We start from the raw sequence: 57059 nt of genomic DNA on the forward strand, positions 1-57059 counted from the left end.
CACTCAAAAGGCCCTCGCGAGACAGGGTTGTGTTGCTTGCGATGATTGCGTCCAAGCCGCTTTCGGCGGCCACTTCGGCAATCTCCGCAAGCTCAGTTTCGGTCAAATCGGGGGCGATCTTTAGGAACACCGGAATCTTGCGGTCAAGATCTTCACGGGCTTCCATTACGCCGGCCAAAAGTGCAGAAAGCGCTGCTTTACCCTGCAGGTCACGCAATTTCTCGGTGTTCGGGGAGCTTACGTTCACTGTGGCAAAATCCAGATGTTCGCCGCAGTGTGCCAGAACACGCGCAAAATCTTCTGCGCGGTTCTCGCTGTCTTTGTTGGCCCCGAGATTGAGGCCGATCACGGCATCTTTGGGCCGTTGGGCTAGTCGGGTGTTGATAGTGGCCATGCCGTCGTTGTTAAACCCAAAGCGATTGATCGCGGCTTTGTCTTCAGTCAGACGGAACAAACGGGGCCTTGGATTGCCAGGTTGCGGACGTGGGGTGGCGGCGCCAACTTCAACAAAACCAAAGCCGGATTTGGACAGCGCGGCCAACGCGGTCGCGTTCTTGTCAAAACCTGCTGCAAGGCCAACTGGATTTGGCAGGTCAAGTCCGGCCAGCGTTGTCTTGAGGCGCGATGAGGTTATCGCACCCGGTGCATTCCCCAGGCCCATTTCCAATGCTTTAAGCGCCAGGCCGTGTGATTTTTCGGGATCCATGTTGCGTAGCACATTCATTCCGACGGTTTCGAGGCCTCGCTTCAGGCTCATGACAATACTCCAGCAGGAAATTCATGTTGTCCGTCAATCAACGGCAAAGGTTGTGCCCACGTCACGTCCAACAGGCGGAACTCGCGGTACAAATGTGGGAACTCTGCGCCACCGCGTGACACTTCCCATTTCAAATCATCCCCCATTGGCTCACTTTCGCAGGCCAAAAGGAATAAGTCCTCTTCGTCCGCGAAATGCTTGGCCGCAGTTTCAGCGGCCTGCTTTGCAGTGGAGAAATGAATGTAGCCATCGGCCACATCAACAGGCGCGCCTGCGGATTGCCCGTTGGCTCGCAGGGCCGCCCATTCATCGGAGCGGAATATCTTGAAGATCAGCATAGCCTGCTCATGCAACGGACAAGGCGTTAGGTCAAGCGCGTCCTTATATGTAATATCTTTGACATTTGAGCCGTTTAAACGGCACGATATTGACTGAATGATAAAAAGAGAGGGGATTCTCCATGATTGCTCGTTTGATGACAGGGGCGGCAGCACTGGCCGTAACAGCCGGAATGGCCGCAGCGGATTACACGCTGACAGTTTTGCACACCAATGATTTTCATGCTCGGTTTGAGCCTATTTCCAAATACGATTCAGGTTGCGGCGAAGAGTCCAACGCTGAAGGTAAATGCTTTGGCGGTTCCGCGCGTTTGGTGACTGCGCTGGCTGACGCCCGTGCACGTTCTAACAACTCGATTCTAGTGGACGGCGGTGACCAATTCCAGGGCACGCTGTTTTATACCTACTACAAAGGTAAACTTGCGGCCGAAATGATGAACAAGCTTGGTTATGACGGCATGACCGTTGGCAACCACGAGTTTGACGATGGCCCAGAAGTTTTGCGTGGCTTCATGGACGCGGTGAATTTCCCAGTTCTGATGTCAAATGCTGACTTTTCCGGTGAAGCGCTTTTGGCGGATAAGCTGCTGAAATCCACGGTGATCGAACGTGGCGGCGAAAAAATTGGCCTCATTGGCCTTACACCTCAGGACACAGATGAGCTTGCAAGCCCAGGTCCAAACATCACGTTCACCGACCCATCAGAAGCTGTTCAAGGTGAAGTTGATAAGCTTACCGAGATGGGGGTGAACAAAATTATTGTGCTGAGCCACTCTGGCTATGGTGTGGATCAGAAGGTTGCGGCCAATACCACTGGCGTTGACGTGATCGTCGGTGGCCATTCCAACACGCTGTTGTCCAACACGTCCGACCGTGCTGAAGGCCCATACCCAACCATGGTTGGCACCACCGCCATTGTGTCTGCATACGCCTACGGCAAATTCCTTGGCGAGTTGAATGTGACCTTCAACGATGCAGGCGAAATTGTGGAAGCCGCCGGTGAGCCGATCATTATGGATGCTGCTGTAGCTGAAGATGAAGCCACCAAAGCGCGTATTGCAGAAGCTGCGGCACCGCTGGAAGAAATCCGCAAACGGGTTGTCGCGGAGACAGCAGAAGCGATTGACGGTGAGCGGGGGTCTTGCCGTGCCGGAGAATGCACCATGGGCAACCTGATTGCCGATGCAATGCTGGATCGTGTGAAAGATCAGGGTGTGCAGATTGCCATCCAAAACGGCGGTGGCATCCGTGCCTCCATTGATGCGGGTGAAGTGACCATGGGTGAAGTTCTGACCGTTCTTCCGTTCCAGAACACGCTGTCCACTTTCCAAGTTACCGGCGAAACCATTGTTGCTGCACTGGAAAATGGCGTGAGCCAGCATGAAGAAGGTGCCGGCCGGTTCCCACAGGTTGCGGGCATGTCTTATGCCTTTGATGCGAGCCAAGAGGCTGGCAGCCGAGTAAGCGACGTGATGGTTGGTGGCGAGCCAATCGACGCCGGTAAGCTCTATAACGTGGTGTCCAACAACTATGTGCGCAATGGCGGCGACGGCTACAAAATGTTCCGCGATGCGCAGAACGCTTATGATTATGGTCCGGACCTGGCGGATGTAACTGCTGAGTATCTGGCGGCCCAAGGGCCGTTCAAACCATTCTTGGATGGCCGTATCACTATGAAGTAAATCGTCTGACTTGACGATCTTTGCCCTCGCTAGGAAACTGGCGGGGGTTTTCTTTTGGGGCAGTCATGGACCATCCGCTTTCTTATCCGATCAATCAGAAAATCTGCTGGGCGGAAGCGGGAGGTGAATTTGATAACCTTGAGGGCGCGGGCAAGCCATTGCGAACAGACGCGGCCCTCGGAAACGTGTTGCTCAATCGGTTGGTCGATGTAGCCGGCGGTGAACCCAAGATTGTTCCGCTGTCGCGGGAGCCCGGCAAGTTGCGGGGAAATCTGCGCGAAGTGGAGGGCCAATGCCAACGTCAGGACATCTTTTGGGATATGCCGATGTCGGAAGCCAAGATTGATCTGGCACGAAAGGTGCATGGCTGATGTGTGGTAGGTTCGCCATAACGCTTCCCACTGATGCTATGGCGCAGCTGTTTTCGGCCACACCCGCCAACAATCTTCCAGATGTTCCAAATTTCAATGTTTGTCCTACCAATCAGGTTCACGTCGTGTTGGGCGAAAAAGATGTGGCAAGGCGATTGGTGTCTATGCGGTGGGGGTTCGTTCCCCATTGGTACAAAACACCATCGGATGGACCGTTGTTGATCAATGCCCGCGCGGAGACATTGGCAGAAAAGCCAGCATTTCGAGTACCTTGTCGAGAGCGGCGGTGCTTGATTCCGGTGACCGGGTTTTATGAATGGACCAAGGACGACGAAGGGGTTCGGTGGCCGTGGTACATTTCAGCAGAAGCGCCTTTGGCTTTGGCCGGGGTTTGGCAGGAGTGGTCGCAGGGAGATGAGGTCAAATCCACTTGCGCGATTGTGACCACCAACGCGAATGAGACAGTTTCCCAGATCCACCATCGCATGCCAGTGGTGATTGACGAAGAAGATTGGGGGTTGTGGCTTGGGGAGCAAGGGCATGGAGCCGCGACATTGATGAAATCTGCGGGCGCGGATCTTCTGTCCTTTCATCAGGTCGACCGTGCAGTGAACTCAAACCGTGCCTCCGGCCGCGAGCTAGTTGATCCACTCTAGTATTCGATTTTGCGCGAAGGTCGCGGGCTGATTTTCAAGAAATCTGCGACAATCCTTCAGCTTCTGAGGGGCGGCAAGTGCCTTGGCGTTAGGCGGCTGGCCTGAGATGATGTGGTGAACTTAATGGAGGGTCCCAATGTCCCGGTCTTCGTATTATGCACCGCAAGGTGGCTTGCCGCCACAAACACAACTTCTGACTGACAGAGCCATGTTTACTGAGAGCTTTGCCGTCATTCCGAAAGGCACGCTTACAGACATTGTGACGTCCAATTTGCCATTTTGGTCCGATACGCGCGTTTGGGTGATAGCGCGGCCTATGAGCGGGTTTTCAGAGACGTTTTCCCACTATATCGCCGAAGTGGCACCCGGAGGTGGGAGTGACACACCAGAATTAAACCCCGAAGCACAGGGTGTGCTGTTTGTTGTTGAGGGCAGTGTTTCCGTCTCTATCGCCGGCAAGAGCCACCAGCTAGGTGACGGTGGATATGCGTACCTGCCAGCCGGTTGTGAATGGACGCTCAAGAATACCAGCGATGCACCAGCGAAGTTTCACTGGATTCGTAAGAAATATGAAGCGGTTGAGGGCATTGACGCGCCAGAAGCCTTTGTCACCTCAGATGCGGAAACACCGCTTAATTACATGCCGGACACCGACGGGAAATGGGGCACCACGCGCTTTGTGGAGCCGGATGATTTGCGCCACGACATGCACGTGAACATCGTCACGTTTGAGCCGGGTGGAGTGATTCCGTTTTTGGAGACACACGTGATGGAGCACGGGCTCTATGTGCTGGAAGGCAAGGCGGTCTATAAACTCAACCAAGATTGGGTTGAGGTTGAAGCCGGTGATTACATGTGGCTGCGCGCCTTCTGCCCACAGGCCTGTTATGCCGGTGGTCCTGCCAAATTTCGCTACCTGCTCTACAAAGATGTGAACCGGCATATGACTCTCTGAGACTGACAATTTGGCTGTTTTGCATACAGCTCATAGGGTTGTGGCAAAATGCCTTGGCTTGATAGCGGTAACAAGCGGTTGGGGGCGGGTTTTCCGCCCCTTTTGGGGTGGCAATTGTAGACCAAACCCTATCAATTGACCTTTCAGAGCAAACTGGGACGCGTGTCATGACTGAACGCAAGATCAAAATATTCATCAATGGGTTTGGTCGAATTGGCCGGACGGTTTTGCGCATCCTTGCCAAAGGCCAGCATTCTGAGTTTGAGATCGTTGGCATCAACGATATCGAGTCGCTGGAAACCTGCGCCTATCTATTTGAGTTTGATAGTGTTTTTGGTGCTTATCCAGGGGTTGTTGTGAACGACAGCCAAACCCTCAGCGTGGACGGATTGACCATTCCGTTTTTTGCTGAACGCGATCTGAGTGCGCTGGATTTGCGCGATGTCGACGTGGTGTTGGAATGTACCGGCATGGCGGGCGCTCGGGCAATTGCGGAACGTGGATTGGCGGCTGGTGCCTCAAAAGTACTGATTTCTGGGCCTTCTGACGAAGCAGATGACACGATTGTGCTGGGCGCCAATCAGGAAATTTTAAAAGATCAGAAGATTCTATCCAATGCCTCGTGCACGACCAATGCGTTGGCACCGTTGATGCGGGTATTGGATGAAGAGTTTGGGCTGATCAGTGGGCATATGACCACCGTACATTGCTACACAGGTAGCCAACCAACGGTGGACAAACCGCGAGCGGACCTAGCGCGCAGCCGAGCGGCGGCGTTGTCGATGGTGCCAACAACCACTTCGGCGCAACGGTTGATAGGGACGGTCTTGCCACACCTCAATGGTCGGGTGGAGGCGCGTGCTATTCGCGTTCCAACGGCGAGTGTGTCAGCGATTGATATGACAATTCAGACCGAAAAAGATGTTACAGTTGAGGCGGTTAACGCGTGCCTGAAAGCAGCAGCGGAAAGAGACGGTATCTTGGGTTGGAGCACCAAGCCGCTTGTCTCAACGGACCTGCGGGCGCGGCCGGAATCGTTGATAGTGAGTGAGCGAGAAACCAGCGTGTCAGTGGGCGGGCTTCTGCGCGTCTTTGGCTGGTATGACAATGAATGGGGCTTTTCCAACCGGATGTTGGATATGGCCAGAGCAATGGGGCGGCGCTGAGCTGCGCGAGGGGATTTGGGAGAATACAAGAGATGACAAACACCAAAGATCAGGACCGCGCGCGTCAGGCCGCACTCAACTACCACGAGTTTCCCAAACCGGGTAAACTGGAAATACGCGCCACCAAGCCAATGGCAACCGGGCGTGATCTCAGTCGTGCCTACAGTCCAGGTGTAGCAGATGCCTGTCTTGAGATTGAGAAAAACCCCGCAGATGCAACGCGCTATACAGCCAAAGGCAACTTGGTTGCGGTGATTTCCAATGGTACGGCCGTACTTGGCCTCGGCAATATTGGAGCGCAAGCATCCAAGCCGGTGATGGAAGGCAAAGCGGTTCTTTTCAAAAAATTTGCCGGGATCGACTGTTTTGACATCGAAGTGAACGAGTCCGACCCGGAAAAGCTCGCAGATTTGGTATGCCGTCTGGAACCCACTTTCGGGGCCATCAATTTAGAAGACATTAAAGCGCCGGACTGCTTCCTTGTGGAGCGGATCTGCAAAGAGCGTATGAACATTCCGGTGTTCCACGACGATCAGCATGGCACCGCGATTGTGGCGGCTGCCGCGGCGTTTAATGCCTTGATTGTGGCGAAGAAAAACGTCGAAGACATCAAGGTTGTGGCGCTGGGCGCGGGGGCGGCGGGGATTGCGTGCCTCAAGATGCTGATGACCATGGGTGTGCAGCACGAAAACATCCTGATGCTGGATTCCAAGGGCGTGGTGCACAAGCAGCGCAATGACCTGACGGCAGAGAAAGCGGAGTTCGCGCAAGACACTGATAAACGGACCACAATGGAGGCCATGGAAGGTGCGGACTTGTTCCTTGGTGTGTCTGGTCCTGGCCTTTTGACCAAGGAGATGGTTGAGCAGATGGCGGATGATCCAATCATCTTTGCGCTGGCCAACCCGACGCCTGAGATCATGCCAGAGCTGGCACGAGAGGCAGCACCTGGCGCGTTGATCGCCACAGGACGCTCTGACTACCCGAACCAGGTCAACAACGTGCTGTGCTTCCCGTTTATCTTCCGTGGAGCGCTGGATGCGGGTGCGACCGAGATTAACGACGCGATGAAATTGGCCTGTGTAGAGGCAATTGCCGGCTTGGCGCGGGAAACCACGTCTGCGGAAGTTGGGGTAGCATACAAAGGTGAGACACTGGCATTTGGGCCTAACTACCTGATCCCAAAGCCGTTTGACCCTCGTCTTCTGCCGACTATTGCGGTTGCTGTGGCCAAGGCTGCAATTGAGTCCGGTGTGGCAACAAAAGATCTCGATCTGCATGCGTATGAGAACAAGCTGCAGGCGCAGGTGTTCCGCTCTTCGATGATCATGCGTCCGGTGTATGAGGCTGCGAGCATGAGCCGCCGTCGGGTTGTGTTTGCCGAGGGTGAAGACGAGCGGGTGCTGCGGACGGCGCAGGCGATGCTGGAGGATACGGTTGACACACCGGTACTGATTGGTCGACCCGAAGTTGTCGCGCATCGCCTTGAAAAGGCAGGACTAAAGATCAAGCCGGGGGTGGATTTTGAGCTGATCAACCCCGAGCAAGATGAGCGGTACCGTGATTACTGGACCCACTATCATGCCAAGCTGCGTCGTCAGGGTGTGAGCCCTGATAGTGCGCGGGCTATCATGCGGACCAATAACACGGCGATTGCGGCGATTGCGGTGGATCGTGGGGACGCGGACAGCATGATTTGCGGCACCTTTGGGGAATACCGCTGGCATCTGCGCTACGTGACAGAGATGTTGAAAAACAAGCACTTGCATCCGGTTGGGTCGCTGTCGCTGATCATTCTTGATAAGGGGCCGCTGTTCCTCGCGGACACGCATATTCACATCGAGCCAACCTCTGAGCAGGTGGCCGAAACGGTGATTGCAGCGGCGCGGCATGTGCGGCGGTTTGGGGTCGACCCAAAGATTGCGCTGTGCTCTGGAAGCCAGTTTGGTAACCTTGACAGTCACTCTGGTCGGGTGATGCGCGGGGCGTTGGATCTGCTGGATCAGAACGAGTATGACTTTGAATATGAAGGGGAAATGCACACTGATGCGGCCCTTGATCCCGAGTTGCGCGAGCGGTTGTTCCCCGGTGGGCGTTTGAGTGGAAAGGCCAATGTGCTGGTCTACTCCAACACGGATGCGGCGGGCGCGACCCGTAACATCTTGAAATCCGTGTCAGATGGTCTGGAAGTGGGGCCGATTTTGATGGGCATGGGCAACCGTGCGCACATCGTGACGCCATCCATCACAGTGCGTGGGTTGCTGAACATTGCTGCCTTGGCGGGCACCGAGGTGTCGACCTACGGTTAAGCCACATTTGTAGAGATGCAACAGGCCCCGTTAACCTTGGTTTTCGGGGTCTGTTTTTTGTCTTTATAACGTTGGTATCGCGTCGGTAGTACGTCGGTGCGACCTTTGTGCCCCCGCAAATGGTAAACACAGCGCGCGGTCAAAGTGGCCAGAACACCAGAATGGCCGGGATCGAGACCACAACCACCAAAATTTCCAGGGGCAGGCCCATGCGCCAGTAATCGCCAAAGCTATAGCCGCCCGGACCAAGGATCAGCGTGTTGTTCTTGTGGCCAATAGGGGTGAGGAAGGCGGAGGAGGCGGCAACAGCGACCGCCATCAGGAAAGGGTCTGCGGACACGCCGAGCGCCTGTGCCATTTGGATGCCCACTGGGGCGGCGACGATGGTGGTGGCGGTGTTGTTGAGAACGTCACTGAGGGTCATGGTGACCAGCATCAACACAGTGAGCACGGCCCAAGCGGGTAAGCCAGCGGTCAGTCCAACAAGCGCGTTGGCAATTAAGGCGGTGCCACCGGAGCTGTCAAGCGCCGCACCAAGTGGGATCACGGATCCGAGAAGCACCACCACCGGCCATTCAACATGATCATAAAGTTCGGAGAGTGGGATGATTTTGGCAAGTACGTAAGCAATCACCACGAGGCCCAAAGCAATGGGCAGGTAGATGAGGCCCAAAGAGGCGGCAGCGACGGCGCCGACAAACAGACCAATGGCGAGCCACATCTTGCTGTTGGCGGTCACAGTCAGGCCGCGATCCGCCAGAGGTAAGCAGCCAAGCCAGTCGGTGACATCGGGGCCGCGGTCTTTGTGCACGAGGATCAGGAGGATGTCGCCGGGTTGCACCACGGTTTTGCGGATCTGGCTGCGGATGCGCCGGCCTTCGCGGGAGATGCCCATAAGCACCGCGCCTTGCCGCCACGCAAGACCAAGGGCAGCGGCGGTTTTTCCGGCGATACGCGCGGTTTCGGGCACCACCACTTCGACAATGTCGAGACCGTCTCCGGCGGCTTTGAGTTGTTCCTCGCGTTTCTCATCAGAGAAATTGAGCGAGAGGGCGGCGCGGAATTCGTCCAGCGCGTCTGGTGTGGCTTCGAGAACCAGCGCATCACCTTCGCGTAGGACGTTGGTGCGGGCGGAACCGTAGAGGCGTTTGCCGCCGCGCATCATGCCGATGATTTGAACATCTGCTTCTTCGGCGTCGGGTTCCACTTCGCCAAGCCGTTTGCCAATCAATTTGCTTTCGGCGGGCACTGTGAGTTCGGCAATATATTGGCCCAGATCAGCAACCTTTTTACCGGCATCTTCGCGGTCCGGGATCAATCGCCAGCCAATCAGAGCGACAAACAGCAGGCCTGCGATGGCGGTGAGGCCTCCGACGGGTGCGAAGTCAAACATTTTGAACGGTTCGCCTAAGCGTTCCTCACGGATGGAGGCGATGATGATGTTGGGTGGGGTGCCGATCAGGGTGGCCATGCCGCCAAGGATGGTGGCAAACGACAGCGGCATGAGGGATTTGGCGGGACTGCGGCCAGCTTTGCGGGCGGTTTGGATGTCCACCGGCATCAGCAGGGCCAGCGCGGCGACGTTGTTCATAAAGGCGGAGAGCACCGCGCCCACCGCGCCGATGATGGCGATGTGGTTGCCAAGGGAGCGGGCGCTGTCGACCAGCGTGCGCGTGATCAAGCCCACAGCACCGGAGCGCACAAGACCGGCGGAGACAATGAGTACCAGCGCGACAATGAGCGTGGCTGGGTGGCCAAAACCTGAAAACGCGTCTTTGGTTGGGACCACTCCTGCGACAACAGCAATCATCAGCGCGGCAAAAGCCACCATGTCATAGCGGAAGCGCCCCCAAAGCAGCATGACAAATACACCACCAAAAAGGCTAAACAAAATGATCTGATCGGGTGTCATAAAAAGGCCTGTGCGCAAATTTTGTTGCAACAGAGTCAATCGCAGAGGCAGGGGAAACGCAAGTCGCTTGCGGCCTTTGGCTGCCTTGACGTATAGAGAGCCCTGAAAAAGCGATACTGCCAATAGATAACCGGAGGCGAACCATGGCCGGCCACAGTAAATGGGCAAACATTCAGCACCGCAAAGGGCGTCAGGACGCCGCGCGCTCCAAGCTGTTTTCCAAACTTTCCAAAGAGATCACCGTCGCAGCCAAGATGGGCGACCCTGATCCAGAGAAAAATCCACGTCTGCGTATGGCGGTGAAAGAAGCCAAGAGCCAGTCCGTTCCGAAAGATGTGATTGATCGCGCAATCAAGAAGTCGGTTGCGGGCGAAGGCGACGAATATGAGGAAATCCGCTATGAGGGCTACGGCCCAAATGGCGTAGCAGTAATTGTCGAAACCATGACCGACAACCGCAACCGAACAGCCTCCACCGTGCGTTCCACCTTCACCAAAAGTGGCGGCAACCTTGGCGAGACCGGATCTGTGGGCTTCATGTTCGACCGTAAAGGCGAAGTGACTTACGGCGCGGATGCCGGAGATGCGGACTCTGTTTTTGAAGCGGCGATTGAAGCCGGTGCCGAGGATGTCGAAAGCTCTGACGAGGGCCACATCATCTGGTGTGAAGACACCGACTTGAACGAGGTATCCAATGCGCTGGAAGCGGCCTTGGGTGAATCGGTCAGCACCAAGCTGGTGTGGAAACCGACCACCACAACTGAGCTGGATCTGGAAGGCATGCAAAAGTTGATGCGCTTGATTGATGCGCTGGAAGATGACGATGACGTGCAGCGCGTGACCGCCAACTTTGAAGCCTCAGACGAGGTGATGGAGCAGCTTTAAGCCGTTTCATCATTGACAAAATATGAGCCCCGTCAGCCCCGCTGGCGGGGCTTTTGTATTGGCGGGTTAACCATCCCACAGTTTCGCCGCATTTTGGTGGTAGTCTGAGCCCGGCACTACAAAGATTTCATTGATTTGAGGACTGAAGGCATGCGGTTTGACCTTCTGGACGGGGTGCGTGGACACCTGCTTTTTATGATGATGCTGGCGCATTTGGGGGCGCAGTCGGGCATGGGTTCTCTCTATGAGGTGCATCATGTGCAGGTCATCCAGCTTTTAAGTGCTGAGTTTCTGGTGGTCTTGTCAGGGCTGTTGGTTGGCATTCTCTATGCCATCAAATTTCAAGCTCCCGGGAAGCTGGCCCGGTTTCTGAAGCAACGTATCCGCAAGATTTACGTCTACTATCTGATTTCAGCGGGGCCATTTTTGATCCTGCTGGTTTTGGAAGGCGCGGGATTGAGACAATTTGCTTTTGGGCTTGGGGAGGTTCTGCTTATCCAGAATGGCGGGGCCTATTCCGATATCTTGCCAATCTATGTGTACTGCTTTGCCTTGCTGTTCCTGTTGAGTTTTGGGCTGGCCTACGTGCCGCAGGTGACGTTGCTGGTCCCGTCTGCGCTTATCTATGCCGTGAGTTTGTTCAACTACGACGGCGGGGTGTTTGGCTGGGGCGGCAAGTTTCTGGTGTTTGACATCGCGGCCTGGCAGTTCCTGTTCTTTCTGTCGTATTTGGCCGGGCTGTATTTTCGCGAAATTGTCGGGTGGCTCAATAGTTTGAGTGATGAGGCGTTTGTACTGCTGTTGGGTGGCTGTGCTGTGATGGCATTGGGGCAGAGGTGGGCCTTCTGGTATCCGACAATTGGCGCTTTGCCGGAGGGTGTACATGGCAACTGGTACCGCATGCATCTGCACCCTGTGCATCTGCTGCGCACCTTTGCCGTGGCGGCGTTTGTGACTGTGGTGTTGACCCGTTCGGTGCCGGTGACAGTTTGGATGACGAAAAGCTTTCGCTGGTACTTTTCGTTGCCGTTGTTGCGCTACTGCGGCGTGTGGGCAATCCAGATGTTTGTGATTCACGTCTATATGGTTGCGTTGTTTGCCTATCTGTTGCCGCATTGGGGTCAGGCTGAGCGCTTAGGCTGGGCTGTTGGGTTTCAACTGGCCTATATGGCCATTCCTTATGGGATTCACCACGCCATGGCACGGCGGAGGCAAGCTCTGGCGGCGCGTGGTGTCAGCTAAGGTGGTCGTGCGCAACTTGACGCACCGCTTTGGTCAGAGGAGTCAGAGCTGGGGCCAGCAGGCGACTGGATTGCCAATAGAGCGGCGTGTCGTAGGTGGTGTCCGGGATCAGCGGGACCAAAGCGCCGGTTGTGAGGTGCGGTCGTACCAGTGGCTCGGGGTTCATGCCCCAACCTAGGCCCAGCAGGCAGGCTTCGACAAATCCGGTGGAAGAGGGGAGGCGGTGGCTGGGCGGTGTTGGCGTGACGCCGAGATTTTGCGCCATCCAGTTTTGCTGCAGGCGGTCTTTTGCATCGAAAATCAACAAAGGTGCATGCGCGATGGCCTCCGCAGTGACGCCATTTGGAAAGTGTTTGGCCATATAAGCCGGGCTGGCGGAGGGCACGTACCGAAGTGGGCCAAGGGCGGTGCTGTCACAGCCTGCAATGGGCGCTTCATGCGCGGTGACTGCGGCGACCACTTCACCACGGCGCAGCCAATCTGCAGAGAAATCCTGATCATCGACCACCAGATCAAACAGCAGGTCAGGCACTTGTGCCGCGGCTTTCAGAAACCACGTGGCAAGACTGTCGGCGGTGACGGCAATACGCAGGCGGGCGGTTCGGGGCGAGAGCTTGGCAAGGTCACGAGATAAGGCGCTTTCCAGCATGCCAACCTGATCAAGGTGCGCGGCGAGGCGACGACCGGTTTCGGTGCCTTGGCATGGTGTGCCGCGCAGCACCAAGGGCATGCCGACGCGCTCTTCCAGAACTTTCAAACGTTGCGATACGGCGGATTGCGTCACGCCCAGTTCCTGTGCAGCGGCCTCAAAGCTGCCCGTGCGCAGGATAGCGGCCAGAGCAGCGAGGTGGGCGTAGTCGAGGGTCATTGCAGCTTGGCGGCGGTGCCGTGGGTTGGCGTGCGATGGAACTGCTGGCTGCCAAAACGACCACCGTCATGGGCCAGCGCCCAGTTTCTTGCTTCGGACACGGACATGTCCAGGTTCCGCGCAAGTTTGTCAGCAAGAGCGCAGGCAGAGCGCGTTGGGTGCAGTTTTGCGAGCCGCGTGATGTGGCGCAAGCGGGCTTCGGGAAATTGGTCCAGACAGCGTTTCAAGGCTGTTTTTGGGAGGTGGAAATGAAAGGCCAATGCGGTGCGGAGGAACAATTCATCATGCCCGGCTGCGTCCAGCCGGCGGCAATAGTCGACATTGCTTTCGCCGTTTACGGGCGGTAGCTTTTTGTAGTTGGGCAAGTCCATAAGTTTTCCTAATGTGACGCCAGTTGTTTTAATTTGAGTAATTCACCTACTGGCCGTAGTCAAACCCCAAGATGACACGACTGACAAAGGCGCGGCGAGCATGGGTGAGACAGGTATTTTTGGACCGGCATTGGCGGGATTTGCGCTTGGGTTCTCGCTGATTATGGCAATTGGCGCGCAGAATGCCTTTGTGTTGCGACAAGGATTGCGCGGCGAATATGTGTTGCCACTGGTGCTGACCTGCGCGGTAAGTGATGCACTGTTGATTACGTTGGGAGTGGCTGGGTTTGGCGCCTTGATCGCTGCCAGTCCGGGTTTGATCGACTGGGTGCGCTACTTTGGGGCGGCCTTTTTGTTTGTCTATGGCGCGATGAATTTTCGGGCAGCGACGCAAGGGGGGGATGCGCTGGCGGACAAAGGACGCACGGCGGGCAGTTTGGGGGCGGCAGTGATGACTTGTGTGCTGCTGACCTGGGCCAATCCTCATGTGTACCTAGATACGGTTGTGTTGCTTGGGGGGATTTCGGCGCAGTACTCTCCGGCCTGGGCCTTTGGTTTGGGTGCGGTGGTGGCGAGTTTTACGTTTTTCTTCACGCTTGGGTTTGGCGCTAAATTGCTGCGCCCGTTTTTCACCAATCCGCGGTCGTGGCAGATTTTGGATGTGCTGGTTGGCGTGACCATGTGGGCGATTGCGGCCAAGCTGATCTGGGGCATGTGAGGGGGCGCTGCTCCCGTCGCAGCAGGCTGCTACTCCCCCGGGATACTGGGGAATAATGAATGACAGGAGCAGAGCGGTTACGATTGGGTGCACATATGCTGTGCGTGGGCGCGGTTTGGCGGGCAAACGGATTGTGCGTATGGTGAGGCGTGACGAGAGGTGTGCCTTTCGGACATAAGCCAGCGACGGAGGACGCCATGAGTTGGAACCCAGCCTTAGAGCCAACACTGCCAGATGCCACAGCTTTGGATGCCATTGAGACGGTGATTGTGCCTCGGTCGCGGGATTTGGGAGGGTTTGAGGTACGCCGTGCCTTGCCGTCACCACAGCGCCAGATGGTGGGGCCGTTTATTTTCTTTGATCAGGCCGGGCCGGCGGAGTTTCTGACCGGGCAGGGCATTGATGTGCGGCCGCATCCGCATATTGGGTTGGGCACTGTGACCTATTTGTATCGCGGTGAGTTTGAGCACCGCGATAGTCTGGGTACACATCAGATGATTTATCCGGGGGAAGTAAACTGGATGGTGGCCGGGAACGGCGTGACTCATTCAGAGCGTACGTCGGAGGCGACCCGTAAATTACCAAGTTCGCTGTTTGGCATTCAAACCTGGATTGCCTTGCCTGAAGCGCACGAAGATGATCCGGCGGGGTTTGAACACCATGGCAAAGAGGCACTGCCGTTTCTTGAGGGCGAGGGCAAAGAGGTGCGGCTGATCCTTGGCGATGCCTGGGGGGAGCGCGCGCCGGTAAGCATGATGTCAGAGACATTTTACGCGGATGTGGTCTTGGAGGCCGGGGCAAAACTGCCGATGCCTGACAATCACGAAGATCGTGGGCTGTATGTGACGCAGGGAGCGGTGGAGATCGCCGGAGACGTGTTTGAAGCTGGGCGGATGATGGTGTTTCGACCCGGTGACGCGATCACAGTTACGGCCGGGCCACAAGGTGCGCGGTTGATGGCATTGGGTGGCGAGACCATGAATGGGCCGCGTTATATTTCGTGGAACTTTGTCAGCTCCAGCAAAGAGAAGATTGAGGCTGCGAAGGCCGATTGGGCGGCGGGAGATTGGGCTGATGGGCGGTTTCAATTGCCGCCGGGGGACGATCGGGAGTTTATTCCTTTGCCTGACAGGATGCTGTGACGCGGCCACAAAATTTTGCTTAACAGGTTTCCTATCTCGACACTGCCCTGGCGTCATGTCTATGTGGCGGCATGACGGATGAAAGTGCCAGTTCCCCTGTGATGGGCGTGTTTTGGATGCTGGTCACGGGGCTTTGCTTTGTGGCGGTGACCGCGCTTGTGAAAATGGTGGGCACGCGGCTTCCGGCGTCGGAGACGGCGTTTTTGCGCTACGCGCTGGGCATTGTGTTTCTGATCCCGATGATCAAACCCATTCTGGAGGCGAAGCTCACCAAGCTGCAGGTTGGCTTGTTCAGCCTGCGCGGTGTTTTGCACACCGGCGCGGTGGTGGCGTGGTTCTTTGCCATGGCGCGCATTCCGATCGCAGAAGTCACGGCGATGAACTACCTGTCGCCGGTCTATGTCACTATTGGTGCGGCGCTGTTCCTTGGCGAAAAACTGGCATTTCGACGGATTGCGGCGGTGATTGTGGCGCTGATCGGGGTGACGATCATTCTGCGCCCCGGGTTTCGTGAGCTGAGCCCAGGGCATTTTGCGATGCTGTTCACGGCGCTGGGCTTTGCCGGGGGCTACTTGATTGCCAAGCGGTTGAGTGAAGAGGTCAGCCCCACAGTGGTGGTCGGCATGTTGTCGGTGACGGTGACCATTGGGCTTGCGCCGCTGGCGCTGTCAGTCTGGGTGACGCCGACGTTGGAAGAACTGGTGATCTTGTTTGGTGTGGCCTGTCTTGCCACGGCGGGGCATTTCACAATGACGCTGGCGTTTAAGGCCGCGCCGGTGACAGTGACGCAGCCGGTGAGTTTTTTGCAGATGGTCTGGGCGGTGCTGTTAGGCTGGATTGGGTTTGGCGAGCAACCGGACGTCTGGGTATTGGTTGGGGCGTTGATCATTATTGGCGCGATCAGCTTTATCACTTGGCGCGAAGCGGTGTTGAAGCGGCGACAGATCACGCCTCTGGTGGGGCAGACCAAGCTCTGAGATTTGCGTGAACGGTAAAACTGCGCCTATCCTGAGGAAAATCGGGAGAGGGGCACTATGAAATCAACTTTCTGGATGATGGGGCTAGTGGCGATAACCCTGCCTTTGGCCGCACAGGCGGGGCTGGAGATTTGTAATGAAGCCGGTTTTCCGCAGAGCGTAGCGGTGGCCTATAAGGACGGCGATGGCTATCGCTCGCGTGGATGGTGGAACCTTGATCCCGGGGAATGTGATACGCCGGTCTCTGGCGATCTGAAACGCCGATATTACTACGTTTTTGCGACGGCAACTGGATACGCGTTTGACCCGGTGGAGAGGTATAGCTTTTGCACAGAGTTGTCCGGGTTCTCGATTGTAGGTGATGAGGACTGCGAGGCGCGAGGCTATGACAAGTCGATGTTTGCCAAGATTGATACGGGTAAGACGGCCAAAGACTATAGGTTGAATATCAAGGCGGGAATTTTCACGGCGTTGGATAGGGGCGCGTCTGGTGGTTCGACCGCAACGCCACCGGCGGAGATTGTTTACTCCACGGACTCTGAAGCGCGGCGGATTTTGCCGCTTCATATGCCGATGGAGAATTCGGGCTTTTTTGGTGAGCCGTTCTCGCAGGTTGGCATATTTCAGGGCTGTTCCTTTGAGTATGAGGATGCGTTTTGCAGCTTTCACGCGGAGGGATGGAAGTATTACGTCAACTACGGCAACGGTACTGAAGATGCGCTGCTGGATGCATTGGAGTTTCTGCCGGTGGGCACACCGGTGTCCTTTGGTGGCGACATGATCAGTTATGGCGACATCACGGCGGACACAGTGATCCGGGAGGTGAGCTATTTTCCTGAGCTGGACCCCTATCAGCACATCCGCGAAGCGATGATGGGGATGTGGCGTGATATGACGGACACAACCGCGCAAGTTTTGATTGAAGGCGCGGAGTGGACGGACATGTACAATGGCGAGCCAGCAGCGACCTACTTTCTGCAAATTGCAGAAAGGTGTGACGCCGGGCCGGGCGGGCCGGTCTTGTTGCAGACCAATCCCGAGGACCGTGAGCCTTATTGTTACATGATCGATAGGGTCACAGACGAGGAGATGGTGCTTTATTATTACGGCAATCCGCAGCCGTTCGTTTATCGGCGTTGAATTGTCGCGAAACGTCTTGAATGCGGGACTTGTGCGTTCATAGGGTGTGGCAACCAACTTAAGGAGTGCCGCCATGTCCCGTCCCAATATTCTGATTTTTATGGTGGATCAGCTCAATGGGACGTTGTTCCCAGACGGGCCGGCGGAGTGGTTGCATGCGCCCAACCTAAAAAAGTTGGCGGCGCGGTCGACACGGTTTCAGAACGCCTACACCGCCAGTCCGCTATGTGCGCCGGGGCGGGCGGCGTTTATGTCTGGGCAGTTGCCAAGCGGCACAGGCGTTTATGACAATGCCGCGGAGTTTGCCTCTTCGATCCCAACCTACGCGCACCATTTGCGGCGGGCGGGCTATCAGACATGCCTGTCCGGCAAGATGCACTTTGTTGGGCCAGATCAGCTGCATGGGTTTGAGGAGCGGTTGACCACCGACATCTATCCGCCGGATTTTGGTTGGACGCCGGATTATCGCAAGCCGGGCGAGCGCATTGAATGGTGGTATCACAACATGGGCAGCGTCACTGGTGCAGGTGTGGCCGAGATTTCCAACCAGATGGAGTATGACGACGAGGTTGCCTACCACGCCACACGCAAGGTTTATGATCTGGCGCGGGGGCAGGACGCGCGGCCGTGGTGTCTGACTGTCAGCTTCACACATCCGCATGATCCGTATGTGGCGCGTAAGAAGTATTGGGACCTTTATGAGGATTGTGACCATCTGCTGCCGGAAGTTGGGTCGATCCCTTATGAAGAACAAGATACGCATTCAAAGCGGATTTTTGACGCCAACGACTGGCGCAGTTTTGATATCACCGAAGAAGACATCCGCCGTAGCCGCCGCGCGTATTTTGCCAATATCAGCTATCTGGATGACAAGATTGGCGAAATCATGGAGGCGTTGGAAGCCACGCGACAGGAGGCCGTCATCCTCTTTGTCAGTGACCATGGCGATATGCTTGGCGAGCGCGGTTTGTGGTTCAAGATGAGCTTTTATGAGGGTTCCAGCCGCGTGCCAATGATGGTTGCTGCGCCGTCCATGGAGCCCGGTTTGGTGACCACACCGGTGAGCAACATCGATGTCTGTCCAACGCTCTGTGATCTGGCCGGCGTGAGTATGGAAGAGGTCATGCCCTGGACCACAGGCGAGAGCCTTGTGCATCTGGGCCAAGGCGGCGAACGCGATACGCCGGTGATGATTGAATATGCCGCAGAGGCCTCATATGCGCCGATGGTGTCGTTGCGCTATGGCAAGTGGAAGTACAACCGCTGTGCGCTGGACCCGGATCAGCTGTTTGATCTGGCTGCTGACCCACATGAACTGACCAATCTGGCTGAGGAACCGGCGCATCAAGGCACGGTGCAAACTTTACGGGCCAAAGCGGAGGCGCGTTGGGATTTGGCGGCATTTGATGCGGCGGTGCGGGAAAGTCAGGCGCGGCGTTGGGTGGTCTATGAGGCGTTGCGGGAGGGCGGTTATTTCCCGTGGGACTACCAACCGCTGCAAAAGGCCTCGGAGCGCTACATGCGCAACCACATGGACCTGAATGAAGTTGAGGAAAATCAGCGGTTTCCGCGTGGGGAGTAGACCACCACACGTGGGAGTAGATTGTTAATGCTTATCCCCCTAGGCTGCGCCAAACGCGAAGGGGAGAGCTTTATGAATTTGAAAACACTGATGTTGGTAGGCGCAGCCATGACGTTGGCAAGCGTCGGACAGGCGCAGATGTTCATTGATAGCGGTGTGGAAAGTGGTACGCGGGGAGAGCCAATTGAAGATGTGGCCATGTTGCACAGCTGTATTTTTGAAACAGAGGTGCCAAGTTGCCAGCTGACCAGCAATGGGTTCACTTATTACGTGAGCTGGAATGAGCCAACGCCAAGCTACATTGTCGAGGCGATGGGCACGTTGCATGTCAACGCGCCCTTGTGGTTGCGGGCGGACATTGTGGAGATGGGCGACATGTCGGCGGAACTGGCGGTGCATGCGTTCCGCCATGATCCTTCTCTGGACCCCTATGCCGAAATCCGCGCGAACCTGCAGGGCCAATGGGTGTTTGCTGCCGATCCGGCCTATACCTCAACAGTATGGGGCGATCAGGTGACCGAGGAGATCAATGGAGACTACTCGTCGGAGTACACGCTGCAACTGGCAGACGCTTGTGAGAAATCAAACGGGCAGGGGCCGGTGATGATTGCGTACATCGATCCCTGGAGTGAGCCGCCTTGCATGATTATTGAAGCGGTTACGGCTGACAAGATGATCATGCAATTGGCCGGGGGGGACGGCACTTTGTATAAATACGTGCGTCCCTAGGCTTTTCTTGCCCCAAATATCCCGGGGGAGTCGCGCATCGCGCGGCGGGGGCTGGCCCCGAACTCTCTCAGCAGGTCAGTCTTGTGACACTAACATGAGGTCCGCCACTTCGCGGGCCTCTTTGCGTGCCTGGGCCGGGTTGAGCGGTGTGTCCGATTGCGCGGCCTCCAGCCAAACGCCATCCATGTAACATTGCAACGCTTCACGTAGGGTTTCGCGCCGGTCCTCTGCCACAAGCGCGCGCAATTCAGCACGGAAGTGCGCCGTGACCCGTGACCGGTTGATGCGATGCAGACGTTGCAGGCTTTCCGCATAAGGCGCGTTGGCCCAGAATTGAATCCAAATCGAGCACTGCTCATTGGTGAACAGCCTGTCCGAAAAATTGGCGTCAATCACCGCCATCAGCCGCTCATGCGGGGATTTGGCGGTGGCGTAGCGCTCCAGCATGGCTTGTTTCAACAGGGTCAGCAGGCGGCGCATGGTGGCCTCCATCAGCTTTTCCTTGGAGCCAAAATAATAGTTGATTGACGCGGCTGACGCCCCTGCCTCTGCGGCAATTTCCGCCATCGTGACAACGGCATAGCCCCGTTTGTGCACAGCCGTGATGGTGGCGCTGATCAACTCTTCATGTCGGATATCGCGGATACGTGTTCGGCCCATGGCGCCACTTTAGCGAGATCACGGGGAGGGGCAATATTGTTGTTTCAATAAAATTTTTAAATGGTCATTTAAAAAAATGACCCGTGATGCTAGTTTGTCTGTCAGATTGAGAATCCGCAGCCTCTTGAAGAAGGGGGCGTAGAAAAGGAACGCGCGATGCAGTTGCAACCGACGGCCAGCCATTTCATCAACGGGGCTTATGTGGAGGACACGGCGGGGGCGCCGATTGAGATCATTTACCCGGCCACCGGCGAGGTGATTGGCACCGTGCACGCGGCGACACCGGCAATTGTTGATCAGGCGCTTGAGAGTGCCAAGGTGGGTCAGAAAGTCTGGGCTGCGATGACCGGCCGGGAGCGTGGGCGCATCATGAGCCGTGCAGCGGCGATGATAATGGAGCGCAACCACGAGCTTTCGGTGCTGGAGACTTATGACACTGGAAAGCCGTATCAAGAGACTATCGCCGTGGACGCGACATCTGGTGCGGACGCGTTGGAGTATTTTGGCGGTTTGGCGGGCAGCTTGACCGGTGAGCACATCCCCTTGGGTGAGGATTGGGTTTATACCGTGCGCGAACCGCTTGGCGTGTGTGTGGGCATCGGCGCGTGGAACTATCCAACGCAGATTGCCTGCTGGAAAGGTGCGCCGGCGTTGGCCTGTGGCAATGCGATGGTGTTTAAGCCGTCGGAAACCACGCCGATGTGTGCGTTGAAGGTGGCGGAAATTCTGCATGAGGCGGGCGTGCCTGCTGGCGTTTATAACGTCATTCAGGGCATGGGCGAGGTTGGCGCTGCACTAGTCAATGATACACGTGTTGACAAGGTGAGCCTGACCGGCTCAGTGTCCACCGGCAAGAAGGTTTATGCGGCGGCGGCCAGCCACATGAAGCATGTGACCATGGAGCTGGGTGGGAAATCTCCGCTGATCATCTTTGATGATGCGGATGTCGAAAACGCCGTGGGCGGCGCCATTTTGGGCAACTTCTATAGCTCCGGGCAGGTCTGCTCCAACGGCACACGGGTGTTTGTGCAGAAGGGCATCAAAGAGAAATTCCTGGCCCGTCTTGCCGAACGTCTGGACACGGCTGTGATTGGTGATCCGCTGGATGAGGCGACAAGCTTTGGTCCAATGGTGTCTAAGCGGCAGATGGATATCGTGCTGGGCTATATGGCCAAAGGCCAAGAGGAAGGTGCGCGGCTGGTTTACGGCGGCAAGCGTCTGGAACGGGACGGGTTTTACCTTGAGCCCACCGTGTTTGCCGATGTGACCGACGACATGACCATTGCCCGCGAAGAGATTTTTGGGCCGGTGATGTCGGTGCTGGATTTTGACACTGAGGAAGAAGTGATTGCGCGCGCCAATGACACCGAATACGGCCTTTCGGCTGGTGTGTTCACCTCCGATTTGTCGCGTGGCCACCGAGTGATTGGGCAGCTTGAAGCGGGCAGCTGCTTTATCAACTCCTACAACGATGCGCCGGTGGAGGCGCCGTTTGGCGGGGTGAAAAACTCCGGTGTGGGGCGTGAAAACTCCAAGGAGGCGATCAACCACTATAGCCAAGTGAAATCGGTTTACGTGCGTATGGGCGACGTGGAAGCGCCTTACTAATCGCCCCAATTGGCGGCTCTGTCAGGAAAGATCAAGATGCAGGCAGATTATGTGATTGTTGGTGCCGGTTCAGCGGGGTGCGCGATGGCGTACCGGCTGAGTGAGGCGGGCAAGTCGGTACTCGTGATCGAACATGGGGGCACCGATGCGGGGCCGTTTATTCAGATGCCAGCGGCGCTTAGCTATCCGATGAACATGAGCCTCTATGACTGGGGCTACAAAACGCAGCCGGAGCCGCACCTGGGTGGTCGGACCTTGGTATGCCCCCGTGGTAAGGTGATTGGTGGGTCGAGCTCGATCAACGGTATGGTCTATGTACGTGGACATGCTGGGGATTATGACCACTGGGCTGAGAGCGGTGCGGATGGTTGGGCCTATGCGGACGTTTTGCCGTATTTCAAACGCATGGAGAACTGGCACGAGAGTGGGCAGGGGGGGGATGCGGATTGGCGTGGCTCTGACGGGCCGTTGCATATCAGCCGAGGGCCACGGAACAACCCGCTCCACAGCGCCTTTGTGGAGGCGGGGCGGCAAGCGGGCTATCCGGTGACAAACGACTACAACGGGCAGCAGCAAGAGGGCTTTGGCCCGATGGATATGACCGTTTACAAAGGGCAGCGTTGGTCGGCGGCCAATGCCTATTTGAAGCCAGCATTGAAACGCGAGAACTGCGAGCTTGTGCGGGGATTGGCGCGCAAAGTTGTGATCGAAAATGGTCGCGCTGTCGGGGTGGAAATTGAGCGTGGTGGTCAGGTTCAAGTGGTCCGTGCCAACACCGAGGTGATCTTGTCGGCGTCTTCGTTGAACTCACCCAAGTTGTTGATGTTGTCTGGCATTGGCCCTGCGTCGCACTTGGCGGAGCATGGTATTGAGGTGATCGCGGATCGCGCCGGCGTGGGGCAGAATTTGCAGGACCACCTTGAGGTCTACATGCAGATGGCCTGTAAGCAGCCGATCACGCTTTACAAATATTGGAACCTGATCAGTAAGGGGCTGATTGGCGCGCAGTGGTTGTTTACCAAAGCGGGTCTGGGTGCGTCTAACCAGTTTGAAACGGCTGGGTTTATTCGGTCGCGCACCGGGATTTCCTATCCAGACATTCAGTATCACTTCCTGCCCATTGCGGTGCGCTATGATGGCCAAGCGGCTGCTGAAGGGCACGGATTTCAAGCACATGTGGGGCCGATGCGCTCACCGTCGCGCGGTGCAGTCACGTTGGCATCCTCTGATCCCAAGGCCGCACCCAATATCTTTTTCAACTACATGTCGTCCGAGCAGGATTGGGAAGACTTTCGCGCTTGTATTCGTCTGACGCGGGAGATTTTTGCGCAGGACGCGATGTTGCCGTTTGTGAAAAGTGAGATCCAGCCGGGAGCAGACCTGCAGACGGATGATGAGATCGACAGCTTCATTCGCGAACACGCGGAGAGTGCGTATCACCCCTGTGGTACCTGCAAGATGGGCAGTGTGGAGGATCCATCGGCCGTGGTGGACAGTGAGTGCCGGGTGATTGGCGTGGAGGGCCTGCGTGTGGCGGACAGCTCGATCTTCCCACGTATCACCAATGGCAATCTGAATGGACCGTCGATCATGACCGGTGAGAAAGCTTCTGATCACATCCTAGGGCGGCGGTTGCCATCATCAAATGCCGAGCCATGGGTGCATCCGGCGTGGGAAAATACGCAGCGCTGAAGCGTGTTTTTGACGGTGACTTGATCCGCGTCAAAGAGACGGTGAATGTGCAGGGCTAAGGTGTGTGCGACTTAGGCAAAAGGAGCGAACACATGTCCAACACCCCACACGAGCTGGCTGCGGAATTCCCTGAATTTGTTGAGAAAATGCATGAGCTGAAAGTCAGCGATAAGCATTTTGCAAAGCTGGCAGAGGACTATCACGAACTGAACCGCAAGGTGCATGCGGCGGAGACCAATGTGGCCCCACGTGAAGAGCTTTCTGAAGTGGATCTGCGCAAGCGTCGCGGTGCGATGAAAGATGAGATCTACGCCTATCTCAAGGCAAACTGATTGATAAACTTGGTCAGTTGCGGCCAAGTGTCGGTGCGCCACAGGCCGGTGTGACCGGCGCCCGGTGCTTCGACAAAAACCTTATCTCTCGAGGGGGCGGCAGCAAAAATCTGTCGCCCCATTTCTATGGGAATGAGGTTGTCTTCGCTGCCGTGCAATATCAGAAAGGGCAAGGTGATACTCTCGGCGCGAGACAGGCTGTCCCATTGATTTGACAGGTGTTTTGTGAAGCCGCCGTTCCCGGGATAGTGGTGGGCGGCCATGGCGGCGATCGAAGTGTAAGGCGCTTCCAGAAGGATGGCATCAGGCTCCATCCCCGCCTCAAGCGCACCTAGGGTGACGGCGGCGCCAATACTCTCTCCATAGACCATAATAGGGGTCTGCATTGGGTGGACCAAGCTGTTGAAGATGGCGACAGTGTCGCTGATGATTGCGGCTTCTTGTGGGGTGCCAGTGCTACCGGAATAGCCGCGGTAAGCGGGCGCGACCAGACCGTAGCCGCGCTGTAACAGCAGGTCAAAGCGGGAGGCTCGGTTAGCGAGATTTCCTGCGTTTCCATGCAGATAGAAGATCACAGGCTTGCCAGAGGCGGGTGGGGCCGCCCAAACAATCAGAGCTTCGCCGTCGTGGTGAAAGACCTCTTCGCTTACGGTAGGAAGGTTTACGTCGCCAGGTGCGACACGGGTGTCGTCCAGCGGGTAGATCATCAAGCGTTCCAGTAAGGGTGCGGCCACCACAAGCATGAAGGCTAGCATCACGCAAAACGCGCCGAGCCGGAACAGGAACTGCGCCAATCTAACCCACATCGTAGGGCAACACGCCGCGGGCGTTTTCGTTGATGGTCAGGCGGCGTTCCAGTGGCGGCACAGAGCGTTGGTGGCAGTGGGTGCGTTCGCAGATGCGGCAAGAAATGCCAATGGGTTCAAAGGCCTGTGGGTTGTCGAGCTCCATATGGTCGGCATAAACCAGCGCGTCAGCATGGCGGATTTCACAGCCCAAAGCGATGGCGTAGCGGCGCACAGGCGCTCCAAAGTGGCCGCCGGATTTGGACACATCCCGCGCCAATGAGATGTAGCGCACACCGTCCGGGGTTTCGGCCAATTGGCGCAAGAAACGCCCCGGCGTTTCAAAGGCGCGGTGTACGTTCCAGAGGGGGCAGGCGCCTCCAAAACGGGCAAATTGCAGCCGTGTTGCAGAGTGGCGTTTGGTGATGGTGCCGGCCTGATCCACGCGCACAAAGAAGAAGGGAATACCTTTGTTTCCGGGGCGTTGCAGGGTGGAAAGCCGGTGTGCGACTTGTTCAATAGAGGCCCCAAATCTGTTGGACAATAATTCCAGATCGTGGCGGGTGTCTCGTGCGGTTTGCAGGAAGGTGCTGTAGGGCATGAGGGCGGCGCCAGCGTAGTAGTTGGCGAGGCCAATTTTGGCGATGGAGCGCGCGGCGTCGGACTGGAAGCGGGCGAAGTCCAATGTGGCTTCGAGGAGTTGACCGTTTTGCAGTAGGGCAACTTGCAGAAGGAGTTGAAATGTTTGGGTTTCTGGCTGGGCGTAGCGGGAGATCTGCAGGCGCTTATGTTCGGCATCGTAGTGGCGCAATTGGTCGATGTCAGTGAAGGCGACGGAGATGCCGGTGTCTTTCAAGGTTGCCAGCGCTGCCGCGCGGATGCCGCCGTGCTCTACCGCGCCTTGGGCGAAGCGTTCTGCGGCGTGGTCAACGGCGTCTATGTAGTTGTCACAATAGTGAAAAAAGTCGCGGACCTCGTCCCAGGGGCTGGCCTGCATTTGTACGTCTTGGCGGCCAAGCGCCTCGTCAAGGGAGGCAAGGCGTTCGTGGGTTTGGCGATAGGCACGGTGCAGTTCGAGAAAAGCGCGGGCCAAGGCCGGCGCGTTGGAGGCGGTAAGGCGCAAATCTGCCAGAGGTGCGGAGGCTTCGGCCAGCACGGGATCGGCCAAGGCTTCGCGCATGTCAGACACCAGGCGCTCGCTGTCACCGGTGCTTAACTCCGTGACATCTAAGCCAAACTCCTGTGCGAGCGCGAGAACAACCGTGGTGGACACCGGGCGGTTGTTGTTCTCCATCTGGTTCAGATAAGGCAGGGAGACCCCTAGTTTTTGCGCAAAATCTTTTTGCGTCAGGGTGAGCCGTGTGCGGATTTCGCGTAGTTTGGCACCTGCGTAGAGCTTCTGCGTGGGCATGCGACTCCTCCCGATTGCATAGCTGCAAAGATAGCTTTGCAAAGTTGCTTGCGCCAGAGGGCAAATGGAGCTGCGGCGTTTGGTCGTTAACCGGCGAGATTTGTGGCGATTTTCGCGTCGGTATGACGTCTGTATCGCGGCTGTTTTGCGAAGGTGGGGATTTGTGTCGCGCAGAGGTTAATCGCGCGACCTAAAATCAGACACCTATGTATTTCTCACGGCGGACCACCGCAAGGATTGAGGTCACGCCCAGTACCGAAGTTGCCAACATCAACCATAAGAGCGGGAAGGCTCCGGTTTCTGGTGTGAGCAACGCGCCAGCGAGGGCGGAGAGCGCTGCGCCGCCGCCTATCATGATGGCGCCTGCGAGACCGGAGGCGGTGCCTGCGAGGTGGGGGCGCACAGACAGGGCGCCGGCAGTGGCGTTGGGGATGGCCAAGCCGTTGCCAATGCCAACAAAGGTCATAAAGCCAAAGAAGATTTCTGCGGAGCCAAAGCCTGCGGCAAAGATCGACAGGGAGGCGGCTACGCCGAGGCCACAGATCATGCAGCCCGTGGTGACCATGCGATTGATGCCAACGCGGGCAGAGTAGCGGCCAGACAGGAAGTTGCCGATGAAGTAGCCAACAGCAGGGGCGCCGAAATAGACACCCATCTGTGCCGCGCTCATGCCAAAGAGTTCGGTGGCCACAAAAGGGGCGCCGCCGAGGTAGGCAAAGAAGGCGCCGGAGGTGAAACAATTGGCCAGGGAGTAGCCCCAGAAGCGCGGGCTGGTCAGAAGCTCGGGATATTCGCGGAATTGTTGGCCAAGGGTGAGGCCGCTGCTGGATTTGGTTTCACCCAGGTCGCGGTATGTCAGCCAGAAGATGGCAATACCGGTGCCAAACAGGAGCCAGAAACTGGCCTGCCAGCCAAAGGCGTTATCAAGTAGACCGCCAAGGGCAGGGCCGAGCATAGGCACCACGGTCATGCCCATGGTGACGTAGCCAATCATCGAGGCGGCTTCATCAGCGGAGACCATGTCGCGTACCACAGCGCGGGACAGCACCATGGCGACAACCACTGCGGCTTGTAACATGCGGAAGGTCAGGAAAATCGCGGCGTTGGGGGCGTAGATGCAGCCGAGAGTGGCCACCAGAAAGATTGCGAGGCCCGCCAGGATCACCGGGCGGCGGCCGAGCTTGTCGCTGATTGGGCCAACCACAATTTGCAACACGGCATTCACACCCAGATAGACCGCGATGGACAACTGCATCACGCCATAGTCGGTGTCGAAATACTCGGTCATCGACGGCAAGCTGGGCAGGAAGATGTTCATGCTCAACGCAGAGACCCCGGCCAGCAGGATCAAAGTGAAGATGTTTGGTGGTGTGGTTCGGTCCAAGAATTGACCGCGGGCTAAGCTGCTCATGTCCTAAGAGGTAGGAGTGCGATCCCGGAATGTCCATGGATTAATTTCAATTGTGAAGTATTTGCAGGTTTGCAATTAGCTTAGCATTGCCTCTCGGAGGTTTGCAAATTTGCGGGAAAGTCCTTTTGCGGTTGCAGCAACGCGGGTATGGTCTGTCGCAAAGCTTTTGGGGGCAGTGTGTTTTGCGCCTGTCCAAATCGACGAATGAGGGCCCAGCCATGAAAGACATTCTGCAACAGTTGGAAGAGCGCCGTGAAGTTGCCCGTTTGGGTGGTGGTCAGCGCCGCATCGACAGTCAGCACAAAAAAGGCAAACTGACGGCGCGTGAGCGGATTGAGTTGCTTTTGGACGAGGGCAGTTTTGAAGAGTTTGACATGTTCAAAACCCATCGTTGCACCGAGTTTGGCATGGAAGAGCAGCGGCCTGCGGGCGACGGTGTGATCACCGGTTGGGGGACGATCAATGGCCGAATGGTCTATGTCTTCTCCCAGGACTTCACTGTGTTTGGTGGCTCCTTGTCGGAAACTCATGCGCAGAAGATTTGCAAAATTCAGGACATGGCGATTCAAAACGGTGCCCCAATTATTGGCCTGAACGATTCTGGTGGGGCGCGTATTCAGGAAGGTGTGGATTCGCTGGCCGGTTATGCTGAAGTGTTTCAGCGCAATATCATGGCGTCGGGCGTGGTGCCGCAGATTTCCGTGATCATGGGCCCCTGTGCCGGCGGCGCGGTGTATTCACCAGCGATGACCGACTTCATCTTTATGGTGAAAGACACATCTTATATGTTTGTGACCGGTCCGGATGTTGTGAAGACCGTGACCAATGAGGTTGTGACCGCAGAAGAACTGGGTGGGGCGAGCACGCACACCAAGAAGTCCTCGGTTGCCGATGGTGCGTTTGAGAACGACGTTGAGGCGCTGACCGAAGTGCGCCGCTTGGTGGACTTCCTGCCACTCAACAACCGCGAGAAGCCGCCGGTGCGTCCGTTCTTTGATGAACCGGGGCGGGTTGAGACGTCTCTGGACACATTGGTGCCGGAAAACGCCAACACGCCATACGATATGAAAGAGCTGATCGCCAAAGTGGCGGACGAAGGTGATTTCTACGAAATTCAGGAAGACTACGCCAAGAACATCCTGACCGGCTTTATCCGTTTGGAAGGTCAGACTGTGGGTGTGGTTGCAAACCAGCCGATGGTGCTGGCGGGCTGTCTGGACATCGACAGCTCCCGCAAGGCGGCGCGGTTTGTGCGCTTCTGTGATTGCTTTGAAATTCCGATCCTGACGCTGGTGGATGTGCCGGGCTTCTTGCCGGGGACCAGCCAGGAATATGGCGGCGTGATCAAACACGGCGCAAAACTGTTGTTTGCCTATGGCGAGGCCACGGTGCCGAAAGTGACCGTGATCACCCGCAAAGCCTATGGTGGCGCTTATGATGTGATGGCGTCCAAGCACCTGCGCGGTGATTTCAACTACGCCTGGCCCACGGCAGAGATTGCGGTGATGGGTGCCAAAGGTGCAACCGAGATTATCCACCGGGCAGACCTCGGTGATGCGGAGAAAATCGCAGCCCATGCGCAGGATTATGAAGAGCGGTTTGCAACACCTTTTGTGGCAGCAGAGCGTGGCTTTATTGATGAGGTGATCCAGCCCAAATCCACCCGTAAACGGGTGAGCCGGGCGTTTGCGAGCCTGCGCAACAAAAAGCTCGAGAACCCATGGAAAAAGCACGACAACATTCCGCTGTAATGACCTATAGGTGGATTCGCTAACAGTTCACCACAAGGATAAATTGAAAATGCGTGTACTTACTATTGCCTCCTGCGTTTTGTTTGCGTTGCCATTGGCAGCGCAGGCGCAGAGCTGTCGCGGCGTCCAGTCACTTGATTTGGGCAACGGGACACAGGCCTGTGTTGTGAAGATTGAAGAAGGCGCAATCACCACAACAAAAACGCGGGACGATCATGCCAGCACCCAAAAGCACAAGAGGGCACAGCCGATGGTTGGGGCGATTATGGCCGGACCAGTGCCTTCCAAGCGGGCCACGGTGAAAAAGCAAATGCTGGCAATGTGCAAAGCCACGCAAGCCAAAGTAAGCGCACAGTTTGCCAACCAAAAATACAACCGCGTCATTCTGATCCAAGATTGGACCAAGGCAGGTGGCGATGTTCAGGCCGGATTTTCGTCCGACACATGCAAAGGGTTTCGGTTCTTTGACAGCTAAAGTGACATATCATGTTGCTCCGGAGCCTGCCGCGATTGCGGCAGGCCCCTTGATGCAAGCAGATGTCAAAGAAGGCATGCCGCAATGAGCCGGAGCCGCTGGCATATCCAACGTGAAGGTGACGCGCTCACCATGAGCCGTCGCTTACCGGTGCGCTGGGACGTGGTGGCGGAGACGTCGCTGCCGGATGCGGGCTTGCTGCGCACGGCACAGCAGGTGCGCCAGGATATGTGGCGGGCGTTGCAGGATTTGCGAGGCTTTGCGCCCACCGTTGAGGTGCGTCGCGAGGCCGGGCGGCTTTATGTGAAAGCGGGCGGTGCGGTGGATGGCGCGGTGGCCAAAGGTCATGCGCAGGCCATCATTGCCGAGATTCTGGACTGTCCTGAGCGGCGGGCCCGCTGGCGGCGGTTTGCGCAACATCGGGGGGCGTCCTCATGAAATTTGTGACGCCACGTAAGGCTTTGGCGCAAAAAACTTTCGCATCTCGCATATTTTTTGCAGCTTTTACAAAAGAACTGTGCAAGCGTGCGACTCAAGTTACGATATCCGCCGCGTTTGGAGGGGCCCTCTTGGGCGCGGCCACGGCCGGGGTTTTGGAGGAGACCCCGGTCGTGCCCTCAGGCAACGATCTCCATCTTCAGGAAATTCTATACGAAACCCGCGTGGACGAGAGCCGCGTGGCGCGGTTTCGCTACATCATGCCGCTGATCCGGCAGGGCGTGGAGTTTTCGGAGATCGAGCAAGACTTCTTTCATCTGTGCATTGGCGTCGCAGTGCCGTATCTCGCCATACAGGATGAAACAGTCGATCAGGTGATCATTTCCATGGCGGACAGAGAGACCACATTTGGCGAGGCCACACAGTTGGCCACGCAATTTTTTGAAGCATTCAGCGTGCAGGACGGCACCTGTATCTGGGAGGGCTTTTGATGACACCACTAGATATTGTTAACGCTAAGGCCAATGAGCAAGACATTGCGACTTTGCGGTCACAGCAGATGAGCTTGGCCTCGTATCTGTATCTTTTTGCAGAGCATTTGCGTAATCTCCGCCCGTGTCCCCAACGTGGGGCACTGAGGCAGGCAGGGCAAATCCGCCCTGTTTGGACACGAAACAATGAGTGGAGAACAAGATGTCCAAGAGCATCAAGACATTCCTCGCGATCGGCCTCGTGGCCATCGTGGCAGCCTGTGGTCAAGACGAGCCGCTGGAAGAATATGTTGTGGTCGACCCAGAGCCGATCTCTTCTGAGCCAACTTACACTGGCAAATACAAGTAAGGCTTCGTGCCTGACTGGCGGGCAGGCCACACGGCCTGTTCGCACTCCCGCGCCCCTCCCTTTGATCCGGGGAGATGTGGCATGATCAAGCATCGCGGGTTCCCCGGACGTCTGCCGGGATCGGATTTTCAATTCACCATTCGTCGCGCCAACCCCAAAGGGGTGACGCCAATCACTGTTCGAGAGCGGTTCAAGGATCGCAGGCCTGCTGACCGGCGCGCCGATGCTGGCTTTATGGCGGCGTTGTGGGAGTGCTTTGGCGATCAGCCGTTTGAGCGTGGCAATCTAGATGCCGGTCGATTGAGCTGGCTGTTTGGGCGAGAAGTGGTCGCGGTTGAAGAGGATTTTGACCCCGAAGACTATGAGGCGTTGCTGGTCATTGATGAGGCTGTGGCGCGGATTTCGTTCCCGGACGCATTTGAGGATGATTGGGCGTAATGTTGCCGATGCCACGACATAATGGGCAAGCGATTGCCCAAAGCGGCACAGAGGCAAAATTGCCTCTGTTTTCCGTGGCTTGTCGTGGCAGTGTCTTTCTCATGGAGCGGCGCCATAATGCGCGTCGGTCCTGTAACAGTGTATTCCGTTACCCTTCCCCTTTCGGGTGGTCCTGTGTTGTCCCTTCAGGATCACCCGTTTTTTCTGCGGTGCTTGCGCGTCGGGTCAAAACGGGTGAGATTGTGGGGATAATAGCAGCGCAGTCGGACAAAAGATCCGCTCGTGATTCCAAAGAGGGAAAAGGTACAGGCATATGCGTATCACAGCAGCAATTTCTATTTTTGCGCTCATCGGACTGTCGGCTTGTGGCCGCACCGTGGGCGAGCAAGCGCTCATTGGCGCCGGGGCGGGCACCGTGGCGGCAGCAGCAGTCGGTGGCAGTCTGGCAGCCGGTGCGGTTGTCGGCGGCGCGGCCAACGCGATCTATTGTCAAGAATTCGCCACCAGTTGTTGAGCGCGCACGCGCGCCGCAAGGTGATTTGAATTGTCCGGCTGAGTTGCAGCCGGTCCCGAACCCAAAGCCATCGACGTGCGTCAGCACGGCGGTGGCTTTTTTGTTGCCTATGCAAGCTGCTGTCGCGGCTCGCGAAGACCAAGAAGGACGATAAGATGTTCGACAAGATCCTGATTGCCAACCGGGGCGAAATTGCCTGCCGTGTGATCAAGTCTGCCCAGAAGATGGGTATCAAGACTGTGGCTATTTACTCTGACGCCGACAAGCAGGCGCTGCATGTGCAGATGGCAGATGAAGCCATTCACATTGGTCCACCACCTGCGAACCAATCTTACATCGTCATCGACAAAGTGATGGACGCGATCAAACAGTCCGGCGCGCAAGCGGTGCATCCGGGCTACGGTTTCCTGTCGGAGAACGCAAAATTTGCTGAGGCGCTGGCTGCCGCAGGCGTGGCGTTTGTGGGCCCGCCTAAAGGTGCCATCGAAAAGATGGGAGACAAGATCACCTCTAAGAAAATCGCGCAGGAGGCTGGTGTCTCTACCGTGCCGGGCTATATGGGCCTGATTGAGGACGCGGATGAGGCGGTCAAGATCTCCAATGAGGTTGGCTATCCGGTGATGCTGAAAGCCTCCGCTGGTGGCGGTGGCAAAGGCATGCGGATTGCGTGGAACGATGAGGAAGCCCGCGAAGGCTTTCAGTCGTCCAAAAACGAGGCGGCCAACAGCTTTGGTGATGACCGGATTTTCATCGAGAAGTTTGTGACCCAGCCACGCCATATTGAGATTCAGGTGCTGTGTGATGCCCATGGCAATGGCGTCTATCTGGGAGAGCGCGAGTGTTCGATCCAGCGTCGCCAGCAGAAAGTTGTGGAAGAAGCTCCAAGCCCGTTTTTGGATGAAGCCACGCGGAAAGCGATGGGCGAGCAGTCTGTCGCGCTGGCCAAAGCGGTGGGCTATGCCTCTGCTGGGACCGTGGAATTCATCGTTGATGGGGAGAAGAATTTCTACTTCCTGGAGATGAACACCCGTTTGCAGGTGGAACACCCCGTGACCGAGCTGATCACCGGTGTCGATCTTGTGGAGCAGATGATCCGTGTGGCCAATGGTGAGCCTCTGAGCATCACGCAGGATGACGTGAAATTGCAGGGTTGGGCGATTGAAAACCGTCTCTATGCGGAGGATCCTTATCGCAACTTCCTGCCGTCGATTGGCCGCCTGACCCGTTATCGTCCGCCAGCCGAGACCAAAGCCTACGCTCCTGGTGTGCAGCCGGGTGATGCGGGCGAGGTGGTCGTGCGCAATGACACCGGCGTCTATGAAGGCGGCGAGATCAGCATGTATTACGATCCGATGATCGCCAAGCTGTGCACCTGGGCGCCCACCCGTGACAAAGCGATTGAAGCGATGCGCGTGGCGCTAGACAGCTTTGAGGTGGAAGGCATTGGTCACAACCTGCCGTTCCTGAGCGCGGTGATGGATCACCCGATTTTCATCAAAGGCGACATGACCACTGCGTTTATCGAAGAGCAGTATCCTGAGGGCTTTGACGGCGTTGCGTTGCCGGAAGATCAGCTGAAGCGCGTGGCGGCAGCCGCGGCGGCGATGTATCGGGTGGCGGAAATCCGGCGTACCCGCGTGTCGGGCCGTATGGACAACCACGAGCGCCGGGTTGGCAAGAAATGGGTTGTGTCTGCACAGGATCAGGATTTTGCCGTGAAGGTGAAGGCTGATAAGAAAGGCTCCACCATCAAGTTTGAGGATGGCAGCAAGCTGCGTGTGTCGTCCAAGTGGACGCCGGGAGATCAGCTGGCAACCCTGAAAGTCGGCGGCGAGACGCTGGTGCTGAAGGTTGGCAAAGTGCCGGGCGGGTTCCGGCTTCGCACCCGTGGCGCCGATATGGTTGTGCATGTGCGCACGCCGCGTCAGGCGGAGTTGGCCAAGCTGATGCCGGAAAAAATTGCGCCGGATACGTCCAAGCTGTTGCTGTGTCCGATGCCAGGTTTGATCGTGAAGGTCGACGTGGCAGTGGGTGACGAGGTGCAGGAAGGCCAGGCGCTGTGCACCGTGGAAGCCATGAAGATGGAAAACATCCTGCGGGCGGAGAAAACCACTGTGGTCACCAAGATCAACGCGGCGGCAGGTGACAGCCTCGCGGTGGACGATGTGATCATGGAGTTTGAATAACGCCTGAAACGTAGTCGCCCGGCTGTTGGCCGGGGAGCCCCCGACCGTCCCCATTGGGCGGGGGCTTTTCCCCCCACCCGCGGTCGGGGACCGCCCTTTGCGGAAATTGCCATGTCAGATGACGCGCTAGTTTTATCCACGACGACACCGATCGGCCCGTTTGAGGTTGGTCGGCTGGCCTACGGTTGCTGGCGGTTTTCCGGCAGCTCGGTGGCGGATGCCACGGCGAAGATTGAGGCGGCCTTGGAGATTGGCGCCAATCTGGTCGACACTGCTGCCATTTACGGTTTTGGCGAAGAAGGGTTTGGCGGGGCTGAGGCTGTTTTGGGCGAAGTGTATGCGGCCAATCCGGGATTGCGGGACAAGACCGTGCTGGTCACCAAAGGCGGTATTCATCCGCCGGTGCCCTATGATAGCCGCGCATCCAACCTCATTGAGAGCTGCGAAGGCTCGCTCGCGCGGCTCAAGAGTGATGTGATTGACGTGTTTTTGGTACATCGACCGGACCTGCTGGCCTCCTACGACGAGGTGGCGGAGGCGCTGACGCAGCTGCGGGCGGCGGGAAAGATTCGAGAGGCAGGTGTGAGCAACTTCACGCACACACAGATCCGGGCGTTGCAGAGCAAGTTGGATTTTGCGCTGGCGGCCAATCAGCCGGAGTTCTCACCGCTGGCCATCGCGCCGTTGGATGACGGTACATTGGACATCGCGCAGGAGTTGAACCTGGCGATTATGGCGTGGTCGCCGCTGGGAGGCGGGCGTTTGACGGCAGTGCATCAGCCAGAGGCGGGTACGCAGGAGGCGCGGGTTTTGGCGGTGCTGGATGGCATTGCCACACGTGACGGTGTGGGCGTGGATCATGTGGCGTTGGCCTGGGTGTTGGCACATCCGGCGGTGAGCATGGCGTTGATTGGCACGCAGAATGTGGACCGGATCAAAGACAGTGCCAAAGCCTATGATGTGACGTTGAGCCGTCAGGATTGGTATGACGTGCTGGTGGCGGCACGTGGGGTGCCGATGCCGTGATTTTGCGCGGGAGACATATCCCGTCGCAGGCTGCTGCTTATGGTTGGCGGCGGTCGCGAATTTCCTGCTGGCGCAGCGGGTTTTTGTCGATGGAGGCCGAGATTTCGCGCACCGTCCAAGGCTCGGGTTTGCGCAGGTATACAATGCCGTCTTTGCCCACCAAGGCCATCATGAAGCCCCGCGGGCGCAGCTTTGTGCGCAGCGCGGATTTGGCGGCGGGATCGGTGTCTGTGAGCACCACCACATCGCGCTCGATCAGTTCTTCGGGGAAAGCTTCGACCAGTTCGATTTGCCGGATGAAACGTGGATCGCGTTCGGTGTCGGCAAAGACCACAAACACGCGGTTTAACCAGAGGTATTCCTCCAATTCGGCATTGAGGCCAGATTGTATTAATTCCGGTGCATTTTCTACCACGGTTTCTGCAGTGGCGGGGGCGTCTTCTGAGGTGGATTCAGTGGCTTGTGCGGCGGCGCCGGAGGCGGCCAGAAAACCTGTCAGAACAAAGGCTAAGCGGTGTGTCATCGTCTCTCCTGTTCCGACCAATATAGGGGGTGTTTGTGGCAATACGAACCCCTTTGATAAAGTCGGTCAAATTTTAACGCCGGTTAACAGCATTTCCATGGGTGATGCGGCATGATGGTGGCCCTTGTATATCCGGCCAGCCCTGAGGGTATGGCCCTCAAAAAGGTGCGCAAAGCCATGGATGTCATCCTACATGTCGGGGCCCATCTGAGTGGGGTTTCCACGCTCGCCAGCTATCTCAACCGCAACCGCCGTCCGCTTGAGGCCCATGGCCTAAAGGTCTGGACACCGGAGGTCACCCGAAAAGGGCTGTTTGACGGGCTGACACTGAAGTCCGGTCTGGACGGGGTGGCGCGACGTCGGGCGCGTGGGGCCGGGCGAGTGCAACTGCGCTGTGCCATGTTGGAGCGTGAACGGGTGCGCGAGCTGTTGGTTTTGGAACCCAATATGCTTGGCGCAATGGAAAGCAACATTGCCAGCGAACGGCTTTATCCTGCTGCGGGCGAGCGCGTGGCCCGTATGGTGCATGCCTTTGGCGGGCGTGTGAAACGGGTTGTTCTGGGCATGCGCGCGCTTGAGGACTACTGGGGTGGGGCAATGGCCCATGCGCTTCAGATGGGTGCGGATGTGCCGAGTGAGGCCACAATGGACCGGTTGGTCACGCAGCCACGCAGTTGGCGCAAGGTGGTGCAGGACGTGGCCTGTGCAGCGCCGAATGCGGAGATTTTGGTGCTGCCCTATGAGCGACTTGGCGAGCAGCCAGCGCGGGTTGTGGAATATGCGGTTAGCGGGCGGTTTGGCGCGCCAACCAATTTCCGTGTCAGTGGCCTGTCACATGTGCCGGAGTTGCCAGAGTTGCGCGAGTTTCTGGCGGATCGAGGGTTGGATGCCGAAAGCCTACCCGATGGCACCGAGCGCTGGCATCCGTTCAGCGCGTTTCAGGTTGATATATTACGCGAGATTTACGTTGAGGATTTGGCTTGGCTGCGTGCCGGGGCGGATGGCTTGGCGTTTCTCTTAGAAGAAAACGGGGGCAGCACGGCGCGACACGCCGGGCGCTTTGGCCCTTAAAGATCACAGACGAGGATGACACCAATGACGGACACCAAGAAATGGGCCGAACTGGCAGAGAAAGAGCTGCGCGGAAAGCCGCTTGAGGACCTGACGTGGAAGACGCTGGAAGGCATCGACGTCAAGCCGCTTTACACGGCGGAGGACACCGAAGGGCTGGACCACATGGGCGGCGTGCCCGGTGTTGGTCCGTTCACCCGTGGCCCCAAGGCCACCATGTATGCGGGCCGTCCGTGGACCATCCGTCAGTATGCGGGGTTCTCCACTGCCGAAGAATCCAACGCGTTTTACCGTCGCAACCTGGCCGCTGGTCAACAAGGGGTTTCTGTGGCCTTCGATCTGGCGACACACCGCGGCTATGACAGTGACCACGACCGTGTTGTGGGTGACGTCGGCAAGGCGGGCGTGGCAATTGACTCCATTGAAGATATGAAAATCCTGTTTGACGGCATTCCGCTCGATAAGGTTTCTGTGTCGATGACCATGAACGGGGCCGTGGTGCCAATTTTGGCCAGCTTCATTGTGGCTGGCGAAGAGCAGGGCCATGACAAGAGCCTGCTGGCGGGCACCATTCAGAACGACATTCTGAAAGAGTTCATGGTGCGCAACACCTATATTTACCCGCCTGAGCCGTCGATGCGGATCATTTCCGACATCATTGAGTACACCTCTAATGAGATGCCGAAGTTCAACAGCATTTCGATTTCCGGCTACCACATGCAGGAAGCGGGCGCGAACCTGGTGCAGGAGCTGGCCTATACGCTGGCGGACGGGCGCGAATATGTGCGGGCTGCGATGAACGCGGGCATGGATGTTGATAAATTTGCCGGGCGTCTGAGCTTCTTCTTTGCGATTGGCATGAACTTTTTCATGGAATCCGCCAAGCTGCGTGCCGCGCGGTTCCTGTGGCACAAGGTCATGACCGAGTTTGGCGCGAAAAATGAGCGCTCCAAGATGCTGCGCACACACTGTCAGACCTCTGGCGTTAGCTTGCAGGAACAGGACCCGTATAACAACGTGATCCGCACCGCTTATGAGGCGATGTCTGCGGTGTTGGGCGGCACACAGTCGCTGCACACCAACGCGCTGGATGAGGCGATTGCGCTGCCGACGGATTTCTCGGCCCGGATTGCGCGCAACACGCAGCTGATCCTGCAGGAAGAGACCGGCGTGACCAATGTGGTCGATCCATTGGCAGGCTCTTATTATGTTGAGGCGCTGACCGATGATCTGATCCAGAAAGCCTGGGCGTTGATGGAAGAGGTTGAGGAGATGGGCGGCATGACCAAGGCGGTTGCGTCCGGTATGCCGAAACTGCGCATTGAAGAGAGTGCGGCGACCCGTCAGGCGATGATCGACAAAGGTGATGAAGTCATTGTGGGTGTGAACAAGTACCGCAAAGACAATGAAGACCCGATCGACATTCTGGACGTGGACAACGTGGCGGTGCGCGAAAGCCAGGTGGCGCGTCTGGCGCAAATCCGGGCAGATCGCGATAGCGCGGCCTGTGATGCGGCTCTGGCAAACCTGACCAAAGTGGCAAGCGAAGGTGGCAACCTGTTGGCGGCAGCTGTGGAAGCGGCGCGGGCACGGGCTACGGTAGGAGAAATCAGCATGGCAATGGAGAAGGAATTTGGTCGTCATCGGGCCGAGGTGAAGACATTGGCAGGTGTTTATGGCGCGGCCTATGAGGGCGATGAAGGTTTTGCGGCTATTCAGAAATCCATCGAGGATTTTGCCGAGGAGGAAGGTCGACGCCCGCGTTTGCTGGTGGTGAAAATGGGCCAAGACGGGCACGACCGTGGGGCGAAAGTGATTGCAACCGCGTTTGCCGACATTGGGTTTGATGTTGATGTCGGCCCGCTGTTCCAAACACCGGAAGAGGCGGCGCAGGATGCGGTGGACAATGATGTGCATGTGGTGGGGATTTCCTCACAGGCCGCTGGTCACAAGACATTGGCGCCGCAGCTGATTGAGGCGTTAAAAGGCAAAGATGCAGAGGACATTCTGGTGATTTGTGGCGGGGTGATCCCGCAACAGGACTATGAATTCTTGCAGAATGCCGGAGTGAAGGCGATCTTTGGTCCGGGCACCAACATTCCGGACGCGGCGCAGAACATTCTGCAGCTGATCCGCGATGCGCGAACGTAAGGCGTTGGGGGCTGTCTGCCCCCAAACCCCCGAGGATATTTTGGGAATGAGAAAACGGGGTGTGCGGGAAGCCGCAGCCCCTTTTTTAATGGACTGTTGGGTCAATGGCGCTGGATCTTGATGCAGGCGCGCATGCCGGCGGTGCCTGCTTCAAAGGAGAGGGCGCCGCCGTGCTGTTCAGCCACGGTGGCGACAATGGTCAGGCCCAAGCCGTAGCCTTCGATCGTTTGGGTGTTGTCGCCGCGCGTGAATGGCGCCACCGCGGCTTCGATTTCGGCGGCGGTCATGCCCGAGCCTTCGTCTTCAACTGTGATTGTCGCGTGGTCGGCACTGGCCACCAGCTCAACCTTGGCTTTGCGCCCATATTTGAGGGCGTTTTCTATCAGGTTCGTGATGGCACGCTTGAGCGAGATCGGGCGGGCAGATACCAGAATGCGTTGCTCAGAGGGCAGTGTGCCACGACCGGCGTTGGACATGAACACCGAGCCGCCACCCTGAAACGACGGGGTTTCCAAGGCGGCCAGGGTGACGGGCTGGCCGGTGTCTTGATAATCGTCCACCAGCGCTTCGACCAAGGAGGTCAGCGACAATTCACGGGGCGCTTCTTCGTTGAGTTCGGCGCGGGTGTAGGTCAGCACGCTTTCGATCATCCCTGTCATGCTGTCGATGTCGGCTTCAAATTTTTCGCGCAGCTCCGCATCCTGAACCAGAGCGGCGCGCAGGCGCAGGCGGGTGGCCGGGGTGCCGAGATCGTGGCTCACGCCAGACAGCACGGTGGCGCGCTTGGCAATTTGGTCGCGTTCGCGCCCGAGGTATTGGTTTACCGCCTGCACAATGTCGCGCAGTTCTTCGGGGCCTTGCACCGGGTAGCGTTGCGGGCCGCCAAGGCGGCGGTGGTTGCGCAGGGTGCGGGCGAAGCGTTCAAAATGGGCAGAGGTGTCACGCACAAGTGTGGTGAAGATGGTCATCGACACGATGGCCAACAGCACGGCCAGCAGTCGGTAGTCGGTGGGCGCGGCATCACAGCCCCAAACAGCGCGCCCGTCCACATGTTTCCAGTCTTGCGCCCCCATACGGGCGTATAAAATGGGCTCGCTGCAATAGGTGGCCAGAAGCTGGGTAACCCGGCCAAGCTTTTGCGCCGCAGACTGGCGCTCATTGGAGACCAGTTCCGAGACGTTGTAGCGCAGGCTGTCTGAGACAATCACCAGGGCGAGGGTTTCGCCTGACACAGGGTCATGGCCTTGGCCTTTGAGGGAGACATGAGTCACAAACGCCGGTTTGGGCACGCCTGGGAGTTGCAAAAATTCCCTCTGGGAGACCAAATCCTGGTTGGTCTGGCTTAAGGTTTGAATGTCGACATTGACCGGTGGATCAGCGCGGGTGCGCAGGCTGTCGTAGAGTGAAACGCCGGTGACGTAGCTGCGGGTCAGGTGGTCGCGCCATCCGTTGCTGGAAGCGGACCAGAGCCATGCGGTGCCGTAAGCTGTGGCAAAGCAGGCAAACACCAGAAATAGACCCAGCGATTGCAGGCGGAAGCCTTGCGACCTTGAGATCATTGATCGTCCTCAACCACAACGTCCACAGCAAAGACATAACCGACGCCGCGCTGTGTGCGCAGCAGTTCCGGGATTTTGGGATCCGCTTCGATTTTGCCACGCAGTCGTCCAACCAAAACGTCGATGGCGCGGCCCGGGTTGCCGGACCCGAGGTCTTGACCATCGCCGGTCACGTCCAGTGCGGTGTTGATCTCTTCGCGGGTCAGTGGGATGTGCGGGTTGCCGAGGAAGACCTTGAGCAGCGCGGTTTCTTTGCGCGACAGGCTGACCTGGTAGCCTTGGGGCGAGGTAACTTCGTCGCGTTTGGCGTCATACCACCAGCCGCCAAAGCGGAAGGTGGAGATGCTGCGGCGGTAGGTCAGCGAGCTGCTGCGTTTGGCGCGGTGCAAGACGGCTTTCACCCGCGCGAGCAACAAGTTGGGATTAAACGGCTTGGCGATGTAGTCATCGGCGCCCACTTCATAGCCGGCCATGCGATGGTGATCTGCTGACAGGGCGGAGACCAGAATGACGGGCACATCCTGCTCGCTGCGCAGGCGCTTGCAAATGTCGACGCCGTATTCGTCACCCAGCATCACGTCGAGCAGGATCAGGTCAACGCGGCCACTGCCCAGTTGGTCGCGAATGGTGCTCTCGCTGTCGCAGGGCAAAGCGATGAAACCGTTTTGACGCAGAAATTGCGTCAGCATGCCGCGCGTTTCCGCATCGTCATCAACCACCAACAAACGTGGAATCGTCATCTCCGCCTCCCCCTGTTCTCCCTGCCACTCCCCACAGCAGGCTGACATGTTGCTTGCTTTGTAACACCGTGCAACAAAATCAAGGCCTAGGTAACAGCGTGTAACAGAACCCCTGATTTTGTGACATGGCAAAGGCCAAACCGGGATTTGGTGGATTGTGACACCCCCATGCGGTTTGGCAGGAATGAGGCAGCGCTGCTCAGTTGGGCAGTGATTTTGGGAGGAAATAATGAAAAAATCCGTATTCGCGGCCGCCGTTGTTGCGTCGCTTGTGGCATCCAACATTGCAAAGGCTGAACCTCAGGCAGAAGTTCTGCACTGGTGGACATCTGGCGGTGAAGCCAAATCTGTGGCTGTGCTACAGAAAGAATTTGCTGACAATGGCGGCACCTGGACCGACATGCCGGTGGCCGGTGGCGGCGGTGACGCGGCGATGACCGCGCTGCGTGCACGCGTGTTGTCGGGCAACGCGCCAACTGCTGTCCAGCTGAAAGGCCCTGCGATTGCCGAGTGGTACGAAGAGGGTGTTCTGGCTGACATTTCCGACGTTGCTGAAGCGCAAGGTTGGGCCGATGTTTTGCCTGCGTCCATCGCGGGTCACATGAAATGTGAAGGCACATGGTGCGCGGCGCCGGTAAACGTACACCGGATTGACTGGATCTGGGCCAATGCCGACATCCTGAAAGCCAACGACATCGCCATGCCCACCACTTGGGCGGAATTCAACACCGCAGCAGACACGCTGATGGCAGCGGGCATCATTCCTCTGGCCCACGGTGGTCAGGCTTGGCAAGACGCCACTGTGTTTGAAGCTGTGGCTCTGGGCCTAGGCGGCGCCGAGTTCTTCCAGAGCGCCTTTGTGGATCTGGACATGGACACGCTGAAGTCTGACAAAATGGTCGAAGTGTTTGATCAGATGCGTAAGCTGCGCGGCTACGTAGATGGCAACTTCTCGGGCCGCGATTGGAACTTGGCAACTGCCATGGTTATGAACGGCGAAGCGGCGTTCCAGATCATGGGCGACTGGGCCAAAGGTGAATTCCTTGCTGCGGGCAAAGTGCCAGGCGAAGATTTCCTCTGTGTGTCGACACCGGGCGATGGGTTCCTTTACAGCGTGGACAGCTTTGCCATGTTCAACGTGGACGGCGACGACAAGCAAAGCGGTCAGAAACTTCTGGCCGAGCTGATTGTTGGCAAGAGCTTCCAGAAAGTGTTCAACCTGAACAAAGGTTCGATCCCTGCACGGACCGATGTTGCTCTGGATGAGTTTGACTCCTGCGCCCATACGTCGGCGGCGGATATGGCCTCCAGCAACAAAGAAGGCTCCCTGTTGCCAAGCTATGCCCACGGCATGGCGCTGCGCGGTGCACAGGCCGGTGCCATCACTGATGTTGTGACAGCCCACTTCAACTCGGACATGTCTTCGGCTGACGCCGTTCAGATGCTGGCCGACGCGATCGCCAACTCGATGTAATCTCCCAGCCCCGTTCCGAAGGTTTCTTTCGGGGCGGGGCACCTAAATAAAGGGTCGTTGTTATGACCGAATGGCTTGAACGCCACGTGCCAAAGATGGTGCTTGCACCTTCTTTTGTGGCCGTCCTCATCTTTGTCTATGGCTTTATCATCTGGACCGGTTGGGTGTCTCTGACCCGCTCCAAACTGATGCCGAAATACGAAATCAAAGGCGTCATTCAGTATGAACGCCTGTTTGCCTCCCCACGCTGGGACACGGCGATGGACAACCTGTTCATCTTTGGGGGGCTGTTTATCGGAATTTCCCTGATCCTCGGCTTGTTTTTGGCCATTCTGCTGGATCAGAAAATCCGTGCGGAGGGTGTGCTGCGCACCATCTACCTCTACCCGATGGCACTTTCGATGATTGTGACCGGTACAGCCTGGAAATGGATCATGAACCCGGGCCTGGGTATTGAGGCCACCGTGCGCAATTGGGGGTTCGAGAGTTTTACCTTCAACTGGATCACCGATCCGAAAATGGCAATTTACGCGGTTGTGATTGCGGCCGTTTGGCAAGCCAGTGGCTTTGTGATGGCGCTGTTTTTGGCTGGGTTGCGCTCTGTTGATGAGGAAATCATCAAAGCCGCGCAGGTTGATGGCATTCCCACTTGGCGGATCTATTCGGCCATTATCATCCCGTCGATGGCACCGATTTTCCTGTCGGCCTTCATCGTGCTGGCGCACCTTGCGATCAAGAGCTTTGACCTTGTGATTGCGCTGACTGGCGGTGGTCCCGGCTACGCCACGGATCTGCCGGCAACCTATATGTATGCCATGGCGTTTTCGCGCGGTGACATTGGGCAAGCGGCCAGCTCTGCCATGGTCATGATGGGTGTCGTGTTCACCATTGTCGTGCCTTACCTGTACTCTGAATTGAGGGCGAAACATGACTGATTTCACCCAGAATTATCACCCGCCACGCCGCAGCTTTGGCCAATTGGCTTTGCGTTGGTTGTTGTTTGCTCTGCTTGGGTTGTTTGCGCTGTTCTATCTGATGCCGCTGTTTGTGATGGTCACTACCTCACTCAAAAGCTTGGAGGAAATTCGTACGGGTTCACTTGTGGCCTTGCCGCGTGATGTGACCTTCGAAGCGTGGAGCACGGCGTGGTCGGGCACTTGTACCGGCGTGAAATGTGAAGGTCTTCGGCCGTATTTCTGGAACTCGGTGCTGATGACCGTTCCGGCGGTGTTCCTTGCCACGTTGCTTGGTGCAGTGAATGGCTATGTGATTGCACAGTGGCGCTTCAAAGGGGCCAACTTGATTTTCGCGATGATGTTGTTTGGCTGCTTCATCCCGTTTCAAGTGGTTCTGCTGCCGATGGCCCGCAGCTTGGGCATTCTGGGATTGGCCGGGTCCATTCCAGGTCTGATCTTTGTGCATGTGATCTACGGGATTGGCTTCACCACGCTGTTTTTCCGCAACTACTATGTCACGATCCCAGCCGAGCTGACCAAAGCTGCTAAAGTCGACGGGGCTGGGTTCTTCCGGATCTTTTGGTCGATCTTCTTGCCGCTGTCGTTGCCCATCGTGGTTGTGACCGTGATCTGGCAGTTCACCAACATCTGGAACGACTTCCTCTTTGGGGTCAGTTTCAGCCAAGCGGGAACACAGCCGGTGACCGTGGCCCTCAACAACATCGTCAACTCCACCACAGGGGTGAAGGAATACAACGTCGATATGGCCGCTGCCATCATCGCCGCGCTTCCCACGCTGCTTGTCTATGTGGTGGCTGGCAAATATTTCATCCGCGGCCTGACCGCAGGCTCCGTGAAAGGTTAACCTCATGGCACCCATTCTGGATATCAATAACCTCTACAAGAACTACGGTTCTGTCGAGATTCTCAAAGACATCAATGTGGCGATTGAGCCTGGTGATTTCCTTGTGTTGGTCGGCCCGTCGGGCTGCGGCAAGTCCACACTCCTGAACTGTATTGCAGGGCTTGAGCCGATCACCGGCGGCACTTTGTCGATTGGGGGCAAAGACATGACCCATGTCAGCCCCAAGGACCGCGACATCGCGATGGTGTTTCAATCTTATGCGCTTTATCCAACCATGTCGGTGGCCAAGAACATCACCTTTGGCATGAAAGTGCGTGGCGTGGATGCGGCGACACAGGAGAGCAAACTCAAAGAAGTGGCGAGCCAGTTGCAGATTGAGCAGCTGCTGCACCGTCGCCCGGGGCAGCTGTCCGGTGGTCAACGGCAACGTGTGGCGATGGGGCGGGCGCTGGTGCGTGATCCCAAGCTGTTCCTGTTTGACGAGCCGCTCTCAAACCTCGATGCGAAGCTGCGTGTTGAAATGCGCTCCGAAATCAAAAAACTGCACCAAAACCTTGGGGCCACTATGGTCTATGTAACCCACGATCAGATCGAAGCCATGACTTTGGCGACCAAGATTGTGGTGCTCAAGGGCGGCGTTGTGCAGCAGATTGGCACGCCGGCGGAGATCTATAATCGTCCGGCCAACCTGTTTGTGGCGGACTTCATGGGCAGCCCGGCGATGAACCTGATCCCGGCGAAGGCCAGCAAGAACGGCAGCGGAACGCAGATTGAGATCGCGCGGGATGGTGCCGCACCCTTGGTGCTGACCGACACTCATGCGGAGAACCTGCCGCAGGATGTGATCTTGGGCCTGCGGCCTGAGGACATCGCCGAAGCGGGGTTCCGCGCTGGTGAAGATGTGCAGGTGGCTGAGTGTCATATCGACATGGTGGAACCGGCAGGCGCGGATACGTTTGTGGTCTCTGAACTTGGTGGCAAACAGGTTACGGCGCGCTTGCACGCGGAAACCGGAGCCGAGTCCGGCAAAGCGCTGTCTTTAGCGTTTGATTTGAGCAAAGTGTCCTACTTTGCCCCGGGCAGTGGTGAGCGGCTGAACTAAGTCGGTATCGATTGAAAACAAAAAGCCCGCTTGGTTTTGCCAAGCGGGCTTTTTGTTTGCGTACCGAGCACTTTACGCACTCAGGCGTTCCTCATCTTCGAACGCGTCCGGCACCTCAGCCTGTTCCGCGCCCTCCATGTCAAAGCGGGCGACAATACCGGAGAGGCTTTGCGCTTCGGCCAGTAGCATTTGACTTGAGGCCGCGGCCTCCTCGGCCATGGCGGTGTTTTGCTGTGTCACCGAGTCCAGTTCGCGCATCGAGGTATTGATGCTTTCCAGACCTGCGGATTGGGTGCGCACACCATCGGATATCTCGGTCACCAGATCGGACACAGAGGTGACCTGGGTGATGATGTTGGACAGGGCTTCACCTGCACGCCCCACCATATCCACCCCGTTGGAGACATGGTCTTCGCTGGCGCTGGTGAGTTTTTGAATTTGCCCTGCGGCGGTGGAGGCACGTTGTGCCAGGGCACGGACCTCGGAGGCCACGACGGCAAACCCGCTGCCAGCGCTGCCCGCGCGGGCGGCTTCGACACCGGCGTTGAGCGCAAGCAGGTTGGTTTGGAAGGCGATGTCATCAATCACGCCGATGATTTGCGTGATTTCGCTCGACGCGGTTTGGATTTGATCCATGGCTTCCACGGCGGAGGACACCACATCACGGCTGTTTTCTGCCTCACCACGGGCGGTTTGCATGACGCCGTCAACCCGTGTGGCGCGGTCCGCAGTGGCTTTCACGCCATCAGACAGCGCGTTTACAGCGTTGGCGGTGTCCTCAAGTGTGGCAGCGGCGCTTTCAGTGCGCTTTTCCATCACTGTTGCTGAGGATTTCTGCTCGTCGGAGTATTGGCCAACGTGCTGGGAGGCTTCGACAATGTCAGACATCAAGTCGCGCAGATTGGCCAGGCTGCGGTTAAAGTTCTCCCGCAGGATTTCGTAGTCGGCCACAAATGGCGTGTCTATGTCACAGGCCAGATTGCCGCGCTCCAGTTCAGACAATGCTTCGCTCATGGTTTCGACAACATCAGCAGTTTTGCGCGCGGATTCAGCTTCGCGCTCGGAGGCTTCATCAGCTCGTTTGAGTTTGTCGCGAAAGTCACCCATGGTGCGGGCCAAATCGCCAAGTTCGTCACCGCGTTCTTCGCCTGAAATGTCGATGTCGTAGTCACCTTCTGCCAAGGCATTTGTCACGCCACGCAGGGCTTGAATGGGTTTGGTGACACGGCTGGCGGCGATCCAAGAGACAATGATGGCGATGACCACAGAGGCCGCGATCATGGCGATGGCAATCATGCGGATTTGATGCACGGCTGCAAAGGCGGTGTCGTGGTCGGTTTCCATCACCAAAGACCAGTTGAAGCCGGGCACCTGCATGGGTTTGACCAAGCCGATCACATCGATGTTGGCAACGGATTCGACCGATTCAAAGAACGTGTCTTCGTGGGCTTGGGCGGCGACGATATGGGGCGCTTGCGGCAGTTGGGTAGAGACTTCAAACTGACCTTCGATCAGCGAGGGGCTGCGTGCGGTTCCGTCTGCGCCAACCAGGAAAAGGTTTTGATGGCCGCTGTCGTCCAGATTGGTGGACAAAGCGCTCGCAATGCGGGCGCTGGAGAGTTGCACCGCCAGAACGCCTGCGATGGTTTTCTTCTTGCTCAGGATTGGGATTGCGAGAAAGGCGCCGGCATCGCCGCCGGTGATCTCATAAGCGGCAAAATCAGAGGTGCTGATCTCGCCTGGCTTCGAATTGATCGCCGCTTTGAAAACTTGCCCCAATCCGGACTCGGCGTAGGCACCCTTGGAAAAGTCTTGAGCAAAGTCATCCTGCTTCATCACCGTGTAGAGCAGACGGCCTTCGGTGTTGAACAGGTAGATGTCTTCATAGCCGTTGAGGTTCAAGGAGCGCAGGAAGGTTGGATGATAACTGTTGTGGGATTGGCTGTAGTATTGCCCATCTCCCGGATCCACCAGCTTGGCGCGCTCGCCCACAGGATTGGGGTTATTGGTGATGTATGTGTCGGTGAGATATTTGAGAGGGTCGTCGGCCTCAATCATGCCAATCACACGGTCAAAATTGCTGATCGCGCGGAAGGTGGTGGGCTGATCGGCATTCATCACCAAATCACGCCGCACCGCATCAATCAAAGCCGCAATGGCCTGTTTGCCGGCGTTGGCGGTGGTTTCGTGGGAGGCATAGACATTCTGGCGAATGTTTTGCTCTGCCATACGATAAACAAGAAAGGACACGGTAACCAGAAACGTGGCTGTCAACGCCACCATCACAAGGGGTAGCTTCAGCGAAAGCGACAGCTTTTTGGCTCTGAACATTTTTTGCTCCTCACAAAATGTCTCATCGCCCGGGTTTCCTCGGGGTCCTCAATCGTTAGCCACATAATCCCTTCGAAGTGCTTAAGGGTAAATTTGAGTTGAAAAATAACGCCTTTCAGCGTGGTTTGGGGCGGGATCGTGGAATGGTTGCTTTGTTAAGTTATTGGGGCGAAAGGAAATTCTGCGGCACAGCGTCAGGGAATACGCACCCGTTCGACAAACTTCTTGAGGGCAAACCGGGAGCGGATGGCGCGAATGCCGGGTACGCGCATCAATTTTGATTGCAGAAAAGTCTCAAATTCTTCAAGGCTTTCCACCCAAATCTCCAGTTGGAAGTCCATCGCGCCGGTCATCAATGTGCCGGTGACAACTTCATCAAAGCGGGCCACTTCTTTCTGAAAATTTGAAATAGCGTCCGCATCTTGACGCTCCAGCTCGACATTCACATAGGCGGTGATGCCAAAGCCGGCGGTCATGCGGTTGATGCGCAGCGTGTAGCCGGCGATCAGCCCGCTGTCTTGCAGCTGTTTCAGGCGGCGCTTGCAGGGCGTGGCAGAGAGCCCCACGCGGTCGGCAATTTGCACCACAGACATGCGGCCATCCTCACAAAGTGCGCGGATGATTTTGCGGTCAATTTCGTCTATAGTGATTTTCGCCACAGTTTCCTCCTAGATGGACTTTTCCGACTAACATTTCGCAAATACGCTAGGAGAACGCCGTTTTTCAACCCGGATTGTTGGCTAAACTAGCAGGGTTGAATAATTCTCGCTGGCAGGCGGGGGTGTCGGTTGTGCTGTCCGTCCCTGAGCCCCTGCGTGGGTCAACGTGACAGATCAATCGTGACTCCCGGTGTCAGCCCCACTTCAGAAAGGTGACGCATGGGCTCTGATACTGCTCCGCTCTCCCTCAATGTCCCGGAACCGGGATGCCGTCCTGGTGACACGCCGGACTTCTCCGATTTTGAAATTCCAAGGGCTGGCGAAGTTGGCCGACCAGATGTGGATGCGGACCCGGATGCCATTCGTGACATGGCGTTTTCGATTGTGCGTGTACTCAACAAAGAAGGCGAGGCCGTTGGTGATTGGGCCGGTGCGCTGAGCGTGGATGAGCTGCGCGAAGGGCTGCGTCATATGATGACCCTGCGGACCTTTGATGCACGCATGCAGATTGCGCAACGCCAGGGCAAAACCAGTTTTTACATGCAGCATTTGGGGGAAGAGGCGGTGTCTTGCGCCTTTGCCCGTGCGTTGCAACCGGGGGATATGAATTTCCCAACTTACCGTCAGGCTGGGCTTCTGATTGCGTCAGAGTATCCGATGCTGACAATGATGAACCAGATATACTCCAATGCCGAAGACCCGTTGGCGGGGCGTCAGCTGCCCATCATGTACTCGTCCAAAGCGCATGGGTTCTTTTCGATTTCCGGAAACCTTGGCACGCAGTTTGTGCAATCGGTGGGCTGGGCGATGGCTTCGGCGATCTCCGGTGACACCAAGATTTCGACCGGCTGGATTGGGGATGGCTCCACAGCGGAGAATGACTTCCATGCCGCGATGGTGTTTGCCTCCACTTACAAGGCGCCTGTTGTGCTGAACATTGTGAACAACCAGTGGGCCATTTCCACGTTCCAAGGCATTGCGCGCGGTGGCGTGGGCACGTTTGCCGCCCGTGGGCACGGGTTTGGCATTGCCTCCCTGCGTGTGGACGGCAACGACTATTTGGCGGTGCATGCGGTGGCAAAATGGGCGGCTGAGCGTGCGCGTTTGGGCCACGGACCCACGTTGATTGAGCATGTGACGTATCGCGCCGGGGGGCATTCGACCTCGGATGATCCGGCTGCGTACCGCTCAAAACAGGAGGCCGCGGCCTGGCCATTGGGCGACCCAATTGAGCGCCTCAAGCAGCATCTGATCAAGATTGGCGAGTGGAGCGAAGATCGCCATGCACAGGCTGAGGCGGAGATTCTCGACACGGTGATATCGGTGCAAAAAGAGGCTGAAGCAGTTGGCACGTTGACCGGTGGCAAAGCGCCAAGCGCACGCGACATGTTTGAAGGGGTCTATGAAACCATGCCAGCGCACCTGATCCGTCAACGTCAAGAAGCGGGGTTCTGATCATGGCGCAGATGACAATGATTGAAGCTATCCGTGAGGCCCACGATGTGGCCATGGCGGCGGATGACAAAGTGGTGGTGTTTGGCGAAGACGTCGGTTTTTTTGGTGGTGTGTTCCGCTGTACTGCCGGGTTGCAGGAGAAATACGGCAAGTCCCGTTGTTTTGACGCGCCGATCAATGAGAGCGGCATTGTCGGCACGGCCATTGGCATGGCGGCTTATGGGCTTAAGCCAGTGATCGAGATTCAGTTCGCGGATTATGTGTATCCGGCCTATGATCAGATTGTGTCGGAGGCGGCACGTTTGCGGCACCGCTCCAATGGTGATTTCACCTGTCCTTTGGTGATCCGCATGCCTACCGGTGGCGGTATTTTTGGTGGGCAGACTCACAGCCAGAGCCCAGAAGCGATTTTCACCCATGTATCGGGTTTGAAAGTAGTGATCCCGTCCAATCCACGCGACGCCAAAGGCCTGTTGCTGGCGGCGATTGCGGACCCGGATCCGGTGATCTTTTTGGAGCCGAAGCGGCTCTATAACGGGCCGTTTGATGGGCATCACGACAAGCCGATTGAAAGCTGGAAGAAGCACCCTCAGGGGAATGTGCCGGATGGGGACGAGATTGTTCCGCTGGGCAAGGCGCATATTCAGCGTGAAGGCGCGGATGTGACGGTTTTGGCCTATGGCACGATGGTTTACGTGGCCGAAGCTGCGGCTAAGGAAACCGGAGTAGACGCGGAGGTGATCGACTTGCGCACGCTGATGCCGCTGGACTTGGACACCATTGTTGAAAGCGTGAAGAAAACCGGACGTTGTGTGGTTGTGCATGAGGCGACACGCACCTCGGGCTTTGGTGGCGAGCTGATGAGCCTCGTACAAGAAGCCTGTTTCTATCATCTTGAAGCGCCAATGATCCGGGTGACCGGATGGGACACGCCGTATCCGCATGCGCAGGAGTGGGAGTATTTCCCGGGACCTGGTCGGGTTGGTGAAGCGCTGCGCAAAGTCATGAAGGACTGAGCCATGGGAGTATTTGCAATCCGTTTGCCCGACGTTGGAGAGGGCATTGCTGAGGCCGAGCTGGTCGAATGGCACGTAAAAGTTGGCGATGTGGTGCGTGAAGATGACGTGCTTGCCGCCGTGATGACCGATAAGGCTGCTGTGGAAGTGCCCTCGTCTGTGGATGGTAAGGTGCTGGCGCTGGGCGGTGAGATTGGCGACATGATCGCCATTGGTGCCGTGTTGATCCGCATCGAAGTGGACGGCGAAGGTAACGAGAGTGGCGTGGCGGAAGACACTGTTGCGGTACCGGTTGAGGACAAGCCTGCGGGTGTTGAGCCTGCGGCCAAGCGTGAACCAAAACCAGCGGCGAAGCCTGCGGCGGCTCCTGTAGCGGCAGTACCGGTGAAGCGTGCGGCGGGCACCAAGCCATTGGCGTCGCCTTCTGTCCGCGCGCGCGCACGGGAAGAAGGGGTTGATTTGCGTCAGGTGACGGGGTCCGGTGCGGCGGGGCGGATCAGCCATGGTGACTTGGACAACTGGATTGCTTCCGGTGGCATTCAGCAGGGCACTGTGGTGCGAGGGCAGAACACCGGCGTGGAAGAGGTGCGCGTGATTGGCATGCGCCGCAAGATCGCCGAGAAGATGGCGATCTCCAAACGGCAAATTCCGCATATCACTATTGTGGAAGAGGTTGAGATGTCGGCGCTGGAAGACCTGCGTGCGGCGCTTAATGCCAAACACAAAGGGGAGCGGGCGAAGCTGACGTTGTTGCCGTTCCTGATGCGGGCGATTGTTGAAGCGGTGCGCGAGCAGCCAGAGCTGAATGCGCGCTATGATGATGAGGCTGGTGTGATCCATCGCCACGGTGGGGTGCATGTGGGCATCGCCACGCAGACCCCAAACGGCTTGAACGTGCCGGTGGTGAAACATGCGGAGGCGGGCAGCCTGTGGGACAATGCAGAAACTGTGTCACGGTTGGCGCAAGAGGCACGGGACGGCACCATCAAACGCGATGAGTTGTCCGGTGGCACGATCACCATCACTTCGTTGGGACCGTTGGGCGCGATCGCCACAACGCCAATCATCAACCATCCTGAGGTGGCCATTGTGGGCGTGAACAAGATGCAGATCCGTCCTGTTTGGGATGGGCAACAATTTCAGCCGCGAAAGATGATGAACATCTCCTGCAGTTTTGATCACCGGGTGATCGACGGCTGGGATGCGGCTGTGTTTGTGCAAAAAATTAAAACCCTGCTGGAAACACCAGCGATGCTGTTTGTTGAGGGCTAAATGACTGATCTATCCTGTAAACTGCTGATTATTGGGGCCGGGCCTGGAGGCTATGTCTGTGCTATCCGTGCAGGCCAGCTGGGCATTGATACCATTGTTGTGGATGCCGGTAAGCCGGGTGGGACGTGCCTGAATGTAGGCTGTATCCCGTCCAAGGCGATGATCCATGCGGCGGATGAATTCCATAAGTTTGCCCACGTGAACGACGGGCCGTTGGGAATTTCCGTGGGGGCGCCAAGCATTGATCTGGCCAAAACCGTCGCGTGGAAAGACGGCATTGTGCAGCGCCTGAATACTGGGGTGTCGGCGCTGATGAAGAAAGCAAAAGCGCGGTTTGTGACCGGGCAGGCGCGGTTCCTGGATGGCAAAACTGTCGAAGTCACCAATGGCGACGAGGTGCAGCAGATAAGGGCGGAATATGTGGTGATTGCCACGGGCTCCGCGCCGGTGGAACTGCCGTTTTTACCGTTTGGCGGGCCGATCTTGTCTTCGACCGAGGCGTTGGACCTGACCGAAGTTCCGGAGACATTGGCGGTTGTTGGTGGTGGCTATATCGGGCTGGAGCTGGGCACGGTGTTTGCCAAGTTGGGCAGCAAGGTCACGGTGGTGGAGGCGGAAGACCGCATTCTGTCGCTGTATGACAAGGCGCTGACCAAGCCGGTGGCGAAGCGGCTGAAAGAACTGGGCGTGACGGTGATGACCGGCACCAAGGCACAGGGCTACGCCGATGGTGCGTTGCAGACTGATCAAGGCGATGTGGTCGCGGAGAAAGTGCTGGTGACCGTGGGCCGGCGTCCGCGCACGGCGGGTATTGGCATTGAAGAGCTTGCGCTGACCCAGGATGGGCCGTTTGTAAAGATCGACAGCTATTGCCAGACCTCAATGCGTGGGATTTACGCGATTGGCGATGTGACCGGCGAGCCGATGTTGGCACATCGGGCCATGGCCCAGGGTGAATTGGTAGCCGAACATATCGCGGGCCATGCCGTGGAGTGGGACAAACGCGCCATTCCGGCGGTGTGTTTCACAGACCCGGAAATTGTCACCTGTGGCGCATTGCCGGGGGAGATCGAGGGCACCAAATCCAGCGAGTTCCCGTTTATGGCCAATGGCCGTGCCATGACCACAGAGCGCGACGACGGCTTTGTGCGGGTTGTGTACCGCGAAGAAGACCACGCGGTTGTGGGCTTGCAGGCGGTTGGGGCAGGGATCTCGGAATTGTCGGCGGCGTTTTCGCTGGCGATTGAGATGGGGGCTTGCCTTGAAGACATTGCAGCTACGATCCATGCCCATCCCACGCAATCTGAAGGATTGCAGGAAGCCTGTCTCAAGGCATTGGGGCACGCGCTGCACATCTGAATTTAAAAAGGCCCGCAGTGATCTGCGGGCCTTTTTGTTTGCAGGGATTGGAGGGACCTGCGTCTTAAAACAATTGCACGTCGCCCAGGTTGTCGTCGACCTTGGGCTTTGGCTTGCGCCGCGGTGCTTCTTCTTCGGTGAGCAGGCGGGTGTCTTTCATAAAGCGGCGCTGAATACGCCCGCCAACAGGCCAAAAACGTATGTTGCGGCCACGCTGTCCACCAAGGCAGCAATCCATCAGCTCAAAGCCTTCGTTGCGGACAAACCACATCGCAAATTCAGCGTTTTTGGAGCCAATGTCGATGCGGCTATTGAACATTTTGCCGCCGCCCAACAGCTTCACCTTGAGATTGTCACGGCGGGCACCGGCCTGGATCAACCCGTTCACCAGCAATTCCATCGCGTGTACACCGTGGCTCATGGAGCCTGCGGAGCCATCTTCGGTGCCGGGCAACAGGAAGTGGTTCATGCCTCCAATCCCCGCGGCCTCGTCCCACATGCAAGCGGCCACACAGGACCCTAAGATCGTGGTCATCACGATATCCTGGTCACTGGAAACCTGGACGTCACCCTGCAACAGGGGCTGGACCTGGTATCCTTTGATGGCTTCTGCTTCACTAAGACTCATTGGCTATTCCATTCACCGAGGGTTACACACCAACCGGGTTCGCGCACCGGCTGACAAGGCGCAGTTTTTGCGCTGTTCTTAAAAGTCTTCCCAGTCTTCGCTGGCGGTGTTTTGTACCGGTGCCGACTGATTTACAGCGGCTTTGGCGCGCTTTGGTTGCGGTTTGGGCTCTTGCACCGGTTTTGCGCGCGCGGCTTTTTTGGCTTTTGTAGCCTTGGCATCTTTGGCGGCGTCGTCGTCCCATTCCTTGGTTTTTGCCGTGTCCGCAACAGGACGGGACGGTGCTGGTTTGGCAGCTGCTTTGGTTGGCTTGGCGCGAGCCGGTGCTTTTCTGGCGGGCGCAGGTGTCTGGGGGGACGCAATGTCCGCCTCGGTCAGCTTGAAGACCTTGAGCGCCTGAGACATGTTGGCGGCCTCGTCAGACAGGCTGCGGCTGGCGGCAGAGGATTCTTCGATCATGGCTGCGTTGCGTTGTGTCACACGATCCAATTCGGTCACGCTTTCTTTGATCTCACGCAGGTTGTCTGCTTGATCGCGCGAGCCGGTTGCGATTTGTGACACCAGATCAGACGCGTGGTTCACACCTGTGATGATTTCCTGAAGGGCATCGCCAGCTTGGTTGACCAGCGCGCTACCCTTGGTGACTTGTTCCCCAGATGTCATGATCAACTCTTTGATCTCATTTGCGGAATCCGAGGCGCGCTGCGCAAGGGCGCGGACCTCAGAGGCCACAACCGCGAACCCGCGTCCAGCTTCGCCTGCACGGGCAGCTTCCACACCGGCGTTTAGCGCCAGGAGGTTGGTCTGGAAAGCGATGTCGTCAATCACGCCGATGATTGCGGTGATTTTGTCGGAGCTTTGCTCGATGTTGCGCATCGCTTCAACGGTGTGCTCAACCACTTCGCCACCGGACTGCGCCTGCTGACGATTCTGGGTGATACGTTTGTTGGCCTCTGCCGCGTGATCAGCGGTTTGCTCTACCGATGTGCTCAGTGTTTCGATCGCCGCCGCGGATTCTTCGAGAGTAACCGCTTGCGCTTCGGAGCGCTTGGATTGGTCTACAACGCTTTCAGAGATTTCATGGGCGCTGCTACGGACGGTCTCAGCAGTGCGCGTCACGGTGGACAAAACAGATTTCAGGTTTGTGAGAACATCGTTGAAATCGTTGCAGATCTGCATTGAGTTTTCACCGAGGTCGGAGAACTCTGCGGTGTCGATCGGGCGATCCACGCGACCATCTGCGATTTCCGACAGGCCTTCAGCCAGGCGAGAAAACAGGCGCTGGCGCTGTTTGTCTTGCTCTGCGCGAACTTCACGGTCGCGTTCTTCCTGGGCCAATTGCGTGCGGAATTTGTCCAGACGGTTGGCCATGGCACCAACTTCATCGTGGCGGTCCAAATGTGGCACTTCAAAATCGTAATCGTGGTCGGCAATGGCGTCCATGGCTTTCCCAAGGCCCAAAACAGGGCGCGTCACGACGCGGCCAACCAGCATCACGATCAGTCCCAGAGCAAAGGCTGCGGCCAGAACCGAGCCAATTGCGCCTTTGATAAACTCCTGAAGAGCTTCTTCGCGGATAGAGGAGACGTCTGCAGCAACCTGAAGGGTGCCAACCGGGGAACGGCCAGCCTGTGCAATTGGCATTTGCGCCGCATAGACGGCCCCTTCGATGGCATGTGCGCTTGGTTTGTCTTCGGTGATTGAGGCTGAAACGGCGTTCAACCCCTGAGTGATGGTTTCGGCGCGGATGTCTGCCGCGTCGTAGCTGTAGATCACGGTGCCGTCCGTAGACAAAACACTCACAGCGGTGATGTGGGGGTCTTGTTCCAGGAAGCGGTCGGTGGTGGCTTTCAGGCGGTCGACGTCCTGAAATTGGGCGGCTGCCACCAGTTGCGTGCTGAACAATTCTGTCAGCAGATCATAGCGCTCCGTTGCTTGGGTTTCCGCTTCGGTGGTGCGGGCGTTGTATTGATTGAACTGTGACAGGCCAACGGCCAGTAGAGCGCAGGCCGCTATGGCCGCTGCCAATTTGGTTTTAATACTCATCCGCGAAATACGGGCATTGATTTTTTGGAAAACCGGCATGGTGAATTCCTGTTGTTTTGAAGCTTATAGGAGCGGCTGAAATGGGGTGGTGCGACCTCGTTAGAGGGCGCTGCCTTTTTGGGTCACTTGGGAGGCTTTGGCGGACAGGTCAGCCAAGTGGCGGTCGGTGTTGTCGTGGAAGTTCTCCAGACGGGCGATGATACCGTCCAAACCGCTATCCACGTCACGCATGCGGCCACTTTCCACTTTGCAAAGCAGTTTCACAACGTCGAGACCGTTGATCCGACGACGCAGGCTGCGGCAGATGTCCGGGATGGACTTGCCGATTGAAGAAATCTCAATCAGGCGCGCACGGCTGCGTTGGTGAAGGCGTTCATGGTGCTCTTTGAGCAGAACCGCACCATCCGTCGCAGTATCATCAGGGGCGATATTGCCATGGGCTTCGTTTAAGAGTTGGGCAATCTGCATTGACCAACGGCCCTGAGA

General features: G+C 57.2%; 53 protein-coding genes (2 of these 53 cut by a window edge). 36 read left to right on the top strand and 17 right to left on the bottom strand.

All coding sequences use genetic code 11. The annotated features are described in order from the left end of the window. Window positions 1-757, bottom strand: partial view of a quinone-dependent dihydroorotate dehydrogenase gene (locus QOL67_RS19260; RefSeq protein ID WP_283427613.1) — the 5' portion only. Its footprint begins 311 nt before the window's first position; only the first 757 of its 1068 coding nucleotides appear in the window; its start codon is at window positions 755-757; the stop codon falls past the left edge of the window. Next, on the bottom strand, window positions 754-1095 hold the full coding sequence (locus tag QOL67_RS19265) for a DUF952 domain-containing protein (protein WP_283427614.1): 342 nt from the start codon (window positions 1093-1095) through the stop codon (window positions 754-756). Before QOL67_RS19265 ends, QOL67_RS19260 begins: the two co-directional genes overlap by 4 nt. Before the next feature lie 122 nt (window positions 1096-1217). Between QOL67_RS19265 and QOL67_RS19270 the strand changes: the two genes are divergently transcribed. The 6 genes from QOL67_RS19270 (at window position 1218) to QOL67_RS19295 (ending at window position 8234) form a co-directional block, all read left to right on the top strand. Next, on the top strand, window positions 1218-2777 hold the full coding sequence (locus QOL67_RS19270) for a bifunctional metallophosphatase/5'-nucleotidase (RefSeq protein ID WP_283427615.1): 1560 nt from the start codon (window positions 1218-1220) through the stop codon (window positions 2775-2777). Between the two features lie 65 nt (window positions 2778-2842). Next, on the top strand, window positions 2843-3148 hold the full coding sequence (locus QOL67_RS19275) for a DnaJ family domain-containing protein (protein WP_283427616.1): 306 nt from the start codon (window positions 2843-2845) through the stop codon (window positions 3146-3148). Continuing rightward, on the top strand, window positions 3148-3804 hold the full coding sequence (locus QOL67_RS19280) for an SOS response-associated peptidase (RefSeq protein ID WP_283427617.1): 657 nt from the start codon (window positions 3148-3150) through the stop codon (window positions 3802-3804). Before QOL67_RS19275 ends, QOL67_RS19280 begins: the two co-directional genes overlap by 1 nt. Before the next feature lie 136 nt (window positions 3805-3940). Next, window positions 3941-4759: a bifunctional allantoicase/(S)-ureidoglycine aminohydrolase gene (locus QOL67_RS19285; protein WP_283427618.1), complete on the top strand. Its 819-nt coding sequence runs from the start codon at window positions 3941-3943 to the stop codon at window positions 4757-4759. Window positions 4760-4926: 167 nt separating this feature from the next. Next, complete coding sequence (locus QOL67_RS19290; protein ID WP_283427619.1) at window positions 4927-5925, top strand: type I glyceraldehyde-3-phosphate dehydrogenase; 999 nt, start codon at window positions 4927-4929, stop codon at window positions 5923-5925. Between the two features lie 32 nt (window positions 5926-5957). Next, window positions 5958-8234 carry an NADP-dependent malic enzyme gene (locus QOL67_RS19295; protein WP_283427620.1) on the top strand — a complete coding sequence of 759 codons (2277 nt, stop codon included), beginning with the start codon at window positions 5958-5960 and terminating at the stop codon, window positions 8232-8234. Window positions 8235-8373: 139 nt separating this feature from the next. Here the strand turns inward: QOL67_RS19295 and QOL67_RS19300 are convergent, their stop codons facing one another. Then, window positions 8374-10146, bottom strand: coding sequence for an SLC13 family permease (locus QOL67_RS19300; protein ID WP_283427621.1), 1773 nt, complete (start codon window positions 10144-10146; stop codon window positions 8374-8376). Between the two features lie 143 nt (window positions 10147-10289). Here QOL67_RS19300 and QOL67_RS19305 point away from each other — a divergent pair, with 143 nt between their 5' ends. Beyond that, window positions 10290-11030: a YebC/PmpR family DNA-binding transcriptional regulator gene (locus tag QOL67_RS19305; RefSeq protein ID WP_283427622.1), complete on the top strand. Its 741-nt coding sequence runs from the start codon at window positions 10290-10292 to the stop codon at window positions 11028-11030. A gap of 150 nt (window positions 11031-11180) precedes the next feature. After that, complete coding sequence (opgC, locus tag QOL67_RS19310; RefSeq protein WP_283427623.1) at window positions 11181-12272, top strand: OpgC domain-containing protein; 1092 nt, start codon at window positions 11181-11183, stop codon at window positions 12270-12272. On the opposite strand, the gene QOL67_RS19315 is transcribed toward opgC, so the two are convergent. Both QOL67_RS19315 and QOL67_RS19320 read right to left on the bottom strand, forming a co-directional pair. Continuing rightward, window positions 12265-13140, bottom strand: a complete 876-nt coding sequence (locus QOL67_RS19315) for a LysR family transcriptional regulator ArgP (RefSeq protein ID WP_283427624.1) — start codon at window positions 13138-13140, stop codon at window positions 12265-12267. The two genes, opgC and QOL67_RS19315, sit on opposite strands and share 8 nt — an antisense overlap. Beyond that, window positions 13137-13511, bottom strand: a complete 375-nt coding sequence (locus QOL67_RS19320) for a hypothetical protein (RefSeq protein WP_283427625.1) — start codon at window positions 13509-13511, stop codon at window positions 13137-13139. Before QOL67_RS19320 ends, QOL67_RS19315 begins: the two co-directional genes overlap by 4 nt. A gap of 100 nt (window positions 13512-13611) precedes the next feature. Here QOL67_RS19320 and QOL67_RS19325 point away from each other — a divergent pair, with 100 nt between their 5' ends. From QOL67_RS19325 to QOL67_RS19350, 6 genes are all read left to right on the top strand, one after another. Continuing rightward, the gene (locus QOL67_RS19325) at window positions 13612-14229 is read left to right on the top strand and encodes a LysE/ArgO family amino acid transporter (protein ID WP_283427626.1); all 618 of its coding nucleotides are present in this window, start codon (window positions 13612-13614) and stop codon (window positions 14227-14229) included. Between the two features lie 197 nt (window positions 14230-14426). Next, window positions 14427-15371: a pirin family protein gene (locus tag QOL67_RS19330; RefSeq protein ID WP_283427627.1), complete on the top strand. Its 945-nt coding sequence runs from the start codon at window positions 14427-14429 to the stop codon at window positions 15369-15371. A gap of 71 nt (window positions 15372-15442) precedes the next feature. Then, window positions 15443-16348, top strand: coding sequence for a DMT family transporter (locus QOL67_RS19335; protein ID WP_283427628.1), 906 nt, complete (start codon window positions 15443-15445; stop codon window positions 16346-16348). 57 nt (window positions 16349-16405) lie between these two features. Next, the gene (locus tag QOL67_RS19340; RefSeq protein ID WP_283427629.1) at window positions 16406-17488 is read left to right on the top strand and encodes a DUF1036 domain-containing protein; all 1083 of its coding nucleotides are present in this window, start codon (window positions 16406-16408) and stop codon (window positions 17486-17488) included. Window positions 17489-17561: 73 nt separating this feature from the next. Next, the gene (betC, locus tag QOL67_RS19345; RefSeq protein WP_283427630.1) at window positions 17562-19070 is read left to right on the top strand and encodes a choline-sulfatase; all 1509 of its coding nucleotides are present in this window, start codon (window positions 17562-17564) and stop codon (window positions 19068-19070) included. A gap of 72 nt (window positions 19071-19142) precedes the next feature. Continuing rightward, window positions 19143-19799, top strand: coding sequence for a hypothetical protein (locus QOL67_RS19350; protein ID WP_283427631.1), 657 nt, complete (start codon window positions 19143-19145; stop codon window positions 19797-19799). A gap of 75 nt (window positions 19800-19874) precedes the next feature. Here the strand turns inward: QOL67_RS19350 and betI are convergent, their stop codons facing one another. Beyond that, the gene (gene betI / locus QOL67_RS19355; RefSeq protein WP_283427632.1) at window positions 19875-20459 is read right to left on the bottom strand and encodes a choline-binding transcriptional repressor BetI; all 585 of its coding nucleotides are present in this window, start codon (window positions 20457-20459) and stop codon (window positions 19875-19877) included. A gap of 156 nt (window positions 20460-20615) precedes the next feature. Here betI and betB point away from each other — a divergent pair, with 156 nt between their 5' ends. From betB to QOL67_RS19370, 3 genes are all read left to right on the top strand, one after another. Then, a complete protein-coding gene (betB, locus tag QOL67_RS19360) occupies window positions 20616-22067 on the top strand; it encodes a betaine-aldehyde dehydrogenase (protein WP_283427633.1) in 1452 nt (483 codons plus the stop codon). Between the two features lie 36 nt (window positions 22068-22103). Then, window positions 22104-23759 (top strand): choline dehydrogenase, encoded by a 1656-nt coding sequence (gene betA, locus QOL67_RS19365; protein WP_283427634.1) that lies wholly within the window; start codon window positions 22104-22106, stop codon window positions 23757-23759. A 92-nt stretch (window positions 23760-23851) separates the two neighbouring features. Continuing rightward, complete coding sequence (locus tag QOL67_RS19370) at window positions 23852-24091, top strand: HP1242/YdcH family protein (RefSeq protein ID WP_283427635.1); 240 nt, start codon at window positions 23852-23854, stop codon at window positions 24089-24091. Here the strand turns inward: QOL67_RS19370 and QOL67_RS19375 are convergent. The 3 genes from QOL67_RS19375 to QOL67_RS19385 form a co-directional block, all read right to left on the bottom strand. Continuing rightward, window positions 24073-24897, bottom strand: coding sequence for an alpha/beta hydrolase (locus tag QOL67_RS19375; protein ID WP_283427636.1), 825 nt, complete (start codon window positions 24895-24897; stop codon window positions 24073-24075). The genes QOL67_RS19370 and QOL67_RS19375 overlap by 19 nt on opposite strands. Further along, a complete protein-coding gene (locus QOL67_RS19380) occupies window positions 24887-26287 on the bottom strand; it encodes a helix-turn-helix domain-containing protein (protein ID WP_283427637.1) in 1401 nt (466 codons plus the stop codon). The genes QOL67_RS19375 and QOL67_RS19380 overlap by 11 nt, the downstream gene beginning before the upstream one ends. A 196-nt stretch (window positions 26288-26483) precedes the next feature. Then, the gene (locus QOL67_RS19385) at window positions 26484-27698 is read right to left on the bottom strand and encodes a multidrug effflux MFS transporter (protein WP_283427638.1); all 1215 of its coding nucleotides are present in this window, start codon (window positions 27696-27698) and stop codon (window positions 26484-26486) included. A 218-nt stretch (window positions 27699-27916) separates the two neighbouring features. On the opposite strand from QOL67_RS19385, the gene QOL67_RS19390 reads away from it, so the two are divergent. From QOL67_RS19390 to QOL67_RS19430, 9 genes are all read left to right on the top strand, one after another. After that, a complete protein-coding gene (locus QOL67_RS19390; RefSeq protein ID WP_283427639.1) occupies window positions 27917-29449 on the top strand; it encodes an acyl-CoA carboxylase subunit beta in 1533 nt (510 codons plus the stop codon). A 49-nt stretch (window positions 29450-29498) separates the two neighbouring features. Then, window positions 29499-29924, top strand: a complete 426-nt coding sequence (locus QOL67_RS19395; protein WP_283427640.1) for a hypothetical protein — start codon at window positions 29499-29501, stop codon at window positions 29922-29924. An 84-nt stretch (window positions 29925-30008) separates the two neighbouring features. After that, window positions 30009-30362, top strand: coding sequence for a hypothetical protein (locus QOL67_RS19400; protein WP_283427641.1), 354 nt, complete (start codon window positions 30009-30011; stop codon window positions 30360-30362). Next, window positions 30359-30853, top strand: a complete 495-nt coding sequence (locus QOL67_RS19405; protein WP_283427642.1) for a DUF6497 family protein — start codon at window positions 30359-30361, stop codon at window positions 30851-30853. The genes QOL67_RS19400 and QOL67_RS19405 overlap by 4 nt, the downstream gene beginning before the upstream one ends. Window positions 30854-31055: 202 nt before the next feature. After that, a complete protein-coding gene (locus tag QOL67_RS19410; protein WP_283427643.1) occupies window positions 31056-31202 on the top strand; it encodes a hypothetical protein in 147 nt (48 codons plus the stop codon). Between the two features lie 81 nt (window positions 31203-31283). Next, window positions 31284-31640 (top strand): hypothetical protein, encoded by a 357-nt coding sequence (locus tag QOL67_RS19415; RefSeq protein WP_283427644.1) that lies wholly within the window; start codon window positions 31284-31286, stop codon window positions 31638-31640. A gap of 313 nt (window positions 31641-31953) precedes the next feature. After that, window positions 31954-32154 (top strand): hypothetical protein, encoded by a 201-nt coding sequence (locus QOL67_RS19420; RefSeq protein ID WP_283427645.1) that lies wholly within the window; start codon window positions 31954-31956, stop codon window positions 32152-32154. A gap of 155 nt (window positions 32155-32309) precedes the next feature. Next, on the top strand, window positions 32310-34340 hold the full coding sequence (locus QOL67_RS19425; RefSeq protein WP_283427646.1) for an acetyl-CoA carboxylase biotin carboxylase subunit: 2031 nt from the start codon (window positions 32310-32312) through the stop codon (window positions 34338-34340). Between the two features lie 111 nt (window positions 34341-34451). Next, window positions 34452-35366 carry an aldo/keto reductase gene (locus QOL67_RS19430; RefSeq protein ID WP_283427647.1) on the top strand — a complete coding sequence of 305 codons (915 nt, stop codon included), beginning with the start codon at window positions 34452-34454 and terminating at the stop codon, window positions 35364-35366. Window positions 35367-35403: 37 nt separating this feature from the next. On the opposite strand, the gene QOL67_RS19435 is transcribed toward QOL67_RS19430, so the two are convergent. Beyond that, window positions 35404-35889, bottom strand: coding sequence for a DUF4174 domain-containing protein (locus QOL67_RS19435; protein ID WP_283427648.1), 486 nt, complete (start codon window positions 35887-35889; stop codon window positions 35404-35406). Window positions 35890-36000: 111 nt separating this feature from the next. On the opposite strand from QOL67_RS19435, the gene QOL67_RS19440 reads away from it, so the two are divergent. Both QOL67_RS19440 and scpA read left to right on the top strand, forming a co-directional pair. Further along, window positions 36001-36960: a hypothetical protein gene (locus QOL67_RS19440; protein WP_283427649.1), complete on the top strand. Its 960-nt coding sequence runs from the start codon at window positions 36001-36003 to the stop codon at window positions 36958-36960. A gap of 24 nt (window positions 36961-36984) precedes the next feature. Continuing rightward, a complete protein-coding gene (gene scpA, locus QOL67_RS19445) occupies window positions 36985-39111 on the top strand; it encodes a methylmalonyl-CoA mutase (protein ID WP_430458977.1) in 2127 nt (708 codons plus the stop codon). A 101-nt stretch (window positions 39112-39212) separates the two neighbouring features. Here the strand turns inward: scpA and QOL67_RS19450 are convergent, their stop codons facing one another. Together QOL67_RS19450 and QOL67_RS19455 are read right to left on the bottom strand one after the other, a co-directional pair. Further along, window positions 39213-40670: a sensor histidine kinase gene (locus tag QOL67_RS19450; RefSeq protein WP_283427651.1), complete on the bottom strand. Its 1458-nt coding sequence runs from the start codon at window positions 40668-40670 to the stop codon at window positions 39213-39215. After that, entirely contained in the window at window positions 40667-41410 is a 744-nt protein-coding gene (locus QOL67_RS19455) for a response regulator transcription factor (protein WP_283427652.1), read from the bottom strand. The genes QOL67_RS19450 and QOL67_RS19455 overlap by 4 nt, the downstream gene beginning before the upstream one ends. A gap of 229 nt (window positions 41411-41639) precedes the next feature. Between QOL67_RS19455 and QOL67_RS19460 the strand changes: the two genes are divergently transcribed. The 4 genes from QOL67_RS19460 to QOL67_RS19475 all read left to right on the top strand — a co-directional run bounded on the left by QOL67_RS19460 (window position 41640) and on the right by QOL67_RS19475 (window position 45807). Further along, window positions 41640-42884: an ABC transporter substrate-binding protein gene (locus QOL67_RS19460; protein ID WP_283427653.1), complete on the top strand. Its 1245-nt coding sequence runs from the start codon at window positions 41640-41642 to the stop codon at window positions 42882-42884. Window positions 42885-42946: 62 nt separating this feature from the next. Further along, window positions 42947-43819 carry a carbohydrate ABC transporter permease gene (locus QOL67_RS19465; protein ID WP_283427654.1) on the top strand — a complete coding sequence of 291 codons (873 nt, stop codon included), beginning with the start codon at window positions 42947-42949 and terminating at the stop codon, window positions 43817-43819. Next, window positions 43812-44705, top strand: a complete 894-nt coding sequence (locus QOL67_RS19470; protein ID WP_283427655.1) for a carbohydrate ABC transporter permease — start codon at window positions 43812-43814, stop codon at window positions 44703-44705. Before QOL67_RS19465 ends, QOL67_RS19470 begins: the two co-directional genes overlap by 8 nt. Window positions 44706-44709: 4 nt before the next feature. Continuing rightward, on the top strand, window positions 44710-45807 hold the full coding sequence (locus tag QOL67_RS19475) for an ABC transporter ATP-binding protein (RefSeq protein WP_283427656.1): 1098 nt from the start codon (window positions 44710-44712) through the stop codon (window positions 45805-45807). 72 nt (window positions 45808-45879) lie between these two features. On the opposite strand, the gene QOL67_RS19480 is transcribed toward QOL67_RS19475, so the two are convergent. Both QOL67_RS19480 and QOL67_RS19485 read right to left on the bottom strand, forming a co-directional pair. After that, a complete protein-coding gene (locus tag QOL67_RS19480; protein WP_283427657.1) occupies window positions 45880-48138 on the bottom strand; it encodes a methyl-accepting chemotaxis protein in 2259 nt (752 codons plus the stop codon). Between the two features lie 194 nt (window positions 48139-48332). Then, entirely contained in the window at window positions 48333-48797 is a 465-nt protein-coding gene (locus tag QOL67_RS19485) for an Lrp/AsnC family transcriptional regulator (protein WP_283427658.1), read from the bottom strand. A gap of 219 nt (window positions 48798-49016) precedes the next feature. On the opposite strand from QOL67_RS19485, the gene QOL67_RS19490 reads away from it, so the two are divergent. The 4 genes from QOL67_RS19490 to lpdA are packed head-to-tail and all read left to right on the top strand — an operon-like array spanning window position 49017 to window position 53899. Continuing rightward, a complete protein-coding gene (locus tag QOL67_RS19490) occupies window positions 49017-50252 on the top strand; it encodes a 3-methyl-2-oxobutanoate dehydrogenase (2-methylpropanoyl-transferring) subunit alpha (protein WP_283427659.1) in 1236 nt (411 codons plus the stop codon). Between the two features lie 2 nt (window positions 50253-50254). Beyond that, window positions 50255-51268, top strand: a complete 1014-nt coding sequence (locus QOL67_RS19495) for an alpha-ketoacid dehydrogenase subunit beta (protein WP_283427660.1) — start codon at window positions 50255-50257, stop codon at window positions 51266-51268. Between the two features lie 3 nt (window positions 51269-51271). After that, window positions 51272-52540 carry a dihydrolipoamide acetyltransferase family protein gene (locus QOL67_RS19500; RefSeq protein WP_283427661.1) on the top strand — a complete coding sequence of 423 codons (1269 nt, stop codon included), beginning with the start codon at window positions 51272-51274 and terminating at the stop codon, window positions 52538-52540. Then, complete coding sequence (lpdA, locus tag QOL67_RS19505) at window positions 52541-53899, top strand: dihydrolipoyl dehydrogenase (RefSeq protein WP_283427662.1); 1359 nt, start codon at window positions 52541-52543, stop codon at window positions 53897-53899. 64 nt (window positions 53900-53963) lie between these two features. Here the strand turns inward: lpdA and QOL67_RS19510 are convergent, their stop codons facing one another. The 3 genes from QOL67_RS19510 to QOL67_RS19520 all read right to left on the bottom strand — a co-directional run. Further along, complete coding sequence (locus tag QOL67_RS19510; protein WP_283427663.1) at window positions 53964-54434, bottom strand: chemotaxis protein CheD; 471 nt, start codon at window positions 54432-54434, stop codon at window positions 53964-53966. A 171-nt stretch (window positions 54435-54605) separates the two neighbouring features. Beyond that, window positions 54606-56612, bottom strand: a complete 2007-nt coding sequence (locus QOL67_RS19515) for a methyl-accepting chemotaxis protein (RefSeq protein WP_283427664.1) — start codon at window positions 56610-56612, stop codon at window positions 54606-54608. Between the two features lie 60 nt (window positions 56613-56672). Beyond that, window positions 56673-57059 carry the 3' portion of a PAS domain-containing protein gene (locus tag QOL67_RS19520; RefSeq protein ID WP_283427665.1) on the bottom strand. Its footprint extends 825 nt past the window's final position, so only the last 387 of its 1212 coding nucleotides appear in the window; its start codon lies off the right edge, out of view; its stop codon occupies window positions 56673-56675.

It is taken from the genome of Shimia sagamensis, assembly GCF_900182745.1.
GTDB classification, from domain to species: domain Bacteria; phylum Pseudomonadota; class Alphaproteobacteria; order Rhodobacterales; family Rhodobacteraceae; genus Shimia; species Shimia sagamensis.

Bases quoted from the DNA above. Each gene is read 5' to 3' on its own strand.
- QOL67_RS19335 (WP_283427628.1), top strand. From the start codon at position 15,443: ATGACGGATGAAAGTGCCAGTTCCCCTGTGATGGGCGTGTTTTGGATG.
- QOL67_RS19380 (WP_283427637.1), bottom strand. From the start codon at position 26,287: ATGCCCACGCAGAAGCTCTACGCAGGTGCCAAACTACGCGAAATCCGC.
- QOL67_RS19265 (WP_283427614.1), bottom strand. From the start codon at position 1,095: ATGCTGATCTTCAAGATATTCCGCTCCGATGAATGGGCGGCCCTGCGA.
- QOL67_RS19405 (WP_283427642.1), top strand. From the start codon at position 30,359: ATGAAATTTGTGACGCCACGTAAGGCTTTGGCGCAAAAAACTTTCGCA.
- QOL67_RS19280 (WP_283427617.1), top strand. From the start codon at position 3,148: ATGTGTGGTAGGTTCGCCATAACGCTTCCCACTGATGCTATGGCGCAG.
- QOL67_RS19305 (WP_283427622.1), top strand. From the start codon at position 10,290: ATGGCCGGCCACAGTAAATGGGCAAACATTCAGCACCGCAAAGGGCGT.
- QOL67_RS19285 (WP_283427618.1), top strand. From the start codon at position 3,941: ATGTCCCGGTCTTCGTATTATGCACCGCAAGGTGGCTTGCCGCCACAA.
- QOL67_RS19385 (WP_283427638.1), bottom strand. From the start codon at position 27,698: ATGAGCAGCTTAGCCCGCGGTCAATTCTTGGACCGAACCACACCACCA.
- QOL67_RS19290 (WP_283427619.1), top strand. From the start codon at position 4,927: ATGACTGAACGCAAGATCAAAATATTCATCAATGGGTTTGGTCGAATT.
- QOL67_RS19460 (WP_283427653.1), top strand. From the start codon at position 41,640: ATGAAAAAATCCGTATTCGCGGCCGCCGTTGTTGCGTCGCTTGTGGCA.
- QOL67_RS19295 (WP_283427620.1), top strand. From the start codon at position 5,958: ATGACAAACACCAAAGATCAGGACCGCGCGCGTCAGGCCGCACTCAAC.
- QOL67_RS19490 (WP_283427659.1), top strand. From the start codon at position 49,017: ATGGGCTCTGATACTGCTCCGCTCTCCCTCAATGTCCCGGAACCGGGA.
- QOL67_RS19410 (WP_283427643.1), top strand. From the start codon at position 31,056: ATGTCCAAGAGCATCAAGACATTCCTCGCGATCGGCCTCGTGGCCATC.
- QOL67_RS19325 (WP_283427626.1), top strand. From the start codon at position 13,612: ATGGGTGAGACAGGTATTTTTGGACCGGCATTGGCGGGATTTGCGCTT.
- scpA (WP_430458977.1), top strand. From the start codon at position 36,985: ATGACGGACACCAAGAAATGGGCCGAACTGGCAGAGAAAGAGCTGCGC.
- betC (WP_283427630.1), top strand. From the start codon at position 17,562: ATGTCCCGTCCCAATATTCTGATTTTTATGGTGGATCAGCTCAATGGG.
- QOL67_RS19510 (WP_283427663.1), bottom strand. From the start codon at position 54,434: ATGACCACGATCTTAGGGTCCTGTGTGGCCGCTTGCATGTGGGACGAG.
- QOL67_RS19420 (WP_283427645.1), top strand. From the start codon at position 31,954: ATGCGTATCACAGCAGCAATTTCTATTTTTGCGCTCATCGGACTGTCG.
- QOL67_RS19425 (WP_283427646.1), top strand. From the start codon at position 32,310: ATGTTCGACAAGATCCTGATTGCCAACCGGGGCGAAATTGCCTGCCGT.
- QOL67_RS19470 (WP_283427655.1), top strand. From the start codon at position 43,812: ATGACTGATTTCACCCAGAATTATCACCCGCCACGCCGCAGCTTTGGC.
- QOL67_RS19440 (WP_283427649.1), top strand. From the start codon at position 36,001: ATGATGGTGGCCCTTGTATATCCGGCCAGCCCTGAGGGTATGGCCCTC.
- QOL67_RS19350 (WP_283427631.1), top strand. From the start codon at position 19,143: ATGAATTTGAAAACACTGATGTTGGTAGGCGCAGCCATGACGTTGGCA.
- QOL67_RS19300 (WP_283427621.1), bottom strand. From the start codon at position 10,146: ATGACACCCGATCAGATCATTTTGTTTAGCCTTTTTGGTGGTGTATTT.
- lpdA (WP_283427662.1), top strand. From the start codon at position 52,541: ATGACTGATCTATCCTGTAAACTGCTGATTATTGGGGCCGGGCCTGGA.
- QOL67_RS19375 (WP_283427636.1), bottom strand. From the start codon at position 24,897: ATGTGGGTTAGATTGGCGCAGTTCCTGTTCCGGCTCGGCGCGTTTTGC.
- QOL67_RS19270 (WP_283427615.1), top strand. From the start codon at position 1,218: ATGATTGCTCGTTTGATGACAGGGGCGGCAGCACTGGCCGTAACAGCC.
- QOL67_RS19450 (WP_283427651.1), bottom strand. From the start codon at position 40,670: ATGATCTCAAGGTCGCAAGGCTTCCGCCTGCAATCGCTGGGTCTATTT.
- QOL67_RS19435 (WP_283427648.1), bottom strand. From the start codon at position 35,889: ATGACACACCGCTTAGCCTTTGTTCTGACAGGTTTTCTGGCCGCCTCC.
- QOL67_RS19275 (WP_283427616.1), top strand. From the start codon at position 2,843: ATGGACCATCCGCTTTCTTATCCGATCAATCAGAAAATCTGCTGGGCG.
- QOL67_RS19430 (WP_283427647.1), top strand. From the start codon at position 34,452: ATGTCAGATGACGCGCTAGTTTTATCCACGACGACACCGATCGGCCCG.
- QOL67_RS19320 (WP_283427625.1), bottom strand. From the start codon at position 13,511: ATGGACTTGCCCAACTACAAAAAGCTACCGCCCGTAAACGGCGAAAGC.
- QOL67_RS19475 (WP_283427656.1), top strand. From the start codon at position 44,710: ATGGCACCCATTCTGGATATCAATAACCTCTACAAGAACTACGGTTCT.
- QOL67_RS19415 (WP_283427644.1), top strand. From the start codon at position 31,284: ATGATCAAGCATCGCGGGTTCCCCGGACGTCTGCCGGGATCGGATTTT.
- QOL67_RS19330 (WP_283427627.1), top strand. From the start codon at position 14,427: ATGAGTTGGAACCCAGCCTTAGAGCCAACACTGCCAGATGCCACAGCT.
- QOL67_RS19455 (WP_283427652.1), bottom strand. From the start codon at position 41,410: ATGACGATTCCACGTTTGTTGGTGGTTGATGACGATGCGGAAACGCGC.
- QOL67_RS19400 (WP_283427641.1), top strand. From the start codon at position 30,009: ATGAGCCGGAGCCGCTGGCATATCCAACGTGAAGGTGACGCGCTCACC.
- opgC (WP_283427623.1), top strand. From the start codon at position 11,181: ATGCGGTTTGACCTTCTGGACGGGGTGCGTGGACACCTGCTTTTTATG.
- betA (WP_283427634.1), top strand. From the start codon at position 22,104: ATGCAGGCAGATTATGTGATTGTTGGTGCCGGTTCAGCGGGGTGCGCG.
- QOL67_RS19515 (WP_283427664.1), bottom strand. From the start codon at position 56,612: ATGCCGGTTTTCCAAAAAATCAATGCCCGTATTTCGCGGATGAGTATT.
- QOL67_RS19315 (WP_283427624.1), bottom strand. From the start codon at position 13,140: ATGACCCTCGACTACGCCCACCTCGCTGCTCTGGCCGCTATCCTGCGC.
- QOL67_RS19340 (WP_283427629.1), top strand. From the start codon at position 16,406: ATGAAATCAACTTTCTGGATGATGGGGCTAGTGGCGATAACCCTGCCT.
- QOL67_RS19500 (WP_283427661.1), top strand. From the start codon at position 51,272: ATGGGAGTATTTGCAATCCGTTTGCCCGACGTTGGAGAGGGCATTGCT.
- betB (WP_283427633.1), top strand. From the start codon at position 20,616: ATGCAGTTGCAACCGACGGCCAGCCATTTCATCAACGGGGCTTATGTG.
- QOL67_RS19395 (WP_283427640.1), top strand. From the start codon at position 29,499: ATGCGTGTACTTACTATTGCCTCCTGCGTTTTGTTTGCGTTGCCATTG.
- QOL67_RS19465 (WP_283427654.1), top strand. From the start codon at position 42,947: ATGACCGAATGGCTTGAACGCCACGTGCCAAAGATGGTGCTTGCACCT.
- QOL67_RS19390 (WP_283427639.1), top strand. From the start codon at position 27,917: ATGAAAGACATTCTGCAACAGTTGGAAGAGCGCCGTGAAGTTGCCCGT.
- QOL67_RS19480 (WP_283427657.1), bottom strand. From the start codon at position 48,138: ATGTTCAGAGCCAAAAAGCTGTCGCTTTCGCTGAAGCTACCCCTTGTG.
- QOL67_RS19370 (WP_283427635.1), top strand. From the start codon at position 23,852: ATGTCCAACACCCCACACGAGCTGGCTGCGGAATTCCCTGAATTTGTT.
- betI (WP_283427632.1), bottom strand. From the start codon at position 20,459: ATGGGCCGAACACGTATCCGCGATATCCGACATGAAGAGTTGATCAGC.
- QOL67_RS19495 (WP_283427660.1), top strand. From the start codon at position 50,255: ATGGCGCAGATGACAATGATTGAAGCTATCCGTGAGGCCCACGATGTG.